Below are 57,508 nucleotides of genomic sequence, written 5' to 3' on the forward strand. Positions count from 1 at the left end.
GACGCGCGGCCCCTCCGTGGCCCGCAATCCGCTTCCGGTGAAAACCGGCGGCAAGCCGAACCTGTTCGATTACGACCGCAAAGGCCTGCGCGACCTGTTCGCGCAGCTCGGCGAGAAGCCGTATCGCGCGGATCAGGTGATGAAGTGGATCTATCACCGCCACGTCACCGATTTCTCGGCGATGACCGATGTCGGCAAGGTCTTGCGCGACAAGCTGACCGACGCGGTCGAAATCATTCCGCCGAATACGCTGTTCGAGAAGCAGGCTGTCGACGGCACGCACAAGTGGCTGCTCGGCATGGACAGCGGCAATGCGATCGAGGCGGTGTTCATCCCCGAGACTTCGCGCGGCACGCTGTGCGTGTCCTCGCAGATCGGCTGCGGACTGGCCTGCTCGTTCTGCTCGACCGGCACGCAGGGCTTCAACCGCAACCTTTCCGCGGCAGAGATCATCGGCCAGGTCTGGGTCGTGGCGAAGCACCTCGGCAACGTGCCGCACCAGCAGCGCAAGCTCACCAATGTCGTGATGATGGGCATGGGCGAGCCGCTGCTGAACTTCGACAACGTGGTCGCCGCGATGAGCGTGATGCGCGACGACCTGGGTTTCGGTCTCGCCAACAAGCGCGTCACGCTGTCGACCGCCGGTCTCGTGCCGATGATCGACAAGCTGTCCGAATCCAGCGATGTCTCGCTCGCGGTCTCGCTGCACGCACCGAACGACGAGCTCCGCACCGAGCTGGTGCCGCTCAACAAGAAGTATCCGATCGACGAGCTCCTCGCCGCCTGCGCGCGTTACGCGGCACGCCGGCCGCGCACGACGATCACGTTCGAATACACGATGCTGAAGGGCGTCAACGACAAGCCCGAGTACGCGCGTCAGCTGATCAAGCTGATGCGGCGGCTGCCGGCCAAGGTCAACCTGATTCCGTTCAATCCGTTCCACGGCACGCGCTACGAGCGTTCCGACGAGGACGTGATCCGCGCGTTCCAGAAGATCCTGCTCGACGCGAATGTGCTGACCATGGTCCGGCGCACGCGCGGCGACGACATCGACGCGGCCTGCGGCCAGCTCAAGGGCCAGGTCATGGATCGCACACGCCGCCAGGCGGAATTCCGCCGCAAGCTGGAAAAGGATGTCGCCGATGCGGCTTGAGCGCGCGTTTCTCGCGATCGCATTGACCGCGTCGCTCGCGGTGCTGGCCGGCTGCGGTCCGAACACCGGCGGCTCGGTCAAGAAGGAGGACGCGGCCACGCAGCGCCAGGACGCGGCGCGCGTGCATACCGAACTCGGCCAGAAGTACCTGCAGCAGGGCAAGCTCGAGATGGCGCTCGAGAAGCTCAACAAGGCGCTCTCGTTCGACCCGGACTATGTCGACGCGCACACTGTGCTTGCAGTGCTCTACGAGAACATCAACGACCCGGCGAAGGCCGAGGAACACTACAAGCGTGCCGCGCAGTTGCGGCCCAAGGGCGGCGCCGAACAGAACAACTACGGCACGTTCCTGTGCAAGCTGGGGCGCTACGGCGAGTCGCAAGGCTATTTCGAGCGCGCGCTCGCCGATCCTTTCTACAAGACGCCGAGCGTGGCGCTGACCAACTCCGGCTCCTGCCTGCTGAAGGCGGGCAAGCGCGACGAAGCCGAGAAGGCCTTGCGTCTGGCGCTGGAACAAAGTCCGAATGATGGCGAGGCGCTGATCCAGCTCGCGTCGGTTCTGTACGAGAAGGGCGATTACTTCAAGGCGCGCGCATTCGTGCAGCGTTTCGAGGCGACCTCGCAGCCGCGTCCGGATGCCTTGCTGCTTGGCCGCAACATCGAGCTCCGGCTCGGCAACGGCCGCGGCGCCGGAGACTATACGCATCGGTTGCTGCAGGGATTCCCGGATTCGCAGCAGGCGCGCTCATTGAGCGTCCAGGGTTGATCATGAGCAGGAAAGAGGGTCGGTCATCGGCGAGCGCCGAACCGATGGGGGCGAAGCCGGTTGTGGGCGGACAGGCGGTCGACACGTCCGGAACCGGTGGAGCGAGCGAGGAAGGCGGCAGTCAGTTGACACTGCCATTGTCCAGAGGAATTCACGCAATGAGAGCCGTAGAGGCCAGCGAAGTGAATGAGCACAATCAGGGGACAAGCGAGGCGAGCGCTGCACCGATGGAGCTGTACGGTCGTGTCGATGCGCCGCTCGGGCAGCGTCTTGCCCTGGCACGTGAGCGACGGGGCTGGAGCCATGCGGATGTCGCCTCGCGGCTGAAACTTCCGGTCAAGCTGATTGCCCGTCTCGAGAGCGACAACTACGAAGGTTTGACCCAGGGGGTATTCCTGCGCGGTTACCTTGGCAGTTACGCGCGCCTGGTCGGCGTTCCGGACGAGCAGGCGGCCAGCGTCGCCGCCGCGCACACGCAGGCAGCGCCGCTCGTTGCGACCGGCACGATCTCGCGTTCGCGTTACCTGTTCGAACGCTATTCGGTCAGCGCCACCTATCTGGTCCTGACCGCGATCATCGTGGTGCCTGCGGTATGGCTGGCGACGCATGGTGGTCTCGAACAGAACCTCGCGCGCACGACACCGCTGGATCCGCCGGTAAACATCGTTGCGGCGCCGGTTCGTGACGCGGTTGCGTCCAGCGAACCGTCGGCGGACGTCGCCACGACGGAAACCGCGATGACGGCTGCGGCCGACACCAAGCCAGCGCAGGCGGTTGTGTCCGCGCCGGTCGACCAGCCGCCAGTGATCGCCTCGATGACCCCGTTCACGAGCGCGCCGAACCAGGCTCCGGAGTCCGCACCGGCTGAATCGGCTCCGGTGTCGGCCGCGGTGGTCGGCAGCGGCGCGCACACGCTGGATCTGAAGCTCAGCCAGCAGAGCTGGGTCGAGATCACCGCAGCGGACGGCCGCAAGCTCGAATACGGCATGCTGGCCGCGGGCACCGAGCACAGCTATCGCAGTGACGGACCGTTGTCGGTCCGGCTCGGCAATGTGCAGGGAGCTGTGGTGCGCAGCGACGGCAACATTGTCGACCTGGCTCCGTTCCAGCGCGGCAATGTCGCACACGTGAAGCTGTTCGGCGGCGCCAGCGCGGGCATCAGCCGCGTGGAACAGTAGCGCGTTCCTGAATTTTCCTGCACCGCGCGGTGGAGGTCGCCGGCCGCGCCGGTACGGTTTCCTGCTAACCTTGTGCGCCTTCCGGCCGGCCGCCTGCGCGGCTGGCCGCGTCCTTTCGCGTTTTTCCAGGTGAATGCATGTCTTTCGACGTTCTCGACGAACACGAGCAAGGTGAACTGGTCCAGAAATGGTTGCGCGAGAACGCGCTGTCGATCGCGATCGGCGTGGCACTCGGGCTCGTGCTGATCTTCGGGTGGCAACAGTGGAAGGCGCACCGCGTGCGCCATTCGGCCGAAGCCGCGGCGCAGTATCAGGCACTGGCCGATGCTGCCGATGCCAAGCACGACGACGGCGTCGCCAAGGTTGCCGAAACCTTGCGCAAGGATTTCCCGGATACGGCGTATGCCGTCTTCGCGGCCATGCGTGAGGCCGATGCGGCCACCGCGAAGGGCGATCTCGCGGGCGCAGCGACCGCACTCTCATGGGCACAGGAACATGCCGATGTTGCCGGTCTGAAGTCGCTCGCCACGCTGCGCCTCGCGCGCGTCAAGCTCGCCCAGGGCGATGCCGATGGCGCGATCAAGCTCGTCGATGGCGTGCCGAAAGATGACTACGCCGCGCTCGCCGGCGAACTCCGTGGCGATGCACTGAGCAAGCTCGGCCGCACCGACGATGCGCGCAACGCCTACCAGGATGCGCTGTCGCATCTCGATGCCCAGGCGCCGAACCGCGGCTTCGTGCAAATGAAACTGGATGATCTGGCGAGCGCGTCGACAAAGATCGGCGCGCCGGCTGCAGAGAGTTCGCCGACCACGGAGAAGCGCGGCTCATGAAGCGCTCGCTACTCGTCATCGTCGCGCTCACCACCGCGCTCAGCGGATGCACCTGGCTGAAAAGTCTCGGCAAGAAGGACAACGTCGAGCCGCCGACACCGCTCACCGAATTCAAGCCGACCGTACAGGTCGATCACGTCTGGAGTGAAGGCGTCGGCAAAGGCGCCGGCATTTCCGGCGTGCGCCTCACGCCCGGCAGCGCCGATGGCCGGCTGTACGCTGCCGGCATCGACGGCACGGTGGAGGCGATCGATGCGGCCAGCGGACACACACTCTGGCAGAAGCGTCTGGGAAATCGCTCCGGCTGGTTGTGGCGCCGCGGCGACAATTCACTGCGCTGGTCCGGCGGCCCAAGCGTGCAGGGCGACCTGCTCGTCGTCGGCGGCCTCGACGGCCAGCTCTACGCGCTGTCGACGCAAGACGGTGCCGAGCGCTGGCACGTGCAGATGAGTTCCGAGGTGATCGCCGCGCCGGCGATCGCCGAGGGCGTAGTCGTGGTACGCACCAATGACGGTCGACTGGTCGGCCTCGACGCCGCAGACGGCAGCCGCAAATGGATTTTCGATCAGGCCGTTCCGGCCCTCAGCCTGCGCGGCAATTCCGCGCCGCTGATCGCGAACCGTGTCGTCTACGACGGCTTCGACAACGGCAAGGTCGTGGCGGTGCGGCTGGATGACGGCAACGAGCTGTGGGCGCAGTCGCTCTCCGGTGGTGAGGGTCGTACCGAGGTCGAGCGTCTCTCCGACGTCGACGGCAACATCGTCTATGACGGCGCTGCACTGTATGCGGCCGGCTATCGTGGCCAGGTTGCCGCGCTCGCGCCGGACAGCGGACGACCGCTCTGGCAGCGCGACCTGTCGAGTTATGTCGGCGCCGCGGTCAGCGGCAATACGGTCGTGATCGTCGACGCGGACGGCAACGTCTGGGCGTTCGATCGCGAGACCGGCGTGAACCTGTGGAAGCAGGATCAGCTGAAATACCGCTGGCTGAGCGCACCAGCGATCCAGGGCAAGTACGTTGCGGTCGGCGACAGCGAGGGCTACGTGCACTGGCTGAGCCTGGACGAAGGCAAGTTCGCCGCACGCGAACGCCTCAGCCGCAAGCCGATCGAAGGCGCGCCCTTGGTCGTCGACGACGTGCTCTATGTGGAAGACGTGAAGGGACGCATCGGCGCGTACCGCGCGCGGCAATAACGCCCCGCGCCACGCGTTGTCGCGCGCCCACCTGATACCCCCTCGCGCGGACTGATCTGCGCGCGGGTTTTTTCTCCGGAGCCCGCGATGCTTCCCGTAGTTGCCCTGGTCGGGCGCCCCAACGTCGGCAAGTCGACGCTGTTCAACGTGCTGACGCGTACGCGCGACGCGCTGGTCCATGACCTGCCGGGCGTGACTCGCGACCGCCACTATGGCGTTTGCCGCCTTGCGGCCGCGCCGTTCGTCGTCGTCGACACCGGCGGCCTGGTCGACCACGCCGAGGGCATCGAGAGCCAGACCGCGCGCCAGGCCGGTTTCGCGATCGACGAGGCCGACGTCGTGCTGCTCACCGTCGACGCCCGCGACGGCCTGCTGCCGACCGATCGCGCGATCCTCGATCGCCTGCGGCGCGCCAGCAAGCCGATGCTGCTGATCGTGAACAAGGTCGACGGCCTCGACGAACACGGCGCGCTGGCCGAGTTCGCCGCACTCGGCGTCGCCTCGGCACTGCCGGTTTCCGCAGCGCATGGGCGTGGTGTGACGCCGTTGCTGGTCGCGCTCGAAGCGCTGCTTCCGAAGGCCGAAATCGACCCGCTCGCCGTGCTGCCGGACGAAGGCATCCGCGTCGCGATCGTCGGTCGCCCGAATGCGGGCAAGTCGACCCTGGTCAACCGCCTGCTCGGCGAGGAGCGCGTGATCGCGTCCGACGTGCCGGGCACCACGCGCGATTCGATCCGCATCGCGCTCGAACGCGACGGCAAGCGCTACACGTTGATCGACACGGCCGGTATCCGGCGCCGTGCGCGCATCGAGGATGCGGTCGAGAAGTTCAGCGTGATCAAGGCGCTGCAGTCGGTCGATGCCGCGCACGTGACGGTGCTGATGCTGGACGCGCGCGAAGGCGTCGCCGACCAGGACACCGCGCTGATCGGGCACGTACTCGAATCCGGCCGCGCGCTGGTGATCGCGGTGAACAAGTGGGACGGCATGGACAAATACCAGCGCGAGCAATGCGTCGCGTCGCTGTCGCGCAAGCTCGAGTTCGCCACGTGGGCGCGCCAGGTATTCATTTCCGCGCTGCACGGCAGTGGCATCGGCGAACTGATGAAGGCGGTCAACCGCGCCTACGCGTCGGCGAACCACAAGTTCACCTCGTCAGAGTTGACGCGCGCGCTCGAGGCCGCCTATCAGGGCTACCAGCCGCCGCTGGTGCGCGGCCACTCGCCGAAGCTGAAGTACGCGCATCCGGGCGGCTCGAATCCGCCGACGATCATCATCCACGGTTCGCGCACGAAGCACATCGCCGAGGGCTATCGGCGTTATCTCGAGAATTTCTTCCGCAAACGCTACCGCCTCGAAGGCACGCCGATCCGCATCGAGTTCCGCGACAGCGAGAACCCGTTTGCCGGCAAGCGCAACGAGCTGACCGAAGGCCAGCAGCGCCGGCGCTCGCGCATGATCCGCAACGCCAAGCGCGGAAAGCACTGACCCGGCTGGAGCAGGCATGTCCCTGCCGCCGCTCACAGTTGCGATCCTTGCCGGGGGCGCGGCGACCCGACTCGGCGGTCGCGACAAGGGGCTCGAACCGCTGGGCGGACAGCCGTTGATCGCTTGGGTGATCGACGCAGTCGCTGCAATGAATACCGATACGACTTCGGTCGCGCCGACCTTTGAATCCTCTCCTTCAAGGAGAGGGCGGGGTGGCGATGGATTTCCACGCCTTGCAACGTCCAACACGATTGGAGCCGCTTCCACGGCGCCGAATCTGCTGATTGTTGCGAATCGCCATCTCGGCGACTACTCGCGCTACGCGCTCACGATTGGCGACATCGTCGCTGGATTCCACGGCCCGCTCGCCGGTGTCGCCACTGCACTCGCGGCCTGCACGACGCCGTGGCTGCTGACCGTCCCGGTCGATTGCCCCGATCCGCCGCGCGATCTCGCGCGGCGCCTTGCCGAGGCCACGCTCGAGTACGACGCGGCCGCGTTCGTCGCGCACGACGGTGAACGCCGGCAGCCGCTGTTCGCGCTGTATGCCCGCGATCTGGCCGCATCCGCTGCTGTCGCCGTCGATGCGGGGCAGGGCGTCTGGCAATGGCAGACGTCGATCGGCGCGCGCGAGCTTGATTTCTCCGACCGGCGCCGGCAGTTCCGGAATCTCAACACGCCCGAGGAATTCGCAGCGTATGCCGCAGAGCACCGGCTCGAATCCTGATTTCCCGACGCGCCTGTCGGTCGACGAAGCGCGCAGCCGTGTGCTCGAGCTCTGCGCGTCGCGCCGACTGCCGGCCGAATCCGTCGATCTCGACGATGCATTAGGTCGTGTGCTCGCCGAAAACGTGATCGCACCTCACGACCTGCCGCCGTTCACGAATTCCGCGATGGACGGCTACGCGCTGCGCGGCGCCGACCTGCCGGCGCAGGGCGAACGCCGCTTCCGGGTTGCTGGCCAGGTGCTGGCCGGCGCGGGTGACGCACCTTCTTTCGAAGCCGGCGCATGCGTCCGCATCACGACCGGCGCGCCGCTGCCGCCCGCTGCGGATACGGTCGTGATCAAGGAGAACGTGACCGTCGATGGCGACGCGATCGTGATCGCGGCCGGCGAACGCGTCGGCGCGAACGTGCGCCCGGCGGGCGAGGACTATCGCGGCGGAGAGACCGCGCTGCGTGCCGGCGACCTGCTGACCGCTGCGCGTCTCGGCGTGCTGGCCTCGTGCGGTTTCGCACGCGCGAAGGTGGCGCGGCGGCCGCGCGTCGCGCTGTTCGTGACCGGCGACGAACTGGTGCCGCCGGACCGGCCGCTCGGTTTCGGCCAGATCCATGACAGCAATCGTTACAGCCTCGGCGGGCTGCTGCGCGGTGCCGGCATCGAGCCGGAGCCGATCGCACATCTGCGAGATGATCCGGATGCGCTGCGCGTCGCCTTGCGCGAAGCCGGCGAGCGCTGCGATCTGGTGATCAGCAGCGGCGGCGTGTCCGCCGGCGAGGCGGATTTCCTGCCGGGTCTGGTCACCGAACTCGGTCGCGTGCATTTCTGGAAAGTGCGCATGCGGCCGGGCATGCCGGCGCTCTGTGGCGAGATCGGCGGCGCGCTGGTATTCGCACTGCCAGGAAATCCGGTGTCGACGATCGCAACCTTCCTGATGCTAGTGCGGCCGGCCTTGCGGGCGTTGCAGGGTGCGCGCGAAACCGGTACGCGCAGCTGGAAGGCGCGGCTCGCGGCGCCGATCGTGAAGAAGCACGACCGCGCCGAGTTCCTGCGCGCTTCGATCGTGACGCATGATGACGGTGCGCTGTGGGCGACGCCGCTGCGAAGCCAGGGTTCGGGCATGCTGCGTGGCGTCGCCGAGGCCGATGCGCTGATCGTGGTGCCCGAGCACACGCACGAACTCGCGGCCGGCGCGGTCGTGGAAATCATGCCTTTGCCGGGCCTATGCTGAGCACATGAACGCACGTTCCAACGCAATGCCTGCGCCCGGCGCGACCGTGGAAATCGACCCGGCCGCTGCGCTGCTGCGCCAACGCGCCGGCGCGCTGCTGATTGACGTGCGCGAGGATGACGAGCGCGCCGCCGGCAGTGCGGCCGGCTCGACCGGACTCGCGCGCAGCCTGCTCGCCGAGCGCATCGGTGAGATCGCACCGGATCGCGGACGCGAGATCCTCGCGATCTGCGGCAGCGGACGCCGTTCGCTGCTCGCGGTGGAGACCCTGCGCGGACTCGGCTACGCGAACAGTCTTTCGGTACGCGGCGGCTTCGCGCGCTGGAAGCAGGAAGGCTTGCCGGTCGAACAGGGTGTGCTCGACGCGGATTCGGCCGAGCGCTATGCGCGCCACCTCGTGTTGCCCGAGGTCGGGGTCGCCGGACAGCTGCGGCTTTCGAAGGCGCGCGTCGCGCTGATCGGCGCCGGCGGGCTCGGTGCTCCGGCGGCGCTGTATCTCGCCGCGGCTGGTGTCGGCCACCTGACCCTGATCGACGACGACCGCGTCGATCGCTCGAACCTGCAGCGTCAGGTCATCCACACCGACGCAAGGGTCGGCGTGCCGAAAGTCGAGTCCGCACGCATCGCGCTGGGTGCGCTGAATCCGAATGTGCGCGTCGAGGCGATCGCGCAGCGCGTGCAGGCCGCGAATGTCGAATCGCTGCTGCGCGACCACGATGTCGTGATCGACGGTGCCGACAATTTCCCGGCGCGCTATCTGCTCGATGCCGCAAGTCGGCGACTGAAGATTCCGCTCGTTTACGGCGCGGTGCACCGGTTCAGCGGGCAGGTCAGCGTGTTCGATCCGCGCCGCGCGGATTCGCCGTGCTACCGCTGCCTGTTTCCGCTGCCGCCGAGCGCGGCCGAGGCGTCGAACTGCAGCGAAGCCGGCGTGCTCGGTGTGTTGCCCGGCGTGATCGGCATGCTGCAGGCAACCGAGGCGCTCAAGCTCGTGCTCGGCATCGGCATCTCGCTGGCCGGACGTCTGCTCTGCTACGACGCGCTGGCGGGGACTTTCCGCGAGCTGCGCCTGCCGCGCGACCCGGATTGCCCGGGTTGTGGCGCCAGAGCGCATTTCGAAGGCTATGAGGACATCGCGCGGATTTGCTCGGCGCCAGCCTGACGCCACTCGTCGCGTCAGGTGTGCTTCTTCTGCGCCGCTGCGAATGCGGCGAGTTGCTCCGGCGTTGCTTCCGGCTGGTATTTTGCCTTCCACTGCGCAAAGGGCTCGCCGTAGATACGTTCGCGCGCAGCGTCCTTGTCGAGTTCGATGCCGCGCGTGGCGGCCGCTTCGCGGTACCAGTCGGCAAGGCAGTTGCGGCAGAAGCCGCCGCTGATCATCAGGTCGATGTTCTGCACATCGGTGCGCGTACGCAGGTGTTCGAGCAGGCGCCGGAACGCGGCGGCTTCGAGTTCGGTGTCGAGATCGGTCATGGCGGCAATTCCTGTGTCGTGCGCTCGAGGTTTGAGCGCCGCAGCGCGGGCATGGGATAATGCACGCTTTACGCTGGAAGCCCAATGACCGCGCGACTCCTGGATGGCCGCCGCATCGCCGATGAAGTGCTCGATGGCGTCGCCGCGCGGGTCAAGGCGCGCGTCGCTGCCGGCAAACGCGCCCCCGGGCTCGCGGTCGTGCTGGTCGGCGCGGATCCGGCGTCCGCGGTTTATGTGCGCAACAAGCGGCGCGCCTGTGCGCAGGTCGGTTTCCGCTCGTTCGATTTCGACTTGCCTGCGACGACGAGCGAAGCGGAACTGATTGCGCTGATCGATCGCCTGAACGGCGATCCCGAGGTGCACGGCATCCTGTTGCAGCTGCCTTTGCCCGCAGGCGTCAATGCGACGCCGCTGATCGACCGCATCGATGCGCGCAAGGACGTCGACGGCTTCCAGGCCGAAAGCGTCGGCCGGCTCGCACTGCGCCAGCGCGGCTTGCGCCCGTGCACACCGAAGGGCGTGATGACTCTGCTCGCTCATACGGATCGGCCGGTGCGCGGACGCAAGGCTGTTGTAATCGGCGTATCCAACCATGTCGGCCGACCATTGATCCTGGAGCTGCTGTTGGCAGGTTGCACGACCACGGGTTGCCACAAATTCACCGCGGACCTTGAAGGCGAGGTGCGCCAGGGTGACATCGTCGTGGTTGCGGTCGGCAAGCCGGGGCTGATCAAGGGCGAATGGATCAAGCCTGGCGCGGTCGTGGTCGACGTCGGGATCAACCGGCTCGATGACGGGCGACTCGTCGGCGATGTGGAATTCGCGCCGGCCGCCGAACGCGCATCGTGGATCACGCCCGTGCCCGGCGGCGTCGGACCGATGACGGTCGCGACGTTGATCGAGAACACACTCGAGGCCGCCGAGACGTTTTTCGACTGAGCCGTCGTCGTCGACGGATTCACCCTTGATGATCAGCGCCATTGCGCACCGGAACCATCGATATGCCGCATTTCCTGCCATTCCGACTCTCCGTTGTCGCCGCCTGCGCCATCGCAGTGGGCGGCTGCGCGACCGTCGTCAACAAGGCCAGCCAGCATCTTGCCGACGATCTCACCCTCGGCATCCTCGACCAGGACGACGCCGCACTCGCCCGCGACGGCATCCCGGCGTGGTTGATGCTGGTCGACGGCCTGATCCAGGGTGATCCGCAGAACACCGGCATGCTGATCGCCGGCGCGCGCCTGCATGGCGCCTACGCAGGCGGCTTCATCGACGAACCGCAGCGTGCGCAGCGATTGGCCGCGCGCAGCTTCGGTTATGCCAAGCGTGCAACCTGCATTGCAGACGCGGCGCTGTGCAACCAGCTCGATGCACCCTTCGAGACGTTCCAGGGCGAAGTCGCGAAGGTCGCCGCAAAGGACGCCTCGCTGCTGTACGTGCTCGCCGCCTCGTGGGCCGGCCAGATCCAGGCGAACAGCGGCGACTGGAAGGCGATCGCGGATATCCCGAAGGTGCAGGCGTTGCTCGGACGTGTGGTCGCCCTCGATCCCGGCCTCGCGAACGGCGAGCCGTACATGTACCTCGGTGTGCTCGCGACCTTGCGCCCGGCCTCGCTCGGCGGCAAGCCGGAGGAGGGCAAGGCGGACTTCGAGAAGGCCCTTGCATTGTCGGGCGGCAAGAACCAGATGGTGCGGGTGCTGTACGCCGAGCGTTATGCGCGGCTCGTGTTCGACAAGGACCTGCACGACCGGCTGCTGAACGAGGCGCTCGCGGCGGACCCGCATGCACCGGGACTGACCTTGATCAACGTGCTCGCACAGCAGCGGGCGCGCAAGTTGCTCGAATCGGGCAAGGATTATTTCTGACGCGCCCGTTTGTCGGCGCGGAATAAACAACGAAGGTATGGAACGAACACCATGATTACCCTGAGCAAGCGCTTGCTGGCCCTCGCCCTCGGCTTCGCCGCGATGTCGGCCGATGCCGCCACGATCAAGATTGCCACCGTTGCGCCGGATGGCACCGCGTGGATGCGCGAGATGCGCAGCGCCGGCGAGGCGATCAAGGCCAAGACCGATGGCCGTGTCGAGATCAAGTACTACCCCGGCGGCGTGATGGGCGACGACGCCACCGTGCTGCGCAAGATCAAGATCGGCCAGCTGCAGGGCGGTGCATTCACCGGCGGCGAGGCGGCGATTCTCACGAAGGACGCACAGGTGTACAGCCTGCCGTTCCTGTTCCGCAGCGAGGACGAGATCGACAAAGTCCGCGCCAAGCTCGATCCGCTGCTCAGGGCGCAATTCGCGAAGGACGGCTTCGAACTGCTCGGTGTCAGTGGCGGCGGTTTCGCGTACCTGATGAGCACCCGTGACATCAAGACGCGCGATGACCTCAAGGCCGCGAAGGTGTGGGTTCCGCAAGGCGACAAGATCGCCGAGCTGGCGTTCAAGACTTCGGGCGTGACGCCGATCCCGCTGCCGCTGTCGGATGTCTACACCAGCCTGCAGACCGGGCTCATCGACACCGCCGCGAACACGCCATCCGGCGCGATCGCGTTCCAGTGGCATACCAAGCTCAAACACATGGTCGACCTGCCGCTGACCTATGTCGTCGGCGAACTCGTGATCGACAAGAAGGCCTACGACGCGTTGAGCGCGGACGACCGCAAGACCGTCGACGCCGAGTTCGGCGCCGGCTTCGCGCGCCTCGAGAAGACCAACCGCAGCGACAACGCCTCTGCACGCGAGGCGCTCAAGCAGCAGGGTATCGGCATCGCGACTCCTGACGCGGCCGATCGCAAGAGCTGGGAGTCGGTCGGCACCGATGTGTACAAGCAACTTGCAGAGCAGGGCGCGCTCACGCCGGAGATGCTGAAGGCATTGAACGCAGCGTTGGCCGAAGTGCGGGGCGGGGCGGCGCAGTGAGCGGCGTCGGCGCGCTGCGCTGGCTGGATCGCATCGAGACCGGCCTGATCGCCGTGCTCGTGCTGGCGATGGTGCTGCTCGCCGGCGCGCAGATCGTGCTGCGCAATTTCTTCGATACGGGCCTCGCCTGGGCCGATCCGCTGCTGCGCGCGATGGTGCTCTGGGCCGCGATGCTCGGTGCGCTCGCGGCGGCACGTGACGACAAGCACATCGGCCTCGATCTGGTCACGCACTTCGTGCATGGCCGTGCACGGCGCGTGCTGCGTGCCGTGACCCTGCTGTTCGCCGCGGCGATCTGCGCGGCGATGGCGTGGTACGGCGTCGGCCTGATCGAACTCGACTACGGCTCGGGCGCGGCGACCGCCGGCATTCCGAACTGGTGCCTCGAGGCGATCGTGCCGGTCGGCTTCGCGCTGCTCGCGCTGCGCCTTGCGCTGCGCGCGTTCCGGCCACCGCGCAGCCATGCACCCGCACTCGCGCCGGAGCTGCCATGATCGTTCTGGCTGCGCTGTTGCTGATCCTGCTGGCCGCTCTCGGCGCGCCGTTGTTCGCGCTGATCGCGGCGATCGCGCTGCTCGGTTTCCACGCGGCGGGGCAGGAGGGCGTCGCGGTCGCCGTCGAGTTCTATCGGCTCGCCGACATGCCGGCGCTGATCGCGATCCCGCTGTTCACGCTGGCCGGCTACCTGCTCGCCGAGAGCCAGGCGCCGCAGCGACTGGTGCGCGTCACGAATGCGCTGCTCGGCTGGCTGCCGGGCGGCCTCGCGATCGTCGCCGTGCTCGCCTGCGCGATGTTCACCGCGTTCACTGGCGCGACCGGCGTGACCATCGTCGCGCTCGGCGCGGTGCTGTATCCGGCCTTGCTGCAGCAGAAATACGGCGAGAAATTCTCGCTCGGGCTGCTCACCGCGTCCGGCAGCCTCGGTCTGATCCTGGTGCCGTCGATGCCGCTGATCCTCTACGGCGTCGTTGCACAGCAGTTCCACACCACGCCGCCGGTCACGATCGACGCGCTGTTCAAGGCCGGCGTGCTGCCGTGCGCGCTGATGGTGCTGCTGCTCGGCATCTACAGCGTCTGGCATGCGCGCCGAGTCGGCGTCACGCGCGAGCGCGTCAGCGGCACGGAGCTGCTCGCGGCACTGCGCGGCGCGGCCTGGGAGATACCGCTGCCGTTCGTGATTCTCGGCGGCATCTATTCGGGCAAGCTCGCCGCGTCCGAGGCGGCCGCGGCGACCGCGCTCTACGTGCTGGTCGTGACCGTGCTGGTCCGCCGCGAGATCCCGCTCGCCAAACTGCCGAAGGTGGCGCGTGAGGCGATGTTGCTGGTCGGCGCGATCCTGATCATCCTCGGTTTCTCACTGGCGCTGACCAACTGGCTGATCGACGCCGAAGTGCCGGAGAAGCTGTTCGCGGCGATCCAGGGCAGCATCACCAGCAAAGGCATGTTCCTGCTCGTGCTGAACGCGTTCCTGCTCGTGTTCGGCATGCTGCTGGAAGGCTTTCCAGCGATCATCATCCTGGTGCCGCTGGTGCTGCCGGTCGCGCTGCACTACGGCGTCGATCCGGTCCACCTCGGCATTCTGTTCCTGGCGAACCTGCAGCTCGGCATCTTCCTGCCGCCGGTCGGCATGAACCTGTTCATCGCGAGCATGCGCTTCGACAAACCGGTGCTGACCCTGGTCCGCGCGAGCGTGCCGTTCTTTCTGATCCTGCTCGCTGCAGTGCTGGCGATCACCTACTGGCCGGAGCTGTCTCTCGCGCTGGTGCGCTGAGGCACGCGGCGATTACTTGCGCCGCGTATGTGCAGCGCGCCCGACGGGATCGCCCGATGAACAGCCACAGCCTTGAACTCCTGCATCTGGACGAGCACCTCGTCGCGGTGAACAAACCCGCGGGCCTCGCGGTGCACCGCAGCCGCCTGGTCGGCGCCGACGATGACTATCTGATGGACCGCCTGCGCCTGCAGGTGGAAGGCCGGTTGCATGCGGTACACCGTCTCGATCGCGCCACCAGCGGCGTGCTGCTGGTGGCACGATCGACCGAGATGGCGGCCGAACTCGGCCGCCAGTTGATGGCACGCACCGTGGAAAAGACGTATCTCGCGGTCGTGCGTGGCTGGCCCGCCGAGCAGGGCTCGATCGACTATCCCCTGTCCGGCTCGAGCCTGCGCGGCGAGGCCAAGTCGGCGCTGACGCACTGGCGCCGGTTGGCCACGGTGGAGGTGCCCATCGCGCAGGGCCGCTATCCCCAGCAGCGCTACGCCCTGCTCGAGGTGAGCCCGGAAACCGGGCGCTACCGGCAGATCCGCAGGCATTTCCATCACGTCTCCCACCATCTGCTGGGCGACACCAGCCATGGCCGCGGCGACCACAATCGCCTGATCCGCCAGCACTACGGCGTGCATCGGCTGCTGCTGCACGCGCGGCGGCTGGCAGTGGTTCATCCGGCGACGGGGCAGTCGCTGAAGCTGCAGGCGCCGCTCGATGACGCCTGGCTGCGGCTGCTGCAGGCGTTTGCGTGGATGGAGATGCTTGATGCGGACGCCGGTGAACCGACGGTCATGGCCTGAACCTCCGCCGCCGGTGCTTGCTGGCACGCGGGGATCGGAGGCATGGGAGCAACGGGTGGCGGCGGCGCGGTCGAGTCTGTAAAATAGGGCATGCGCATCCTCTCCGAAGCTCTTACCTTCGACGACGTTTCGCTCGTACCGGCTTATTCTGCTGTTCTGCCGCGCGACGTCGATCTCGGCACCCGCCTGACCCGCAACATCCGCCTGAACCTGCCCATCGTGTCCGCCGCGATGGACACGGTCACCGAGGCGCGTCTGGCGATCACGATGGCCCAATGCGGCGGCATCGGCATCATCCACAAGAACATGACGATCGAACGCCAGGCCGCCGAAGTGCGCCTGGTCAAGAAGTTCGAATCCGGCGTGATCCGCGATCCGATCACGGTCGGGCCGCACACCTCGATCCGCGAAGTCATGCAGATCACGCGCGGCCACAACATCTCCGGCGTGCCGATCGTCGACGGCGAGCAACTGGTCGGCATCGTCACGCACCGCGACCTGCGCTTCGAGAAGAAGCCGGACGATCCGGTGCGCAACATCATGACGCGCAAGGAACGCCTGGTCACGGTCAAGGAGGGCGCGAGCGAGGAGGAAGTGCTCGCGCTGCTGCACAAGCACCGCATCGAGAAGGTGCTGGTCGTCGATGACGCGTTCCGCCTGCGCGGCCTGATCACGGTCAAGGACATCCAGAAGGCACGCGACAACCCGAACGCGTGCAAGGACGATCGCGAGCGCCTGCGCGTCGGTGCCGCGGTCGGCGTCGGCGGCGACACTGAACAGCGCGTCGCGGCATTGATCGAGGCCGGCGTCGATGCACTGGTCGTCGACACGGCGCACGGGCATTCCGATGGCGTCATCGAGCGTGTGCGCTGGGTGCGCAGGAATTTCCCGAACGTCTCGCTGATCGCCGGCAACATCGTCACCGGCGATGCGGCTAAAGCCCTCGCCGATGCGGGGGCGGATGCGGTCAAGGTGGGTATCGGTCCGGGCTCGATCTGCACGACACGCGTGGTCGCCGGTGTCGGCGTGCCGCAAATCTCCGCGGTCGGCATGGTTGCCGAGGCGTTGAAGGGCAGCGATGTTGCGCTGATCGCCGATGGCGGTATCCGCTACTCCGGCGACATCGCGAAGGCACTCGTGGCCGGCGCGGACTGCGTGATGATCGGCGGCATGTTCGCCGGCACCGAGGAGGCACCCGGCGAGGTCGAGCTGTATCAGGGGCGCTCATACAAGAGCTATCGCGGCATGGGTTCGCTCGGTGCGATGCAGAAAGGCTCGAAGGACCGCTATTTCCAGGACGACGAGAGCGACGCCGACAAGCTCGTGCCGGAAGGCATCGAAGGCCGCGTGCCGTATCGCGGACCGCTGCGCAGCATCGTGCACCAGCTCGCCGGTGGCCTGCGCGCCGCGATGGGTTATGTCGGCTGTGGCACCGTTGCCGACATGCGCACCAAGCCGCAGTTCGTGCGTATCACCTCGGCCGGCGTGCGCGAGTCGCATGTGCACGACGTGACCATCACGAAGGAAGCGCCGAATTACCGGCTTGATTGATCATCGAGGACGGCGCGAGGGCGGTTCCACCCTCGCGCACGGAGAGAGTTGCCGTTCGCCCCGAGCTATCGAAGGGCGAGCCATCATGCGTCGCGAGCATTCGCGCTTCGATATCCCGGCGTGAACGGATCTCCTTCTCAGTGCTGTTGCAGCGAATGACAAATATCCATAGCGACAAAATCCTGATCCTCGATTTCGGCGCGCAATACACGCAGCTGATCGCGCGGCGCGTACGCGAGATCGGCGTCTATTGCGAGATCTGGGCCTGGGACCACGATCCGGCCGAGATCGCCGCGTTTGGCGCGAAAGGCATCATTCTTTCCGGCGGACCGGAATCGACGACGCTGGCGGACGCACCACGCGCGCCGCAGATCGTGTTCGATGCCGGCCTGCCGATCCTCGGCATCTGCTACGGCATGCAGACGCTGGCCGCACAGCTCGGTGGCGCGACCGAGGCCGCGGATGCGCGCGAGTTCGGGCATGCAAAGGTCGAGGTCGTCGCGCAGGACCGCCTGTTGGCAGGTCTCAGCGACCATGCACCGGCACAGGCACTCGATGTCTGGATGAGCCATGGTGACCACGTCGCCGCCGCGCCACCGGGCTTCGTCGTCACCGCGCGCACCGATCGCATTCCAGTCGCCGCGATGGCGAACGAAGCCAAGCGCTGGTACGGCGTGCAGTTCCATCCCGAGGTCACGCACACGAAGCAGGGCAGTGCGCTGCTGAAGCGCTTCGTCACCGATATCTGCGGCTGCGCGCCGTTGTGGACCCCGGCGAACATCATCGACGACCAGATCGCGCGCGTGCGCGCGCAGGTCGGCGACGACCGCGTGCTGCTCGGGCTCTCCGGCGGCGTCGATTCCTCGGTCGTCGCCGCGCTGCTACATCGCGCGATCGGCGAACGCCTGACCTGTGTGTTCGTCGATACCGGCCTGCTGCGCTGGAAGGAAGGCGACCAGGTGATGGCGATGTTTGCCGAGCATATGGGCGTTACGGTGATCCGCGTCGACGCAGCTGACCGTTTCTACGCGGCGCTGGCTGGCATTGACGATCCCGAGGCCAAGCGCAAGATCATCGGCCGTCTGTTCGTCGAGGTGTTCGACGAGGAGGCGCACAAGCTCGAAGGCGTGAAGTGGCTCGCGCAGGGCACGATCTATCCGGACGTGATCGAGTCGGCCGGGAGCAAGACCGGCAAGGCTCACGTGATCAAGTCGCACCACAACGTCGGCGGCCTGCCCGAGCAGATGAAGTTGAAACTCGTCGAGCCGCTGCGCGAGTTGTTCAAGGATGAGGTGCGCCGTATCGGCGTCGAACTCGGCCTGCCGCGCGCGATGGTCTACCGGCATCCGTTTCCGGGACCGGGTCTCGGTGTGCGCATCCTCGGCGAGGTCAAGCGCGAGTACGCCGAGATCCTCGCGCGCGCCGACGCGATCTTCATCGAGGAACTGCGCAAGGCAGATCTGTACGACCGCACCAGCCAGGCTTTTGCAGTGTTCCTTCCGGTCAAATCGGTCGGCGTGGTCGGCGATGCGCGCGCCTACGAATGGGTTATCGCGCTGCGTGCGGTCGAGACGATCGATTTCATGACCGCGCACTGGGCGCATCTGCCGTATGACTTCCTTGGTGCAGTTTCCAACAGAATAATCAATGAGATATCCAATATATCTCGTGTCGTTTATGACATTAGCGGCAAGCCGCCGGCGACGATCGAGTGGGAATGAGGGACTCAGCCGTCGATCTCAGCGATGGTTCGTATCAGCGGGAATAGGAAGGAAGGCGTGAGTTCTCGTAGGTATGAGGGCTCGAGAGATTTCATGCCTACGTTCGCGCGTTGCATCGAGGTCGGCAGGATGATGGGCAACCCGAGCATTCTGATCTGCGCAATCCGCTCCAGCGTCTTTGGCCTGGGCCTGGTGTTCGGCTTGCCAGCCTGCGCCGCCGACCAACCGACGCCTGTCCCGGACCCGGTCAACTCCGCCTCTTCGCGGGCGATACCCTTCGACTACGCCTCCCAGCACGCGCCGTTGATCGTCGTCCAGGCGAGAATTGGAGAGAAGCTGGAAAAAGCGGACGTCGTCATCGATACGGGCGCGGCACCGCCGTTCTCCGTGTTCCTCAGTGACGCGGCCGCGAAGCGCCTGGCATTGACCCGTTCCCGTGAAATCACGCCAACGGACAGCATCTCGGTCGGACCGCAGCAGCAAAGCTACAGTACCGCAACCTTGCCCCGTTTCGAGTTGGGTCCTGTTGTCCTGGGCCCCACGGAAATCGCCGTCACATCGATGATCGATCGGATGAGCGTGGGCGTGGGACGGCGTGTGGATGCGATCGTGGGCTATCACTTTCTTCGCGACCGCACGTTTTCGATCGACTACGAAAGCCGCTGCATCGACTTGGCGGCGAAGCCGGGTCCCGACGCGGGTGCAACCAATTTCCTCCTGGCTGCCAAGAAGCCGATTCTTCTGGTGAAGGCAACGGTGAACGGCACGGGGCCCTATACGATGGAGATCGACACCGGAGCCACGGGCACCGTTTTGTCGCCCTCCGCTGCGGCGCGTGCGCACGTGGCGACGGAAGGCCAAGGCGTGCAGGGTGGCGCGGGCGGATCGGTGCAAGTGGGGGTGGGCAAGGCCGTGTTCGGCTTTGGCGGCGTCAACCGCGCTCTCGAACGTATCGCGATTTCGGATTCCATGACCACGATCAGCGCCGGCGCGGGTACGCCGATCGATGGAATTCTCGGAACGGATTTCTTTCAGGGCACGCGGCTGACGATCGACTATTCGAGTCATAGGCTGTGGCTTGGCTCCGGTAAATAGGCGATGCACGCGAACGATAGCGATTCGACCTCATCGGTCACGCCAGACGCCGAAGCCGTCGATTGCAGCTGGATGCAGCGCGCGCTGGAACTTGCGCGGCACGCCGAGGCCAGCGATGGCGAGGTTCCAGTTGGCGCGGTGCTCGTGTTGAACGGCGAAGTCGTCGGTGAAGGCTGGAACCGCAACATCACGCTGGACGATCCCACGGCACACGCCGAGATCCAGGCGTTGCGGGATGCCGGGCGCAGGCTCGGCAACTACCGCTTCCCTGGCACTACCTTATATGTGACGCTCGAACCGTGCGTGATGTGCGCGGGTGCGATCGTGCATGCGCGGGTCGCGCGAGTGGTCTACGGCGCCCGCGATCCCAAGACGGGTGCAGCCGGCAGCGCATTCGACGTACTGCAGCACGAACGACACAACCATCGTCTCGAAGTCCGCGGCGGCGTGCTCGCTGTCGAGGCGGGCGAGTTGCTGACCGGATTCTTCCGCAGCCGCCGCTGAGCGCAGCGGTGGCGCTGGCCGCGTCGTTGCTGCGTTACATGGTTAGCGTGTGAATGACCCGTGTCGGATGGATCGGCGTGGCCGCTGAATCCGGGAAACATGGCCGGGTCGCGAGGCCTGTCTGCTCGTCAGCGGCTGCGCGTCACGGGCATCGCGTTCGCAAGAGCTGTTCATACGTCTTCGGACGATTGTTGCCTGCTCTGCGTGGCGTCCGTATAGTCGCTCGCCAATGGGGTGTGGGGATACATCGCAGGCAAGTTTCTTGCCGCCACGATGGCGAGAGCTGGGGCAACGAGTTTCGGGGAGTTCGCTTCATGCTCCACATGTTCGCTGGGCTCGGCACGCGCGTGTCGGCCAAGGGGTTCGCTGTATTTGCGCTCGCGCTGACCGCGTTACCAAGTGCTTCCGCGTTCGCGCAGGAGCATGGAACGGTAACCGTCACTCCTGACGAACACCACGACACGCTGCCGTCGTTGCGCGACACCCCGCCGGCGCCGCACGGTGGCAGACGTGTGCATTTCGAAGGTGAGCTGCCGCCTTTGCCGGGTCCACGGAATCTGCCCGATGGCGCGATTCAGCGAACGATGTCGCCGACGGTGGCGACGCCTGCGCCGATCAGCACGGTGGATGGCATCGGCAATAATTTCACGGGCCCGAACGGTACGTTTGTCGTGAATAGCTCCCCGCCTGATACGGTTGGAGCCGTTGGCCCGAACCACTACGTGCAGGTCGTCAATGCTGATTTCGCGGTCTTCAGCAAAGCCACCAAGGCGGTAGTGTTCGGTCCGGTTGCGACCAACACGTTGTGGCACGGCTTTGGCGGTCTTTGCGAGACGGACGATGATGGCGATGGCATCGTGGTCTACGACAAAGCCGCCGATCGATGGGTGCTTTCGCAATTCGCGGTCACCGGCGCCGACGGCGCGAACACTCCGTTTCTCGAGTGCGTGGCGGTTTCGCAGACCGGCGATCCGACCGGAGCCTGGAATCGCTACGCGTTTGGGTACACGGGTTTCAATGATTACCCGAAAATGGGCGTCTGGCCGGACGGCTATTACACGACCTTCAACATGTTCAACAGCGCCGGCACCACTTACCTCGGTGCGAAACTGTGCGTGTACGATCGCGCCAGGATGCTCGCCGGCCAAGCCGCGACGCAACAGTGCTTCCAGACCGGCTCTACCGACGGGGGCGTGCTCCCGTCAGACATGGATGGTGCGAACCCGCCACCGGCGGGGTCGCCGAACTATATGGTGGAGCTCGGAAGCACCAACGGGTCGCTGAAGCTGTTCAAGTTCCACGTGGATTGGGCGAACACGGCGAATACCACCTTGAGCGCCGGTACTTCGATACCGGTCGCGTCCTTCGCGCAAGCTTGTGGCGGCGGCACTTGCATTCCGCAATCTGGAACGAGCCAGCAGCTCGATTCGCTGGCCGACCGTCTGATGTTCCGTCTGGCCTACCGCAACTTCGGCACGAATGAGTCGTTGGTCGTGAGTCATTCGGTGACGGCGGGCGCCGGCGTGGGGGCGCGCTGGTACGAAATGCGGAATCCCGGGGCTGCATCGCCCAGCGTTTTCCAGCAATCGACCTTCGCTCCTGACGGCAACTTTCGCTGGATGCCCTCGGTGGCGATGGATCGGCAAGGCAACATGATGCTCGGCTACAGTGTCTCCGGTAGTTCGCTGTACCCATCGATCCGCTACACCGGGCGCCTGGCCGGTGATCCACTGAGCACGATGCAGACCGAGGCCTCGATGATCGTGGGCACTGGATCGCAGAGCGGCGTCCAAGGCCTGACTCGTTGGGGCGACTACAGCGCGATGACTGTCGATCCGACCGACGATTGCACGTTCTGGTACACCAACGAGTATCTGAAGGCGACGGGAGAATTCAACTGGAGCACGCGTATAGGCTCGTTCAAGTTTCCGAGTTGCGGTTACACGATCGGCGGCAGCGTGAGCGGTCAGACGAGCGGGTTCACGCTGGCAGTGACGGCGGCCAGCCAGACGGTGAGCGTGGCGTCGGGTGCGACGAACTATGTGTTCCCGGCTGGGGAGCCGACGGGGACGAGCTACACGGTGAGCGTGCAGACGCAGCCGACGGGCCAGACGTGCACCGTGGCCAACCCCTCGGGCACGATCAGCGCGAGCAACGTGACGAACGCGAACGTGACGTGCAAGACCAACCAGACGATCACGTTTCCGAATCCTGGGCCAGTGACGTACAGCGCGGGCGGTACATTCGCGTTGAATGCGACGGCGTCCTCCGGTTTGGCGGCAACGTACACCTCGACGACGACGAGCGTGTGCACGGTGTCCGGTCCGACGGCGACAATCGTCGGTGCAGGCACCTGCGCGATCAACGCGGACCAGGCAGGCAATGCGACTCATAACCCGGCGCCGACGGTCACCGACAACATCACGATCAACAAAGCCAGTCAGACGATCACATACACCTCCACGCCTCCGGGCAGCGCGAAGGTGGGTGGCGCGACGTACAACGTGACCGCAACCGGTGGTGCCTCGGGCAATCCGGTAACGTTCACGATCGATGCGACAGCGAGCTCGGTGTGCACGATCTCGGGCAGCGCCGTGTCGTTCACCGGCGCGGGCACGTGCGTGATCGACGCGAACCAGGCAGGCAATGCGAACTACAACGCGGCGCCGCAGAACCCGCAGTCGTTCGCGGTCGGGCCAGGCACACCAACGCTGGTGTTCACGGTCCAGCCGACCGACGCGAATCAAGGCAACGCGCTGGGTACGATTCAGGTCACTGAAAAGGATCCGCTTGGCCACGTGATCTCCGCCAGCGGTACCGTCGATTTCACGATCACGGCCTGTGGCGGTACGGTCGATCTCGGCAGTGTGATGATGACCGCTGGCGTGGCCACGCTGACGAGTACTCAGCGCTTCTATACATTGGCGGCGGCGCCTGGCTTGACGATCTCCGCGAGTAACGGAACGTTGAACGCGACGAGCAACGGGTTCCGCATCGTCGCTGCCGATATGCTGTTCAGCGACGGCTTCGAGAGTTGCCGGCTGTAACGTAGATTAAGAGGCGCCGTCTGTGTGACGGCGGCGCCTGCTTGGTGGTTGCCCTCGCTTTCATCCTTCGTCATCGAGCACACGGCGGTACTTGCACGAACACCTGGCAATGAGGCTGTTAAGGCCCATCTCACGTCATTGCGCTGATGCATGCCAGGTGATGAGTACCAACGATTTGATGCGAGCGATCCGGCACAGTGATCAAGTCAGTCGGAACCTTGATCGCGCCTCCCGGCACGCGCGTACGTGGAACCGGAGCGTTCAAACCATCGAACGGCTGCGCCGATTCTGCCGAACTCCGAGAATCGACTATCGAGTGGAGGGTGTTGTTCTCCGTTCGGCGCTGCGTCGAATCGCGCGGACCTGGTACAGGTGCGAGTCCGCGCGCCGAATCGTAGTGTCGAAGGATTCATTGTCTTGTCTCACAGCCCAGCCGATGGAGAAATCCGAGGGCACCTCCCCGGGTCCGAGAGTCTGTAGCCGGTCCGCCAACGCGACCGTCGTCGCTTCATCGGCGCCGTCGAGCAATACGAGGAATTCGTCGCCTCCCATGCGCACGACGGCGTCCTCCTCGCGGGCGTGGCGTGCGAGAAAGCGACCCGTGCCGACCAGGACTTCGTCACCACGTGCGTGACCATAGGTGTCGTTGATCGCCTTGAAATGATCGAGATCAATGAGGACGCAGCCCCAGCTGGCCACGCCGTTGTTGTCAGCAAGGTATTCATCCAGGTAGCGCCGGTTGTAGCAACCTGTCAGGGAGTCACGGAGGCTGATGTCTCTCAGCCTGCGTTCGTATTCGCGTCGCGCGGTGATGTCCTGCGCGTGAGCCAGCACGTACGCGTTGTGCTCGGCGTCCGCGCAGAGCACGTTTCGGTACTCCCATATCAGACGATCACCTTGCTGGGTGACCAGCGAGAAATGACCGGAGTCGGCTCCTTGATCTGTGATGCGGCGAAGGTACTCCACGAACCGCGCATGTTTGCGCGGGGGGATGAACTCCGTGAAATCGCGCCCAAGCACTTGTCCGATGGGATAACCCAACGCTTCCGCAAAGGCACGGTTGCCCGACAGCACGACACCCTCGAGATCGTGCGTCCATAGCAATCCGAGACTGTTTTCGAACAAGCCGCGGAACCGCTGCTCGCTTGCTTGCAGCGCAGCGATCGCGCGCTGGCGCAGGCTGGTGTCACGAATCACGACGATCCAGGCGGGACGCCCGCGAAAGGCCAGCGGCTCGGCATTGATCTCGACGGGGAAGACCGTGCCGTCTTTCTTCCGGTGGTGCCACGATCCACTGGAGCGGTCATGTGGACCCAGTGCGGCGAGGGTCTCGCGAAGTCGCGGCAATTCATCGCTGGGGCGGATGTCGAACAGCGAAAGCGCGAGAAATTCCGTCCGCGTGTAGCCGTACATCGCCACGACCGCGTCGTTGGCTGCCAGGAACCGGAGCGTTTCCCTGTCGACGACGTAGATCGGGTTCGGGTTGTTGTCGAAGAGCGCGCGCAGTTCGGTGGCTTGCTCGCGCAACTCGCCATCCAGATGTTGGCGCGCGAGCGCGTAGTGCACCGAACGCGCCAGGGCAGTAGGCGTCACATGGGTCTTGGTGAGTTTGTCCTGGGCACCTGCGGCCAGGGTAGCCAGCCCCGTCTCGGGACTCTCGTCACTCGTCAGCACGATGATGGGAACGTGCGGGTATCGCGCGTGAAGGCGTTCGACGGCTTCGATGCCGCTGGCATCGGGCAGATCCAGGTCGGTCACGATGACATCAAAGGTCTGCCGGCTCAGGGAGGCAAGCGCTTCCGCCAGCGACGCTACATGCTCGATACGGTGCTCACCCAGCGCCGGACTTGCCCATTCTTGCCGGAACAGCAGAACGTCAGCGGGCTCGTCTTCGATCAGAAGCAACTGAAGCGGTCGAGAGGCGTTCGTCATGGACAGCCTTGCTCAATGCCCGGCCTTGGCCACCTTTCGAAGAATACAGCACTTGGGGAACGCTTGCGGGAATTTGACCGACATCGAGACCGGCTGCTTTGAGTCGATCTCCGCGGCAAAGGCCCAGCAGCGCCAGATGCGTTGGGTTTGAAAACCCTGGTTAAAGCCTGCTCCCGGATTGGGCGCTTGGTGGATTCGTCGCCTGGAATTCGCGGGGCCGCCTTCTGCTTCTAGGCAGCGATCCGCCAATTCGTGACTTCGTGACAACAGCGTCCGTGACCGCTTCGATGCCTGGCGTACTTTGGCTTCCAAGGCGCTGGTTAGCGTGACCGGCGTCTCGTCACCCCACTGCGGGTCATAGGCCGCTATGGTGTGCCACATCCCTTCGGTGGCCACATGAATACCGTGCGCCAGCTCGCTCTGGCCATATTAGGGGTATTATTGAGTTCCCTTGGCAATCAGAAGACTGGAAAATGCCCAATATCGGAACGCTGTTAAAGGAAGAAATCTCGCGCCTCTGCCGGAGGGAGATTCGCAAGCACGTCGAGCCCCTGAGGAAGGCGTCTGCCACCTACCGACGCGAGATCGCTGCGCTGAAACGGCAGGTCGCCGGGGTTGAGCGACGGACGACAGTGCTCTCCAAGCAAAGCGCGAAGATGAGCAATGAGGCAGACGCAAGTTCTGCCGAGCGACCGCTGCGATTTGTAGCGAAGGGTTTGGTCTCCTTGCGCGCTCGCTTGGGCCTTTCTGCACCCGAGCTCGCTCGGCTCATGGGCGTCAGTGACCAGTCGATCTACAATTGGGAGCACAAGAAGACCGTTCCTCGCAAGGAACAGCTGGCCACGCTCGCGACTCTAAGAGGACTCGGTAAACGCGAAGTGCGAGCACGCCTTGAAGCGCTCGACGTTCAGAGTGTTCGTAAGCGCCGTAAACGAGCTTCATCGAGATAGGGTAGGGCGACTAGCACAGGTTATCGAGGGCAGGCCAGGCGCGCTTCGCCGGCGGCTTTCGACCCCATTCCGCCGCTCGCCGGCGGCAGGTTTCGGGCAACGCGTCCAGCTGAGGGCGCGCACGTAACCTCAGGGACGAACAAACGGGCCGACCCTCTCAACCTGTGCGCGGTCGGCCCGTTTCTTGTCAGTCGTTGCAGAAGCTTGTCGCTAGCTCATCGATCGAAACCATCGTAGAACAGCTCGTCGTCGTTGACTTGGCGCTGGTATGCGCCGATGTCCGGCGACGTCGGCGGCCGGGAGTAACCAATGCCGCGCTGGTCGACACTCAGGTTGGCGCTGTTGTTTCCCATGCCCAGCGCAGGACTGCTCGCCAGCAACGCGTGCGTCATCGTGTGTCCACCATGATTTCCCAATGGCACCAATTGTGGGTCGCTGGTCACGGTGATGAAACCGGAGGGGAGCGGCGATATGCCGATGGATTGGATCAGATTGTCCGTTCCGGAAAGATTGACGTTCCCCTGATAGAAGTCCTTGGAAAGCGGCTGAAAATCGCTGATGTTGGTTGCAATGATCGAACTCTGAATGGTTGTCGAAGTGCTGCCGCGCACGCCGCCGACATTGCCGTTGTTGAGCGCAATCGTGCTGTTTAGAATCTGCAGTGGGCCCGCCACCTGCAAACCGCCGACTCCGCTCCCCGCACCCGATCCTTTGGCCGTATTTCCGGATATCGTGCTGTTGGAGATGAGTACCGTCGTGGGTTGTCCATTGGCCGTCTGATAGAGGCCACCTCCAGACGGAGCGTAGTTGCCATTCACCGTGGAGTTTTTCAAGCTAAGGCTTCCGGCAGCGACGAACGCACCTCCTCCCCAGTTTTGGTCGTGGCCGCTGCCGGGCGGGGGCGGCGTCACGGAGTTGTTCTCGAGGGTGCTGTACTTCATTGCAAGGTTCGATGCAGAGGGAACGCCGCCGAGCTGCCCAACGAACACGCCACCGCCCTGCGCGCCCCCGGAGTTCGGCGCGCTCCCTGCGTCGGCGACGTTGCCTGAAATCACACTGTTGGACATTTGCATGCCCTTGCGGGCAAAGACGCCGCCACCTTGCGCGTAGTTTCCCAATGTTGCCGCGGGAGTTTGCTTGGCCGCGCAGCCCGTCACCGTCGAGCCCGTCAACACGACCGTGCCGCCGGAGATGATGCACCCACCCGCTGCGGCGGCGGCCTGATATCTTCCCGCTGTAATCGTCAGATAGTCGACTTCCAATGTGCCGGCTGCTGCGTGATTGAAAACGCGGTTGGTCAGATTTCCGGATATCGTCTTTCGATTCGAACTGCTGCTGACGATGCTCAAGTTCGGTACGGCGAAGTGGATTTCGCCGGAATGCAGCGTGATGGTGCTGCAGGAAGTCAATGTGCTGAGGTCGACGATGTCGGTGTCGGCAGCTGCGCCGATTTCGAAGCGCAGCGTTCCGGGCGTCGTAGCAGCGGACGCACTGTCGTCACAGCTGGTCACCAGGTGCGTGGCGGCGAACCCGGGTTTTGCCGCGGCGGCCAGGGAAAAGATCGCCGACAAGCAGGCGGCGATCCGGGTGGGACGTAGAGAATGCATGACAGTTTCCTCTCGGATTGGGGGCATCTGTCACGTTGAACGATGCAGCGGTCGATTTCCGAACATGCCCGCAGATGAACCGCCCCGGCGTTTCTAGAGACTCCCTTTCCTGAGAGGACCCAGGTGGCGCGATTGGACGGGGCTGCAGCTTGGGTCGTCACAAACTGAATCCGACAACAAATGAATGCCTTTACAAGGCGCTGATCTATTTGAATTTTTATTGTTTACCCTGATGGAGGTTGGGCAAAAATAGCCAAGGAGTGAAGGGAATGAGCAACGCACTTGGCGAGCTGGTTGCAACAAGCGGTCCACCGAGCATCCGCTACTGAAGCGTCGCGACGAGTGCCGGGAGCAGACCCTTCCAAAAAGGTAACTCCTGACTGATCAGCAGCACCGGGCTGATCGCGCACTATCCGCGCCTCTGATCAGCTGGACTAGAGTATCCTCGCGTCCGTCAGAGGGGCGATGCGCGACGATATCACCGAGCTTCTGCAACGTGCCGGTGCTGGCGACAGGCCCGCATTGGATGTTCTGCTGCCGATGATTTATGGCGAGTTGCATAGACTCGCTCATGCGCAGCGTCCAGGTGCGCAAGACACGTTCAACACGACGGCGCTGGTACACGAAGCCTATCTGAAACTCCTGGACCAATCACGCCTGTCCTGGTCCGACCGTCGTTGCTTCTTCGCTTATGCCGCCAAGGCGATGCGCAGCATCCTGATCGACAATGCGCGCCGCCGCTCGAGTGACAAACGCGGCGGAAACGAGCGCCGCGACGACGACGCGCTCGAGAACCTGCGCATGGAAGGGGACAGTGCCGACCTGCTCCTCGTCGAACAGGCGCTGGACCGGCTCGGCAAGGTCAGCGCGCGCCTGCGCGAGGTCGTCGAACTGCACGTCTTCGCCGGTCTCGAATTCAAGGATGTGGCTGCGTGCCTCGGGCTGACTGAGCGTACGATCTTTCGCGACTGGCGCAAAGCGCGCGCGCTGCTGCAAAGCCTACTCGACGACCAAGCATGCACGAGCTGATCGCCGCGCGCTGGAGCGAGATCGAACCGCTGCTCGATGCGCTGATGGATCTCGCGGACGAAGAACGCGCCGAGCGGCTCGCGCGCGATTGTGCCGATGACGATCTGCGCGCCGCGGTCGCGTATCTGCTCGCGCTCGACGCGCGCGTCGATAGCGATGTCGACCAGGCCGTGCGCGAGATCGCCGTGCGCGGCAGCGATCTCGAAGGCCGGCGAATTGGCCCATATCGAGTCGAGAAGACGCTGGGTGAAGGCGGCATGGGCGCGGTGTTCCTGGCTACGCGCGAGACGGCGGAATTCACTCAGCACGTTGCTCTCAAGCTGCTGCGGATCGGTCTCTACAGTGCCGTTCAGCAGGAATTGTTCCGGCGCGAGCAGCAGCTCCATGCGCGCCTCGAACACCCGCATATCGCGCGCATCTTCGATAGCGGCATTACCGCGGCGGGCGTTCCGTATTTTGCGATGGAGTACATCGACGGTCTTCCGCTCACCGAATATTGCAAGGCCGGGCGGCTCGATATCGAGTCGCGCCTGAAGCTGTTTGCCACGACCTGCGATGCAGTCGCCTATGCACATCAGAACTTGATCGTGCATCGTGACCTGAAGCCATCGAATATCCTGGTGGATCGCGCCGGGACGCCGAAACTGCTCGATTTCGGTATCGCCAAGCTGTTGCCGGAAGCCGGAGGCACCGGCGAGATCACGCGCAGCGAACCGTGCCGTCTCACTCCGAACTACGCCGCGCCCGAACAATTCGTCGGCGCAACGATCACTACCGCGACCGATGCCTACGCGCTCGGGGTGCTACTCTGCGAACTGCTGACCGACGAACCCGCATGTGGCGGCAGCCCCAGCGCATCGATGAGCGGCGGCATGCCCGCTCGCCTGCGCATCGCGGCGACGGCGTGCGGCTCGAATGTTCCCGCGACGAGGCCGCGCCTCCGCGGTGATCTCGAGTCGATCGTGCGCAAGGCGACCCAGGCCGAACCCGGGCGCCGCTATTCCGGCGCGGCAGCGCTTCGCGACGATATCCTGCGTCATCTCAACGGCAGACCTGTTCGCGCGCGACCGGATGCGTGGACCTATCGCAGCGCGAAGTTCATACAGCGCAACAAATTCGGCGTCGCGGCGGCGGCGCTGATCGCGGCCACGTTGACGGGCGCCTCGGTATTCAGCATTCATCAGGCCGATATCGCGCGTCGCGAGGCGGCGCACGCGCAGGACGAGGCCAATCGCGCTGCAGCCGTAAGCGATTTCCTGTCAAAGCTGTTCGAGACCAATGCGCCGGGCAGCGCGGCGCCAGCGCAGACCGCTGAGGAAATGCTTACGCGCGCGATCGACATGAGCAAGGCCGATTTCACGCGCCAGCCGCGGACCGAGGTGGAGTTGCTGCGCACAATCGGCGATATCCTGCGCCGGCGCGGCCAACTCGATGCGGCGCGCGCGCCGCTCGATCGCGCGCGTATCCAGGCGCAAACCCTGTTCGGGGCGAGCGCGGACGAAACCCTGAAGGCTACATCCGCGCTGGCCGCGCTTGATGAAGCTGAAGGCCGTTTCGCGCAGGGCGCTGCCGCCATCGAACAGGCGATCGCCGCATACCGCGCGCAGCATCCGGGCGACTCGGTCGCATTGGCGCATGCCTTGCAGCTACTGGGGGTCCTGCACCTGCGCAGCGATCGAGCGGCCGATGCGATGGCCCTGGAGCAACAGGCGCTTGATATGTATCGCCGCGTGTTGCCCGACGATCGCGTCGAAATCAACGAGGCGATGTACGGCTTGGCGATGACACAGCAGGCTAATGGAAAGCTGCAAGAGTCGACCGCCACGGCGCAGGACGTCGTTGCGCGCACGCGCAGCCAACATGGCAACCAGCATGTGCTGGTGGCCGAAGCGCTGGGTTTCCTCGCCGGGCCATTGCGCGATCTCGGCCGCATCGATGCCGCCGAGGCGGCGATGCGCGAGGCAGTGGCAATCGACCGCGCGATCTACACGCAACCCAATCCACACGCGACGTCCGATCTGAACGAACTTGCTCTGGTCGAAATGACGGAAGGCAAGTTCATCGCAGCGGCAAAGTTGTGGGCCGAGGAACTTGCACAAGAGCGCGTGTTGTTTCACAGCGACCATCCCGACACTGCGACCACGCTCAACAATCTCGCTCGAGTACGCGATACGCAAGGCGCCTACAACGAGGCGGCAGCCTTGCAGCGCGAGTCGCTGGCGATGGATTTGCATTTGCGCGGCGAGGGCCATCCGTATGTTGCACAGAGCCGCGCCAATCTCGCGCGCTGGCTGATCCATGGTGGCGCGTTCGACGAAGCAGAGCGGCTTCTCGCCGCTGCGCAGGCTTCGAATCGCGAACACTTCGGTGATTCGCATCCGCAGATCGCAGCCGAATTGCTCGTCGAGGCTGAACTCGCCCAGGCACGCGGCGAACCGGCAAGCGCGCAGGCGCTGGCACTGTCCGCCATAGCGATGTTCGAGCACGAGCTACCTCCGCATCATCCGAAGCTGCTCGCAGCGCGACTTGACGCAGGCCGGCTTCTGCTCGCGGCACGCGCCTTCACGCAGGCGGAGCCGATGTTTGCCGCCGCGACAACCGATGCACATGCCGGAACACCGCCGGTCGCGCTGTACCTTGCTCAAGCGCTCGCAGGTCTGGGCGATGTCCAGGCAGCAGGTGGCCACGGCGAACAGGCGCATGCGTCATGGCGCGAGGCGTTGAACACGCTCTCTCTCGCCCCTGAAAACGATACCGCTCTCGCCGGCCGGCTCGTCACGCAACTCGAGAAATCGCCCGCTTCGAATTGACCTCGCCATGAGGTCGCCCCGCCTGCGCCGAACATCGACGATGCTTCGATCGAGCGCGCCCCGCCTATTCCGAATCGCCGACTGAGGCAGCGACGGACGATGTCAGTCGGTGGAACGCTGTTGCGTTCTAGCCGTCATGTGAGCGCGAACGTGCGTGTGCCGGTCTCGGTGCACGATCCGGCCACCGAAGTGCAAGGCGCGCGCAGATCCCGTTCTCGCTGAGGAAGGACAGGCAAATGATCACGCGTTCCTTCAACCTATCCGGCATGCCGGTACGAACGGCCGGTCTCGCCCTGAGGTTTGTTTTCAGCGCCGGCGCGGGCGCCGGCCCATACGCCTATGTCGCGAACTCCGGCGAGCTCAGCTACAACGACAACACGATTTCGGTAATCGACACCGCGAACAATACCGTGGTCGCCGCGATACCGGCGGGAATGCATACGGATTTCCGTGCGGTCGCGATGAATCCGGGCGCCACGCGCGTCTATGTGTCCGATCACTACAACAATGACATCTCAGTGATCAATGCGACGAACAACCAGGTCATCACCAGTATTCCCGTCGACAGCGGACCCACGGGCATTGCCGTGGACAACACCGGACAGCATGTCTACATGGTCAATCCCGGCGACTCGCGCATCTGCATTGCCGACAATGGCAACAATCAGGTTGCAGTGATCGATGCCGGCAACAACAACATACTCGCATCGGTGAATGTCGGCACCGCACCCCTGTCGGTCGGACAGTTCATGCAGGGCGGGGCGATCTTAGCCAATGGCTTCGAAGCATCGCCGAAATAGTGCGGCAGGTCGCCCTGGACACACCATGCTCCACCAGCGCTTGCCACGTGCAGCAAGGAAGGCTTTTGCTCGTGAAGCTCCATTTCTTCTCGACCAGGTGAATGCCATGCGCCGCATAGGTTTCCATTGGCTGCCTCTGATTCTTGCGGGACACGCCGCATGTACTTGCGCGGCGGTGATCACCGTTACCTCGTCCTCCGGCGGCAGCAACGACGGCAGCGGCTGCACGTTGCGCGATGCGATCACCGCTGCGAATACCGACGCGCCTGCCGGCACTTGTTCGCCAGGCAATGGTGCAGACGTCGTCGTTTTGCCTGCGAACGTGACGATCACGCTGACCGGGGCGGACAATGCGATCAGCAGCGGCAATGGCCTGCCGGTTGTCCACTCGGATATCACCGTGCAGGGCAACGGTGCCACCATCCAGCGCGACCCGGCGTTGTCCTGCAACCTCAATGGTGTCAACGAGCCCGGCGAGTTCCGCCTGCTGCGTATCGAGAGCGGCACGGTCGCCTTGCAGCATCTGACCCTGGCAGGCGGGTGTGCCGACGACAACTATGCGACAGGTGGCGGACTGCAGAACTACGGCACGCTGGTGATCAGCAGCAGCGTGATTCGCGGCAATGCGAGCCATGATTTCGGCGGCGGTATTCTCAATTTCGGCGGCCTTGTCCTGATCGACAGCCTGTTGCAGGACAACGTCGGAGGCTCTTCCGGCGGCGCGCTGTACAACTACGACGGCGCTCATGCAGGCATCAGCAGAAGTGCATTCGTGCACAACATCGCGTCATCCACCGGCAACGGCTCGAATCCCAGCGGCGGTGCCATCGCGAACAACGTTGGTAGCGTGCTGGACGTGAGCAATGCCAGCTTCAACGGCAATCAAGCATACCTCGGCGCAGCACTATCGAATGAGCAGGGAACCGTGACGCTGAGCAGCGCCAGCTTCGCTGGCGACGTTGTTGGCGGGAATGGCGCGGGCGGCGTGTTGCGGTCCTACAACCCTCCGGCCAATGGCAGCTTCGGCATCAAGAACTGTTTGATGGGCGCGTCCACCGCCGGTGCGAATTGCTATGTTCAATCCGGCGGATTCACGATGGTCGGCGCAAACTTGTCGAGCGATGCCAGTTGCGCCGGCTTCAGCATCAGCCAGACCGACCCGAAGCTCGCGCCGCTGGGCTACAACGGGGGTCCGACCCCCACGTTCGCCCTGCTTGCGGGCAGCCCGGCCATCGATGCCGCCAGCGATTGCAAGGACATCGCAGGCAACACCCTCGCGACCGACCAGCGTGGCCGCGTGCGGCCGTATGGCCCTGCCTGCGATCTTGGTGCCTACGAGCGCGACGATCTGATCTTTGCCGATGGCTTCGAGTAGCGCCGAGGCGGTCCCTCACCCGTTCTCCATCGCTGCCTGCAGCTTCGATTGCACGGCGATGCGGGTGCGCTGACAGATCCGGCAGTGCTGGACGGGGCGGGCGGTCGCTGATCCGTAAATGTCACCCATGTCAGTCGGCGCGGTAGCAATGCGTTTGCTGTGTCTGCATACCCACCGTTGGCGGCGTGTCCTTCGTGATGCGAATCGCCAAGCAGGGGAGGTATCCGCCGGCTCGGCTCTGTCAGGGGAATTTCATGAAAATTTGGTCATATCTCGTGTGCCTCGTACTGCTTGCCAATGCTGGCGCGCAGGCGTCAACCCTGAACGTCACATCCAACTCCGGCGCGCACAATGTACAGAATGCCTGCGTGCTGCGCGACGCGATTACCCAGTTGAACACGGGCGCTCCAACGGGTGGATGCGGCGTGGTGATCGCCCCGGCGAGGGTCGACGCTTCCGTGACACCGGATTGCCTGTGCACGGCCAACACGATCGTGTTGCCTGTCGGAATCACGATCACGTTGAACGAAGTGGACGATGTCGCGAACAACACCGGGTTGCCGGTGATCACCACCTCGCTGACGATTCAGGGCAACGGCAGCACGATCCAACGCGACCCGATGCTCGTCTGCAACCGGAACGGCGTGACCGACCCGGGTGAGTTCTCCCTGATCGCCAGCGGCACCACGCTGATCCTCAATCAGCTCACGCTCAGCGGCGGTTGCGCGGATTCCGCCGACTACCAGAAGGCCAAAGGCGGGGCGATCACGAATTCCGGTACGTTGACGTTGATCAACGTCGTGCTCAACGGCAACTACGCCAGCAATCGCGGCGGCGCGCTGTACAGCAGCGGAGATGTCGGTGTTGCCGGGGCGAACTACATCCACACAAGCACGTTTGAGAACAATACGTCGCCATCCGGCGGTGCGATCTTTATCGAGGGAAGCAGCGCGAATCTGATCATCAATACCAGTCTGTTCCTGCAAAATTCCGCAGGCCAGTTCTTCGCCGGCGGTGCGCTGCTGGTCGGCCAGGGTTCCGCTGCAAACATAGAGAATTCAACGTTCAGCAAGAACTCGGCCGGGACCGGAAGCGCGATAGAGGCCGATGGCGTCGTCGCGATCGCCAACAGTACGTTTGCGGAAAACGTCGCGAGCGGCGGCGGTGCCAGCTATCAAATCACCGCTGGCGGTGCCGGCCAGCAAACGACGATCAAGAACAGTCTGTTCAGCGAGAACAGCGGCACCGCCGGCAACTGCTCGTTCGGCGCCGGCGTAGTCGCGCTGTTCGGAGTGAATCTATCGACCGACGCCAGTTGCACCGGCTTCACGCTGAGCGGTACCGATGCGAAGCTGTCGCCACTGGCCGACAACGGCGGCCCGACCCTGACCTATGCCTTGAGCCCGCGCAGTCCAGCGGTCGACGCCGTGATCGACTGTACCGACAATAACAGCGTGCCGGTGACCATCGATCAGCGCGGGCACGCACGGCCGCAAAACGTCACCGGCATTGCGCAGGCGCGCTGCGATATCGGCGCGTTCGAACTCGACGATCGGATTTTCTCCAACGGTTTCGAGGTGCCAGCCAATGGCATCTGAGCACCGAGCCAAATGGCACGTGCGCATTCAGCGGAGACTCCCACGTGGGCGGGAAGCTTTTGCGCTACCGTACACCAACCATTTGCGCGATAGGCGGATTCCAGCAAGCAGCGAATCCCAGGCCCCTTCGCTGGCTTAGAGTGGCGGCTCGAAGCCGTTGCGGAAGATGCCGTCGCATGACTCGCCATTCAGGCAAATTCCGCTGCCGACGGTGCTGGTGACAAATGAGAGATCTGCGTCAACCCGCTGCAAAGCGGAGGTATGGGCACACGTTGAGTCGCCAAACGAGCTTGTACCCAAAATCAGAGGGAATCCATCTGCGTCATAGACATAGAGCGGGCCACCGGAATCTCCTTCGCAAGTGCCTGACGAAGTCGAACTAAAGTTGGAATACACGAGATTGGCGTCAAAGCTGTTGATCTGGACGGTCGCCAGCTGCTTGGTCGTATTTGAAAAGGAAGAGGCGGACGTGATGCCATACCCCATGATCAGCGCAAAACGTCCGTTCACGGAAGAGGTCAGCGGCATCGAATTGAGCTTGAACGACAATACCGGCATATCGGCTGTTACATGGATCAATCCAAGATCGTGCCCATTGGAGAGGTTGTTCGGATTGAAGCTCGAATCAAAAGTGATCTGATCGACGCTGTAGGTAGCGGTGGGCGATGCATAGTCTGGCCCGATCAAGAAAGAGGTATTAGGGGGATAGTTGGAGCCGCCAGCGGCCGGGTCAAGGCAATGCGCAGCCGTCAGCACCCATCTGGGTGTGATGGCAGTGCCGGTACAAGTGGCGTATCCCCCCGCAATCTTTGCGTACACGGTACCAACACCGGGCCATTGCGAACTGCCTTTGCCCCCAATGATGTTCGGAGCGACGCTTCCGGCGCGCGTCGAAGTCGTCGACAGTGCCAACAACACACTCAAGATGCCAAGCGCGAATGAAGTACAGAGAGTAGATGGCATCTCTTACCCTGGCGATTGCGAGCGTGCCGAGCCTAGCACGCCACCATCGGCGCCGACATCCCGTATTGGTGATTTTTCAGCGGAGCTCTGCATCGTCTGCAACGCCTTCCGTTCTCGCCTATGGCGTGCATTGTTGATTTTCGCGCTCGCTTGAGCCGCGTTTCCATGAGCCGCTGATCCGAGGCGAAGAGCTTGCAGTTCTGAGCAAAGACCGTACTGACACGGCCCTTCGTTCGGTGAAAACGTGGCTCAATCGAGCACGAAAAAACCAATAGTGTAGCGTCTTGCTGATGTCGGGCAGGCGCCTGACCGGAGCTGCAAGATGACCACCAAGCCTACGCCACGAGATAGGTCAGAGCATGGTTGAACGTGTTCGTCATCGTTTCCTTCATGACTTTTCCCGCGTCTTTATCGCAACAAAGTTCGTCTCCCAGGTCTTGCCGCCGTCGTCCGAGAACGACTGTTCGAATCGATGCGAATTCGGAGTGATGTCCGACCACACAATTCGAACCAGGACAGCCTTGCCATTGAAGGGCTCCTGATCGAAAAATTCGCCGCGCCCGTTCTTGAACTCGCCGATCGCAGGTTGACTCAAGACACCGTCACTGCTGTTGACAAACGACTGGTTCCACTGGTGCGTTTGAGGGTTGTAGAGAAACAGGGTCGCATCTTCGAGGTGACCCGTTGGACCGTCGGCTTCGATTTCCTCAAATTGGGCGCGGCCGCCCCAAACTTTGCGAACGACGACCGTTCCGTTGAGTTCAACCCAGGTCGTGGAACCGGTGAGCGGATGCTGGAGCCGCTTTATGTGCGTTTTCCAGGTGCCCAGGTTGAAGTCGAAATCGTGCTGGCCATCCCGCGCGCCGGCCGTTTCCTGCGGAGCGGCTGTCGAGGCGTTCTGCGTCCAGCCCAGCGTTGGTTGTGCAAAAAAGACCGGCGCCATCGCGAGAAGGCAGGTCCGAACATGTCCGAGTGTCTTCATGGGTACGTTCTCCATAGTTTCCATTGGTTGCCCCTTCAATCAGGAATGACTGGCAGCGGATCTACTTCCCGTGAATCCCGGCTCGTCCGGGTCGAGCTCACGAGCCCGGCCGATTGATGATGTCGATATCGCTTCCGGCACCAGGGTTGCGGGTGTATTCGCGGCGGGTTTATGAGACCCCAGGAGTCCACGACCCATCTACAGTTCCTCGTCGAGTTCGTCCCAGGCACTGACGAGTCCGTCCCAGAAGGAGCGTTGAAGGGGTCATGAGCGCGGGCAGTACGATAAGCTCGCACTCGTCGACTGGGCTGACGAGGCATGCCTCCCGTATTCATGAACAGCAATACATACGTGACGACCGAAGTCGCATCGTTGGCCCTCGCATCGGAGCGTCAGGTCGGCAGGGCTGCGCATGTATCGATGCGCACGCTGGTCCTGATCACGACGCTGTTCTGGTCATACGTAACGCTGTCGAACGTGCTCTATGCACACAGCCTGCAGGCAGACGTCGCCAGGATCAGTGATTTGATCGTGTTCGCGCCGTGGGGCCAACGTGTGCTGCAGCACGTGCTGCTCTTCCCGGCACTGCTCGGTTGCTATTGGGCGTCATTACGCATCGGCTGGACGCCGACGTGGCGCGTTCTGGCCCAAAGTACATTGGGCGTCGCATTCGCAGCGCTGACATTCTGGGCAATGGTGCTCGTCATCGAGTTGCTCCGTCTTTTGCAACTGCAGACCGCGGCGGCAGGTCAGCCGCCGGAGTCCATAGGGGTGCTCTGGATCGCGAGCTTCACCAATTTCTTCCTCAGTTATGGTTTCGGACTCACGCTGGTCACGGGATTCGCCCTCTACCAGCGCTTCCGCGATTCCGAGCTGCGGGTCGCGGCTCTCGAGCGCGAATGGGGTGCGGCTCGGTTGGCAGCGCTGCGCATGCAACTGTCACCGCATACGCTGTTCAATCTCCTGCACACCATTCGCGGTCAGATCAACTGGGAACCACAAGTCGCGCAATCGATGATGGTGCAACTCGCCGATTTGCTGCGGCGGCTACTGAGTGCCGGCGAACGCGACTTTTCGCTGCTCGCGGAGGAGCTGCGCTTCGTACGACTCTACCTCGAGTTGCAGAAACAGCGCTTCGCCGATCGCCTGACCGTCGTGCTACCCGACCTCGAAGCGCAACCCGCAATCTGGGTTCCCAGCTTGATCTTGCAGCCGCTCGTCGAAAATGCGGTCGTCCACGGCCTGGCGGGTCATGGCGGGCCGATCGTGATCTGCGTGGAAGTGCTGCGGTCTTCGGACTCGCTGATCCTGCGGGTCGTGAACACGATCTCACCCGATCACGCCATTGGTTGCGACGGCATCGGTCTCAGCAATGTGCGCGAACGGCTTGCGGTACAGTTCGGACCGCAGGCCAGGCTGAGCGCCGGGCCGACCGACGCCACTACCTGGGTCGCGCGGCTCACGATGCCGGTGCTCCGCGAATTCACGCAGCAGCACCGACCCCCAGGTCAGCCGGTGTTCTGATGGATGTCATGATCGTAGACGACGAACCGGCGGCGCGCAGAATCCTGCGCGGGTGTTGCGCCGCCGAGCCGGATCTCGACGTCGTCGGTGAATACGCCGACGCTCAGGACGCGCTCGCGGCGATCCGCCGTCGCGTACCGCATCTGCTGTTTCTCGACATACAGATGAATACGATGTCGGGTATGCAGCTCGCGCGGTCACTGGACCCCGGCGTGCTACCGCTGATCGTATTCGTGACGGCCTACGATCGCTATGCGCTGGAGGCGTTCGACGTCAGCGCGGTCGACTATCTGCTCAAACCATTCGACGAGGAGCGGTTCCGAGCCATGCTCACCCGCGTCCGGTATCGCTACGGTGCAGAGAGCGTCGTCGACCGTCAGGCCGCACTCGAGACGCTGATCACTCAGCTGGAAAGGACAGCACGGTCGGCTGCAGAAGCGCGTCCCCGACTACTGGCGGATGCCGGCGGCTGCATGCAAATGGTGGATGTCGCGCAGATCGAAGTGGTCGAGGCCGACCGAAACTACGTGACGTTGCGGGTGGGCAAGGATGCATTCCACGCGCGCAGCACCCTGCAGCAGGCCGAGGACGCCATGCGCTCGCAGCCGATGCTGCGCGTCAGCCGCTCCTGTCTCGTCAACGTCAATCACGTGCGCGAGGTCAATCGCACGCCGCGAGGTGACTTCATCCTGGTGCTCGCCGGCGGTGCGACCGTCACGAGTAGTGAGGGCTACCGCGACAAGGTGCGCGCGCACTTTGAGCGACTGAAGATATGAGCGAGAGCCAGCAGAGTCGTGATCCCGTCGTGTGCTGCACCCCCGCTTTGCAGCGCACCTGCCAGCGCCGATCGTACAGAGCGAGCGATCGCAAGATCGTTGAGGTCCGCTCAGCATTTGACCGGCCGAACGGAACCCAGAGCTAAGCGCCCGCTAGTCAAATCCATTCTTGAAAATCGGGTCGCAAACACTGTACCAGGGTGCAGCCCCGGTCGCCGCGTCCCAGTTCGGATCGGAGCTGGGCGTTAGCGGGTTCGGGCAGAGCACGCTCCCTCCTGCCGTCAGGCTATCGGGATTTGGCGGGGCCGGGATGGATCCGCTCAAGCCGTTATAGCCGACGAAGATTGCCAGCAAACTCGAGAGCCCCGTCAACGCGGGGATCGACCCCGTCAGTTGATTGTGGTCGACATAGAAATACTGCAGATTGGTCAAGCCGGCCAAATCGGGAATCGGTCCGGTCAGCTGATTGGAGCCGACGGCAAGATATTGAAACCACGTCAATCCTTGAGCACTCAGGCTGGGGATCGTCCCGCTTAGCTGATTCAAGGTGGCGTCGAAAGCCTGCAGTTTCGCGAGGCCGGTAAGTACAGGGATCGGGCCCGTCAGTTGATTGGAATCGACGGAGAAGAATTGCAAGTTGGTCAGGGCGGTCAGAGGCGGTATTGTTCCGGTCAGGTGATTGGTGCCGACATTGAAGTTCTGCAATTGAGTCAGCCCATCCAGCGGAGGCAAAGATCCGACCAAATTGTTGTTGGACAGATCGAGCACGATAACGCGCCGGTTCTGGTCACATGTCACCCCATACCAAGTGCAATAGTCGCTGAACAACGTCCCCCAGCCCGACTTATTTGTCCAATTTGCACCGTTTGTATCGGAATACAAACGAAGCAGAATCGTATAGTCCGATGCGGTCGCTACGTGTAGCGACCCGGCCAACATGATTCCGACCAGCGACCTCGCTATCGGAGATACCGCGTGCCGCGGTAAGCGCCTACGCGATACGCATAAGCGCTTCTCTTGAGCGATGCGACGCACACAGTGGCTCGTGCCGAAGAATGTCATGACGTTTCTCCCTGGTTGTTCGCGCCGCCAGACTTCATATGAAGCGTCGTGTTCGCCTGCGTGATTTCGTGATTTGTTTGAAAGTCGAAGCCGTCGGCGAAGCTCGGCGCGCTCAGGCTCGCCGAGATATCAGCGCGTAGGACCGGATCTCGATGGCCCTATGCCGGTCCTGGTCGCACATCGACTTGGCTGTGGTCCACTCAGGCTCAGCACGAAAATAATGCGGATTCGTGCGTGACCTGTGGGAACAAACGCGGTTCGGCGGCGAGGACTGACACCGCGCCATGCAACGCTATCCACCATCATTGCGGTCGCTGACTAGGAGGATGAGTCCGCTTACGTGCTCGAACGTCTGCTTCTGGCCGATTACGGAGGCATGCGCGCAAGCGGGCTCTTATCTAGCGACGGAGCGCTAAGGGAGCGTTGTCGAGGGAAGGGTGGGGCCAATGCGCACTGCTGGCTGCCTGCAACCCGAAAGCGGACGTTTGCCGAACGCAAGCTGAGGAGTGGGGCAACGAGGTGGGCGTTTGGATTCTGCGCGGCTCGAGATGTATAACCCGACCCAAGTCGGTCTATTGGGTACCTAGCCCGCATGAAACTCCGCGGCTCCGTACCCGAAGAAGGTTCTAGTTACGGCACCGGAAAGCGTCGTGGTCGCGCCGGACTGACATCGGCGAACGGCCGAGCACACGACAAAAAGTCCTGTTCATGTGGCTCTGATCACAGAACCCGGCTTCCGCCGCGATAGACGCTAGGCTCGCGTCGGATTCGCGGAGCAGTCGCGCTGCGCGTTCCACGCGAAATCTCGCCGCAGTCTCCTTTAGACCTTCGCCAATCAAGCGTCGATACGCGGGGCCGATCCAGGACGGGCTGCGCCCCACCTCGCGCGCAACGGACCCGATGAGCCGACACGGATCGGCCCGAAGTCGAGCCGTGACATCGTGGGCCCACGAACCATGCTGCCGAGCAGACTCCTGATGCGCGGTCGACAGTAGTCGGCGAACCGAACTCAGGAGTCTTTCCTCAGACAGCCGCGCGTCGCAGGCACGAGCGATTGACCGGGCAAGACCGCCGCAAGCGCCGCCGACGCGCAGCAGTGTTCTGTCCGGCGGCATCGCTGACGGCCCTAGCCACGCGGGATCAAACTCGATTTCAATCTGTTCGAAGCCCATTTCGCCCACGACGTTGCGATGCGCGACGCCCGAACGGTAGAACACCATCGACGGACCTGAGATATCCCGCTCGCCGTATTCCGTGATGTTCCGGTAGCCACCCAGGACGTACAACGAGATCACTGGCCAATCATGCGCGTGTTCGTGGACGACAGCTCGGCTCGGATCGATGACCCGTCGTACCACAGCGCCTGCGAATTCTTGCAGCATGCGAAGTCCGATGAGCGATGAGTCGGGGATCCGGGGATCCGGGGAATCTACTGCGCTATGTTCCGTCGATAAGCGGCGGAGTCAAGGGGCCTTGAATCCGTCCAAGACGCGGCGGGAGACGATTCGATACCGTGCGGTGCCATGACAAGTCACTCCCCAGATGCCGATGCCTTGCACGCGACCGTGTCTCTCGGCCCCTCGAGCTTCCGCGCACGCGTTGAGTCGGGTCAGACGCTCGCCAGCTGTCAAGCGTTGATCGCGCTTTTGCCCTACCGCGGAACCGTGCTGCACGCGCGTTGGAGTGGGGAGGCCGTCTGGTCGCCACTGAGGGCGAGCTGGCCTGCAAATTCCATGCTGCGTCAGGAGAACGCCACCAGCCATCCACGGCCAGGGCAGCTTCTCCTCTACGCTGGGCGTCAAAGCGAACCGGAGATATTGGTCGCGTACGGCGAAACACGATTCGCAAGCAAATTCGGCCCGCTGTTCGGCAATCCCGTTCTGACAATCCTGGAGCGACTCGACGAGCTTGCACGCATCGGCCGCTCGATTCTCGAAACGGGAGCGAGCACGCTCCGCATCGAACTTATGCGTAACTTCTGACCTTGGATCCTGCCGATTATGAGACAGCCTATCCGTTTGCTTGTCGTGTCCGTGCGCTTCCTGCTCGTCGCTGCGTCCGGAATCCTGGCCTCGCTGCCCGCCTTCAGCGAGTCCCTGGAGCATTGTTTCGTCGGCAACTATCACCTCGAGGATAGATCGGACGTCGATATTTCGCCCTCTGTAGACGGCACCTTGCGTTGGAGAAAGTTTGACGGGACGACCGGTGCTCTGCACCCCCAAGCCAACGGTACGTGGACAAGTACCCGCGGATGGACGAAAGCCGCGGACGGCATGGTCGTTTCCTTCGCCGGGTGCGACGGGAATGCGATCCGCTTTGGTGGAATTGCCGGAACACGGACTGACTTTGACGTGCATGAAATCACGTTCGAAAGTCACGGCACACGCTTGGTCGGCAGACTTGTGCTGCCGCGTGGCGAAGCCAAGGTCCCGATCGTCGTGCTGGTTCACGGTTCGGAGCATGACTCGGCTCTCACGTCCTACTCCTTACAGAGGATGTTACCGGCTCAGGGGATTGGAGCGTTCGTATACGACAAGCGCGGGACCGGTAAGTCCGGCGGAACTTACACGCAAGACTATTCGCTGCTTGCCTATGACGCCGTCGCGGCTGCGACGACAACCCGGTCGTTCGCCGGTGCTCGGCTTGGAAGTATCGGATTTCAAGGCGGGAGTCAGGCCGGCTGGGTGGTGCCCCTCGCAGCGTCAAGAACTGCGGTCGATTTCGCCATCGTCGGCTTCGGGCTGGCTGTCAACGCCATCGACGAGGATCAGCAATCTGTCGAGCTCCAGTTGAGTGAGAAAGGCTATTCACGCGGTGAAATTCGCGACGCGCTGAAGGTCGCGCGGGCGGCAGAGAAGGTCATCGCGAGCGGATTCTCCAACGGCTTTGCCGAGCTGGATCGCCTTCGGTCACGTTATTCGGGAGCGCGGTGGTACAAGGATTTGCGCGGTGACTATACCTACTTGATCTTGCCTCGATCCGAGGCCGAGCTGCGGATAATGGCACCGGAATTCGACTGGCACACTCCCTGGAACTACGATCCCATGCCGGTTCTGCGTTCGTCGCGCACGCCACAATTGTGGATACTCGGCGGGGAGGACTACGATGCGCCGAGCCGTGAGACTCGCAAGCGGCTTCAGTCGCTCATCGCGGAAGGGCGCGACTATACGGTGGCTTATTACAAGAACGCCGAGCACGGGATAACGTTGTTCGAGGTAGATGCCACGGGAGAGCGAATCTCGACTCGCTACGCGCCCGGGTACTTCCAGCTGATTCGCGATTTTGCGCTGCACGGCACGGTCTCCGGGCAGTACGGTGATGCGGAACTGACTCGGCCACTGCGGCACGACTGATAGATCGGCTCGTGCGGGAACTCGTCGGCGCGGCGCTCTTCGCGAGCAGTGTGCTTGAATGCCGGTTCCAGTTCGTCCAGCGCCGCCTTGGTGCGATCGAGATTTCCGCGCCAGCAGGCGCCAAGCGCGATCAGACGGCTTCCGAAACAGCCGCATGCAATGCGCGTGATCGGTGACTGAATCCAGTTCTATTACAGCCGGCGTCCACACCAGGTGCTCGGCATGAAGACACCCGACGAAGCCTATGCTTTAGCGGCTTGACCTGAGCAGAAACCGCTGGGTCACTACAAGGCACCTGAAGTGCGCACCGTGTAGGCGCGCCGTCGTGTGGCGGGACAAGCGACCTGATGGAAATGTCCGCTGCCCAACCGAGGCGAGCAGCGGAGACTTCGACATGACTCAGGTCGTTTTTTCTGCGGAAGATCGCAACCGCCGTGCAGCTTCGACCATCGCGGCGAGCGTCGTGCGCGTCTCCGAACATGAGGCGCACGTTCTATCCCTGGAAGAAAAGCCCCGGCATGAATGCAAAGAGCGAGCTGGCCCGCGAACGCAGCAACCGGCAGCAGGCCGAGACCGTGGCAGCCCAAAGCAATGCGAGGCTCGAAGCGATCGAGGGGCTGTTGAAGAAGCTTGGCAAGACGGAAACGAGCGGGGCGGACGCCGCGGCTTCTTAAATCTCGCAGCGGAGATCAACGTGTTCGAACTGGAGTTGTCGAGCATGGCGGAATAGTCAAATTTTATCGACTAACGCTTTAATTCATAACATCTTTTTTTTTGGTTCTGTGATCAATTTTAACACGTATCTCGGCTGAACCCCTACATGAAGCTTATGGGCCGTTCGGTCTGCGAGTCATTGCAAGCGTGTCGACTGTCAAAAAAAAACGAGCCGTGATATGGCGCGACTCGTTTTACGTAATTAAAGTTATATACTATTTTTTTGAGTCGCTTGCGGCGAACGGGCGTGGGTGCCGGGGTCGCGCGGGGCCATCCGGCCAGGGAGGAGGCCTGACCGTGGTGTGGGCGCCGTGCTGTCATCGCTGCTGGGCGGCGTGAACGGGCCACACGGCGGCAGGTCGATGCCCGGAGGCAGCGCGGAGCGCTCTGGGTGCTCGCGATGTTCCCACCAATTTTTGCGCAACGCACAGATCAGCGGGTTGGCGTCGGACGGGCCTGGGTTGTCGGGCTGTGCACCGAGACGGTAGTTGAACGGCTGCTGATCTTCGAGCGTGGCGGTGTTCGCACCGTGCCATAACCAGACTGCGTGATTCACGTGGCGTGCCTCCATTTCCGCGAGTGAATCAGCGAGAAACAGGTCTGCGCCCTCAGCCCAGCGCGTGACGCCGTATTCGGTGACCGCGACCGGCACGCCATGATCGTGACGGAACTGCTCGATTGCAGCGAAGCGCGTTTGCAACCATGCGCGGTCGAAGCCACGCTGCGGATCCGGGTAAAATGTGTACGGCGCTGGCGGGTACTGCATGGTATGGAACGGCCCTTGGTGTGTGTACTCGTGCGGATCGTACTGATGCGCGGTGTAGACGCTGAACGGATCGGCGCTGGGTTTGAGATATGGCAGCCACTCCAGACTAGACCAGCCCATGCCGCCGATCAGCACCGGCAAGTTCGACGATTCGCGCACGGCGCGCACGAGCCGCGGAAACAGCATGTTCCAGTCGTAGCTGCTGTCGGCGTAGCGTGGGTAGAAATCGCTGGGATTGTTGGCGTGCACCGCTTCCTGGCCGTCAGGTTCGACCATCAGATCGAATCCGACCACGGTGGAATTACCATCGTATCGCCTAGCGGTCTCACGCCACATTGCGGCCCAGGCATCCTGCGCGGCGGCATCCTGCCACACGCTGCGATTCTTGGCGCAATGTGCATCGTCGAGGAAAATGCATTCGTTGCGACCGGGACCGGTGCGGAACGCGATCACCGCATGCAGCCCGGCCTTGCCGATCATCGCGAGCAGGCCGTCGAGACTGTCTTGCATGCCCTGGTCCAGCACGTAGGGTGGCGTCTCGCGGTAAAGGCCCGGGTGCGAAATATGCACGTAGTTCGCCCCCATTGCGGCGAGGCGATCAAAGTCTGCTTGTGTGTAGCGTTCCCACACGCCGTCGCTCGTGCCGTCATAGTCCTGATACAGGCGGCGCTGATAGATGTTGACGCCGCGCAGGCGTGTCTGGACGTCGGACCACAACGCCCAGGTCGCATTCTGAGCCGTCGGCTGGGCCGCATCCGCTGCGGATACCTGTGGTGAGCTGAATGAGACGCACGCCGCCATCGCGGCGCTTAGCGCTGACAGAACCAATTTCCGATACATGACTGCCTCCGGTTCGAGGGCAACGCAGGACATCCGCGATGCCTGGATCAATGATAGGCAGCAGCGGCTTACGCAAGACTTATACGTCCGCGGACATGCGGAGGCCCTCGCCAAAACGCTCGCTGGATGTGTTTCAACTGCGCGGTAGGCGCAGTGAGAAACGTAGCACGTGATCCCCGTCGAGTCGGGCCGCAAGCTCGGCGCGCATTGCCACGGCATAGCCGCTCGCCAGAGCAATGCCGAGCCCGGCGTGGTCGCGTGCGGCGTGCGCGCTGTCCTTTCGCCAGAACGGCCCGAACCCCGTCTCACACGAGTGGAAAAAGAGCGAAGCGACACCGCGCGTCAGGCAGCCGATCGTGTCGCCGCCATTCAAGAGGCACTTCGCGCGGCCGAGCGCGCTCAGATCACCTTCCAAGGCTACGACGTCGACGACCGCAGCAAGCAAAAGTCGGAGACGCACGTAGCAGTCATCTGCAGTGGTTCGCCTTTCAGGTGCAAACGGCGCATCAACACGCGGATACGCAATATAGTTCGCTGCGGCAGGCAGTTGGTCATCCGGTTTGGCTCTAGGTTTTCGACGGAGGGCGCTTTTGGCTTCAGCCTGTCCGCCGATGTGGCACCAGCTTTCAGCGCTGATGGCATCAAAGTCTCTGCGGGGGAAGACAGTGTTACCGCGCACGACAGGGTTAACGCGCAAGTGACAACGTTAGCGGGCGCCGACAGCCGACAGGCAGTGTCGGTGTGTGCATACGCTGTCATTCGAACAAATTCATGCAAGATCAATTAGATGGATTGAATTGTGCAAATCGACGCAAGCAAAGGCGCCAGCCTTAGCGACCATTGGCGCGGGCATTCACAGTGTTGCCGCGCATTGGCGCGGCATACAAGAATCCTGTTGCTGCACGCAAACTCACGTTAGTGGGGTAAAACCCTTGTGTAGATATGCGTGCGCGATTGAGCCAAATTTTCGTAAGCCGGAGAGCCACGCGCAAACTGCCTTCTCTCAGAGTGGAGAGCACGTGCAGCCACGATTGCAGCGTCGCGCGCAGCGCCAGCCGGTATCAACCGAACGGTGTTGTCGCTGGGCAGTACCGTGAGCCCGGCGGCGCGAAGGCGTGCGGCGATGAGATCCATCAGGCCGAGCCGCAGCCAGTTATCCTGATCCGAAGCGTCCGCTTCAACCGGCAAGACAACGGTCATGTCGACCGGTAGTGCGGATGTCGCCTTCGATGCGGCATCCGGTGAATGTCGCCACCAGTTCACACTCTCAATCAGCGCGAGCAGGCTCGCCAGTACGGCGATCGATGCTAGATCAGGTTCAACGCGCGCGGCGATAGAGCCACGTCACGTAGAGAACTGCCAGTAGCGGTAGCGCTAAACACCAGAAACCGGCTTTTGCGAAACCCAATCCGCCGACAATCGCGCCGACGGCGAAGCCGAACACAGGCGGCAGCATTTTTTGCAGGCGTGCCTTCGCGGGCGCGACATCGGCGCCATAAGCGACATCGACGGCATCCATCACCGTTTGCGTGACGTTGCCGGTCATCACCGTAGTCGGAGCGTGGCTGGTGAACACGGCGCGCGACGCGACGTTCTGGATCGCCATCGCGGCGACTCCGAACATGCCGATCAGGACCGTGAGCGGCGCATCCGCGTCTCGCATCGGCGACGCCCACACGCCCGTGCTGAGAAACAGCGCGAGAAAGCACGCCTGGCCCAGTAGCACCGCGCGGACGGGATCGTGGCCTGTGCGTTTGCATTGGTGCAGGAACGCCTGCGTTACGGCGACGACGAGCATGAACACCGGAAACGCGAGCAGCTTGGCCAGAATGCCGGGCCGTGGGCTCGCGAGCGCGGCGCCGATCAGTACGAAGTTGCCGGTGACGTGCGCGGTGAACAGACCGAACAATGCGACGAAACCGCAGGTATCGACGAATCCGGCGGTAAACGCCATCAGTGTGCTGACGAAAGTGTCGTTGGAAGATGCCGGCATGTTCTGGACTGTGGTTGTGTTCATGGAATCCTCCTGTGTTGATCTATCACCAGCCCCAGCGTATTTCGGCGCCGACGTAGGTGGAATCGTGTCCGCCTGCGTTGCGCACGACGCGGGCGACCTCGTAGCGGTCGGCCTCGAGCGCCAGCGCGATGTTGCGTGATGTCGCCCAGTCGATACGCAGCTGCGCATAGTCGGCGGTGCGTCGGCCGGGTTCGCCCGCGGTATGCGGCAGGGCGACGCTCGGTTGCGCGAAGACGGCGTCGTGCGTGGTCTGCCGCCACAACGCACCGAGCGCGGCAAGCACCTTCACGCCGGGCGCGGGCTTGAGTGTCAGCGATGGTTTGAAGTGGATGAAATTGCTGTAGCCGGTGTAACCTGACAGCGTCACGTAGTAGCCGTTCGGGAACATCGGATTGAAGGTGCCGACGCGGGAATCGTGCGGATCCCGATCGCCCGACGCCGCGTCGAGCTGTACGCCGAGCCTCGGCTCCCATGGTGCCGCCGTGAATGTGTAACCGCCGAGTGCCCCGATCGCCCAGGCATCGACGGACTTGCCGCCGAGGCTGCCGCCCTGGCGCATGCCTTCGACGTCCCAGTCGAAATCGCGTGCGGCGCCGACCCAGCGCATGTCAAGATTGCGCCGGTGTTCTTCGCCTGCGCCGGCGGGAAAGCGTGCGCTGTCGTTGCGGTATTCGGAGAATGTTGCACTGATTTCGCCGCCGGCGACGTTCCGCCGTTGTGCACGCATACCGCTGTACATCAAATGCTGATTGCTGAAGTCGTCGAACGCGGAATGGCTGCGATATTGCACGGGCTGGCTGATGAAACCGCTCAGGCGCCAGTCGCCGCGCTCGTAGTCGGCCCAGATCGCGTCGTAGGCCTGCCGTACGTTGGGGCCGTCTCGCACCGAGATGAAGCGTTGCAGGTCGAAGGCCATTTCCTGTCGACCCACGCGCCATTTGACCAGGCTGTCGCCGACGTCGAAATTGCCGTCGATGAAGGCCAGACGCAGGTCGAGCTTGTTGGCGTCGGCTGGGCCGGGGCGGTCCAGCCCAAGCGCCAATGCATTTTCCACCTGTATAAAGAACCGCACGCGGTCGAGCAGGTGGGCATCGGCGTGTAGCTCGAGGCGGTGGATCAAGTAACCGACCTCACTGCCGGTCGTACCGAACCGCGGCGCATCGTTGTATTCGTAGCGCTCGCGCAACGTGATGCCGAACGAGAGATAGCGCTTGGGATCCTCGTCCGACAGAGCAATGTACTTGAGCGCGTCGCCCGGCGCGGTGTGCTGCGCAGGATCGGCGAGGAACGACCAGTCTTCCTGCCAGCGGTACATGCCGATGCTCGGCCGCTGCGAGGGCTCGTCCGCACGCGCGAGCGTGCCGACGAAGACGAGCGGGCTGGCAAGCATGTACAGGCGGGCGCGCACGGATCAGTGCGCGCGCGGCGCGTGGATTTCGGCGATATAGCCACCCGGGAATTCGACCATGGCGGTACTGAATTCGCGCGCCTCGTTGCGCGGCGACAATACTTTCGCGCCAGCCTTGGTCGCCCTGGCCAACGTCTCGCCGAGGTCCTTCACTTCGTAGCCGGTGATTTCGTGGCCGAACGGGTAGGGCAAGTGACCGTCAGTGACGAACACCAGCATCTTGCCGAAATTCGACTCGATGCGGATGCGACGCATGGTTTCGCCATTCTTGCCGATCTCCGCGGCATCGGCCTTCTTGTCGTCGGTTATCAGTCTGCCGTGCGAGAAGGCAAGAAAATCCTTGACGAAAATGTCGGCCGCTTCGGGCGAAACGTAGACGCGATTGTCCGGCACCGACTCCAGCGGCGCATAGTTCGGCGCGTCGAAATGCCAGTAGAGCTGGAACTTCACGCCGCCGGGGAACTGGATCACTGCGTCGTAGCCGATGGGGTCCTTGTACTTTTCGACGATCACTTCCGCACCCGCTGCGCGCGCGGCAGCCAGTGCGCGGTCCATATCGGTCACGAGCCAGCCTGTGCGCTCCTGGCCGAACGGGTACGGAATCGATGTGAGGAACGAGAACGTCGACAAATTGCCGACCGGCGACCAGACGTACTGGAACTGCGTGTTCGCTTCCACCGGCATGATGTTGGCGGTGATGCGTTGCGATGGCTTGCCGCCGAAGGTGGCATTCCAGGCGCTGACCAGCGCATCGTAATGAGCTGGGGCATCGACGTAGACGTGCGTGGTGTCATATTGCGGAGCGACGGCAACGTTCGTATTCGCTGCAACGTTGCTCGCGGTCTTCATTTCGGCACAGCTGGTTGCCACGAGCAATAGCGCGGCGATCGCAACTCTGCGGATGACGAGGAACGAATGAATATTCGACACGACGTGGCTCCTGAATTCTAGCGGTGGTTCGATTCGGATTCGTTCCGTGAATACTGCGCAGCCATGGCGGCGAACACGAAACCTGCGATGAGCGCCAGGTGCTCCATGAACGTATTCATCTCGGTGAAGCACGCGGCGCCGTCGAGCTTCCAGAACGCGTGCGCAATGAGCGTGACGATCAGCGTGAATACGGCGAGCACGCCGGTGCCGAGCCATGTCCAGCGGTCGAGGATCACCAATAGCGAGCCGCCCAGTTGCACGGTCAGCAACACGATGTAGAACGGCAGTGGTGTAGACGCTCCCACCAGTCCACTGACCTCCGCCAGGGCCGCCTGCGGGTGCAGCACTTTGTCGATGCCGCTCCACCAGTACGGTAGGGTGAGCGCGATGCGTGCGAGCAGCCACGTCGCGCGGCTGCCGAGAATCGCGCTGACCCAACGGGGCGATGTTCGGCTTGATGGGAAGGCACTCACGTCAGAACGCCCAGCACGAGCAACCGAGAGCGCCCCAGAAGCTCTGTGGATCGGCCAGGTTTGTCGCCGGCGCGTGCGCTTGTCTGTGCAGCGTGCAGGCGTGTGCCTGCGGCATCGCTCGATGCGCTTTCTGCGCGGCGTCGCTCTTCCAGTATTTGCTACCGAAATTGACCGGCGACCAGTCCGGCATTGCCGGAGGCAGGCCCGGATCGAGCGATTTGAAATCGCTGTCGGCGTAGACGATCTTGCCGTCGACTACGGTCAGCAGCGATACGATGTTGCGGATGTCGTCTTCGGGCACGCTGAAGAAATCGGCCGACAGAATCGCGAAATCGGCGAGTTGGCCCTCCTTGATCTGGCCCTTCAGGCCCTGTTCGTTCGAGAACCAGGTGTTGGCGCGGGTATACAAATCCAATGCGGTGTCGCGGTCGAGGCGGTTGCGCTGCGGATAGAGCGTCAGCCCGCCAATCGTCCTGCCGGTGACGAGCCAGGCCAGCGAGGTCCACGGATCGTAGCTCGCCACACGCGTAGCGTCGGTACCGGCGCCGACCGGCACGCCCAATTCGAGCATGCGCTTGACCGGCGGCGTGCGTTCGGCTTTTTCCGCGCCGTAGCGTCCGACGAAGAATTCGCCTTGATACATCATGCGGTGCTGCACGGCGATGCCGCCGCCGAGCTTGGTGATGCGTTCGATGTTGCGGTCGGAAATCGTTTCGGCGTGATCGAAGAACCAATGGATGCCGGAGAGCGGGATGTCCTTGTTCACGTTCTCGAATACGTCGAGCGCGCGCGCGATCGTTTCGTCGTAGGTCGCGTGCAGGCGCCATGGCCATTTCTTCGCTGCGAGGATGCGTACGACGGCTTCCAGATCCGATTCCATATGGGTCGGCATATCCGGCCGCGGTTGGCGGAAATCCTCGAAGTCGGCGGCCGAGAACACGAGCATCTCGCCGGCGCCGTTCAACTTGTAGAAATCGTCGCCCTGCTGGTAGGTGTTATTGCCGGTCCAGCGTGTGAAGTCGGCGACTTCCTCTGTCGGCTTCTGCGTGAACAGGTTGTAGGCAATGCGCAGCGTCAGCTCGTTGCGCGTGTGCAGGTCGGCGATCACCTTGTAGTCGTCGGGATAGTTCTGGAATCCGCCACCCGCATCGACCACGCTGGTAATGCCGAGGCGGTTCAGCTCGCGCATGTAGTGGCGCGTGGAGTTGACCTGGTACTCGTACGGCAGCTTAGGCCCTTTGGCGAGCGCCGAATACAACAGCAACGCATTCGGCTTGGCCAACAGCAGGCCGGTCGGCTCGCCGTTGGCGTCGCGCTGGATTTCGCTGGCTGGTGGATCCGGCGTGTCCTTGGTGTAACCCGCCGCACGAAGGGCCGCGCGATTGAGCAGCGCACGATCGTACAGATGCAGGATGAACACCGGCGTGTCGGGCGCGACGGCATTGAGTTCTTCGAGCGTCGGCAGGCGCTTCTCAGCGAACTGCTGCTCGGTGAAGCCGCCGACCACGCGCACCCATTGCGGCGCGGGCGTGCGTGCGACCTGCTCCTTGAGCATGCGCATCGCATCGGCGAGCGACGGCACGCCGTCCCAGCGCAGCTCGAGGTTGTAGTTGAGACCGCCGCGGATCACGTGGATGTGCGAATCGATCAGCCCCGGGATCACGCGTCTGCCGTGCGCGTCGATGATCTGCGTCGACGGCGCGGCGAACCTCATCACCTCACCTTCGCCACCGACGGCGATGAATTTGTTGCCGGCGGCGGCGAACGCCTGCGCCAGCGGCTTACCTTTGTCCACGGTCGCGACTTTCGCGTTGCGGACGATCAGATCGGCATATTGCGACATGGGCGTGCCTCTGGTGGCGTTCTCTTCCGTCAGGTCTTGTCCGGCGCACTACCGGAATCTGCGCACGCCCGGCCGCAGTCCGGCGACTGCGTGGGCAATGACGCCAGCGAATGCGATTTCAGGTGGGCCGAGAAAACGGTCGCGCTGACCGGTCCTTGTGTCCACCAGTGCTTCGCCAGCGGCACAAGTTGCTCGCCGATCAGGATTCCGGCGAGGCCGATGAGCGCGACCACCGGCGGTGCCGGCGAACGCACGTTGAGCAGGCCGTAGATCGCGCCGACGAGCACGCCAACGGCCAGTGAAATGAGATAGAGCTTCATCGCGGCACCTTGCAACGGTAGAAAATGTCAGTGGCCTTCTGCGCCGTCGAACATCGTCTTGGCATAGATCAGGCCGAGACCGTAGCCGCCGCCGTGCTGCACGGCCGTGGCCACGGTTTGGTTGTAGGTCGCGCCGCGTGCCCAGTCGCGCTGCAGCTCAAGCAGGTACTGCACGCTCGTCATCGGCCGCGCGCCAGCCTGGATCATGCGTTGTACCGCGCGCTCGTGCGCTTCGGTCGAGACGTCGCCGCAGGCGTCGGTGATCACGTAAACCTCGCAGCCCTGGTCGAGTGCCGACAATGCCGGGCCGACGATGCACACGCTTGTCCACAGTCCGCCGAAGACGATGCGGCTCTTGCCGATGCGGTTCACTTCCTTGATCACGTTCTCGTCTTCCCACGTGTTCATCGTCGTGCGATCGATCGTCTTCTGCCCCGGAAACGGGCCGGTCACTTCCGTGAACATCGGGCCGGAGAAAGATTTCTCGGCGACCGTGGTGAGGATCGTCGGTACCTTGAACTCGGCGGCGGCCTTGGAAATTAGCGCGGCGTTGTTGCGCAATTCGACGATGTCGATGGACTTGGTCGCGAATGCCATCTGCGATTGGTAGTCGATCAGGATCAGGGTGTGATCCGGGCCGTTGAGCAGGGTTTTTCCGGGTGCGGCTTTAGCGGTGGGCATAATGTGTCTCCCTGTAGATGCTTGAAAGTGGATTGATCTGGTCGGGGCGGGCGAGTCGAAAATCAGGCGGTCATGTCGAACAGCAGCACTTCGGCGTCCTTGTCGGCACGCACGGTGACCTTGTCCAGGTCACTGAGCGCTGCGCCGTCGCCCGTGCCGAGCTGATTGCCGTCCAGCGTGATTTCGCCGCGCGCGACGTGCACCCACAGCTTGCGTGCTTTGTGAGTGACGTGAATCAGTTCGTGTCCGGCGGACAGACGCGTGATGTACAGGTTCGCGTCCTGGTTGATCTTCACGGCCTTGCCGGTCGGGTTGTTCGACGCGACCAGAGCCCACTGATCGGCAAGGTCTTCCGGTGCGAACGCGTGCTGCTCGTAGCCCGGCTTGTGGCCGGCCTCGTCCGGAATGATCCAGATTTGCAAGAAGCGCACGGGTTCGCTGCTCGAGGCGTTGAACTCCGAGTGCGTCACACCGGTGCCGGCGGTCATGCGCTGGATCTCGCCCGGGCGAATGACCGCGCCGGTGCCCATGCTGTCCTTGTGCTCGAGCGCGCCGTCGAGCACCCAGGAGATGATCTCCACGTCGCGGTGGCCGTGCGTGCCAAAGCCTTGCCCGGGCCGGACGCGATCCTCGTTGATCACGCGCAACGGACCGAAGCCCATGTGCTGCGGATCGAAGTAGTTGCCAAAAGAAAACGTATGGTGGCTGTTGAGCCAGCCGAAGTCGGCGACGCCGCGTTCTTCGGATTTACGCAAGGTCAACATGAAGAATTCCCGATAGATGGATTGGATGAGTGCACTCTAGGTGCCTCACACCAGCGCGCCTGGCCAGGCACGTTCGTGCTAGTGGTGGAGAACGGTGGCATCAGCCGTGGCCCTGGAAGAAAACGATCGGACAGGCACCATCGATGCGGGCCTGTGCTGCGACGCTCAATCGAACCTGACGGTCGACGCACGGTTCCTTCGCCAGGCGACAACCGCGACCACGACGAACAGCAGCAGCACCACGCCTTCGGTGACGCCGAACGGCGGTTCCGACCCCGTCGGCGCGAACTGGTGAAGTACCGGCACCTTCTGGAACAGCTGCGCCACGAGGACGAAGATGTTGAGCCATTGGCTGATCGTTGCGCCGATCACGAAGGCACGTCTCCAACGGCCGAACAGACAGTATGGCCGCCACGCCAACCAAGTCGGCACGAGTACGAGCAGCGCGATTCCGCCGACCACATGTGACGGAACCACATGGTCGCGAAGGAACAGGTACCCGGTGACGCTCGTCAGAGTCGTGAAGGCAAGGAAGATCCATATGACGCTCGAGCGGAATCGTGAATGCAGAAAGTCGCGTATCAGCACGAATCCGCTGACAATGCCGACGAGACTGATGGCAACGTGCGGAGCGAGAACGGCGATCGGGTCCATGGCGCGATTCCTGTAGGTTCATGAAACTCAGATGGCAGCAGAGCTGCCGCGGTGGCTCGCTTCGAACAGGAACCATGTTCGTCGTTCCGATTCGTCGATCCAGTTTTCGATCAAACTGGCCGACGCTATGTCGTGATGTTCATCGCACACGTCGTGTACCTCCCGCAGGCGCGCCGTCAGCTGCTGATTGTCGTCGCGTAGCTCGGCGAGCATATCCAATGCGTCGACGAAGTCGGCGTCGTTGTCCCGCACGCGTGCGACGCGGGCGATGTGACCGATCGAGCGCAATGTCGTCGCGCCTATTTTGCGGACGCGTTCGGCTATGGGATCCGTCATCGCATAAAGCTGGTCCGCTTGCTCGTCGAGCAACAAATGGTAATCGCGGAAATGCGGCCCGCTCATGTGCCAATGAAAATTCTTGGTCTTCAAGTAAAGGGTAAAAACATCGGCGAGGACGGCATTGAGGCCGCCGCCAATGTCGCGCGAAGCAACAGCACCAAGGTCGGTGGGCGTGGCCAGGCGAGCGCCGCGACGCTTCTTAAGCTCTTCGCGTTTGCGTGGACTGACTATGGACATCTGGATTCTCCGGAAATTCGAAGATGATGCGTGACGCCCGTCGTTGCCGGTCATATCGGTTTCAGTGGACGGGCGTCAGCGCTTCATCGGACCGATTCGGCATCAGCCTTTTATGAACGCGAGCAGGTCGGGATTGATGATGTCCGGGTGTGTCGTGCACATGCCGTGCGGAAGGCCCTTGTACGTCTTCAACGTTCCCTTCTTCAGCAGCTTCGCGGCAAGCAACGCCGAGTCTGCGATCGGGACGATCTGGTCGTCTTCTCCGTGCATGACGAGCGTAGGTACGTCGATCTTCTTGAGATCCTCGGTGAAGTCCGTTTCGCTGAAGGCCTTGATGCAGTCGTAGTGCGCCTTCGCGCCACCCATCATGCCTTGGCGCCACCAGTTCCAGATGACCCCCTGGTTGACCTTGGCGCCCGGCCGGTTATAGCCGTAAAACGGACCAGTAGGGATGTCGAGGAAAAGCTGCGCGCGATTCGCAGCCAATCCATTGCGGAAACCGTCGAACACCTCGAGCGGCAAGCCTCCGGGGTTGGCCGGCGTCTTCAGCATGATCGGTGGTACCGCACCGATCAGCACGGCCTTCGCGACGCGGCCGGGCTTGGCACGCGCGGCATAGTGCGCGACTTCGCCGCCGCCGGTCGAATGACCGACGTGAATCGCCCCCTTGAGGTTGAGGTGATCGACCAGGTCTGCGACATCTGACGCGTACGTGTCCATGTCGTTGCCCGTGTCGGTCTGAGTAGAGCGGCCATGCCCGCGACGGTCGAATGCGATTACGCGGTAACCTTTCGAGAGGAAGAACAACATCTGGTTGTCCCAGTCGTCCGCCGACAGAGGCCAGCCGTGGTGGAAGACGATCGGAGTGGCGTCTTTGGCGCCCCAATCCTTGTAAAAAATTTCTGCGCCGCTCTTGGTCGTAGTGGTCGAGTTCATTGAAGATGCTCCTTCGGGGTGGGAATGTGCATGCACCAGCGAGGTGCCGAATAGGGGCGACAGTACAGCTCCGGCAGCGATCGCAGCGCCGGTCGCGAGTACGCGCCGCCTTGCGGCATCGTTGGGTGAACCGGGATCATCGGTGAAGCCATTCATGACAAGTGTCCTCAGCTAGTGATCTTGCAAGGCCGCTTCAACAACAGGCGGTCTCTGTCGACGAAGTCGGGGGGTATGTGGCCGCCACTGGCGCGTGCTCGCCGACAAGCGCGACGGCGACGTAAGACGAACGCGCCGGTTCGGCACAGCCCTTGTTGAACGTCTGAGATGCTGCCTCGGACGAGCACTCGTGCCAATCCACGATCGGGTAGCTATGTACTTACCC

At 63.3% G+C, this 57,508-nt stretch carries 53 protein-coding genes and 1 pseudogene; 32 read left to right on the forward strand and 22 right to left on the reverse strand.

The window, feature by feature from the left end:
• Positions 1 to 16: 16 nt before the first annotated feature.
• From rlmN to moeB, 10 genes and pseudogenes are all read left to right on the forward strand, one after another.
• Positions 17 to 1,153, forward strand: coding sequence for a dual-specificity RNA methyltransferase RlmN (gene rlmN, locus ABD002_RS02750; RefSeq protein WP_343787060.1), 1,137 nt, complete (start codon positions 17 to 19; stop codon positions 1,151 to 1,153).
• A complete protein-coding gene (pilW, locus tag ABD002_RS02755; protein WP_343786895.1) occupies positions 1,143 to 1,919 on the forward strand; it encodes a type IV pilus biogenesis/stability protein PilW in 777 nt (258 codons plus the stop codon). The genes rlmN and pilW overlap by 11 nt, the downstream gene beginning before the upstream one ends.
• A 227-nt stretch (positions 1,920 to 2,146) precedes the next feature.
• Positions 2,147 to 2,353 (forward strand): annotated as a pseudogene (locus ABD002_RS19620) (helix-turn-helix domain-containing protein); the annotation flags it as partial.
• A gap of 123 nt (positions 2,354 to 2,476) precedes the next feature.
• A complete protein-coding gene (locus ABD002_RS19625; RefSeq protein ID WP_486304383.1) occupies positions 2,477 to 3,097 on the forward strand; it encodes a RodZ domain-containing protein in 621 nt (206 codons plus the stop codon).
• 137 nt (positions 3,098 to 3,234) lie between these two features.
• Positions 3,235 to 3,930, forward strand: a complete 696-nt coding sequence (locus tag ABD002_RS02765; protein ID WP_343786899.1) for a YfgM family protein — start codon at positions 3,235 to 3,237, stop codon at positions 3,928 to 3,930.
• Positions 3,927 to 5,123, forward strand: coding sequence for an outer membrane protein assembly factor BamB (gene bamB / locus ABD002_RS02770; RefSeq protein ID WP_343786901.1), 1,197 nt, complete (start codon positions 3,927 to 3,929; stop codon positions 5,121 to 5,123). The genes ABD002_RS02765 and bamB overlap by 4 nt, the downstream gene beginning before the upstream one ends.
• A gap of 87 nt (positions 5,124 to 5,210) precedes the next feature.
• A complete protein-coding gene (der, locus tag ABD002_RS02775) occupies positions 5,211 to 6,611 on the forward strand; it encodes a ribosome biogenesis GTPase Der (RefSeq protein WP_343786903.1) in 1,401 nt (466 codons plus the stop codon).
• 16 nt (positions 6,612 to 6,627) lie between these two features.
• Entirely contained in the window at positions 6,628 to 7,338 is a 711-nt protein-coding gene (mobA, locus tag ABD002_RS02780) for a molybdenum cofactor guanylyltransferase (protein WP_343786905.1), read from the forward strand.
• Positions 7,310 to 8,563, forward strand: a complete 1,254-nt coding sequence (locus tag ABD002_RS02785) for a molybdopterin molybdotransferase MoeA (RefSeq protein ID WP_343786907.1) — start codon at positions 7,310 to 7,312, stop codon at positions 8,561 to 8,563. The genes mobA and ABD002_RS02785 overlap by 29 nt, the downstream gene beginning before the upstream one ends.
• Positions 8,564 to 8,567: 4 nt before the next feature.
• Entirely contained in the window at positions 8,568 to 9,725 is a 1,158-nt protein-coding gene (moeB, locus tag ABD002_RS02790) for a molybdopterin-synthase adenylyltransferase MoeB (protein WP_343786909.1), read from the forward strand.
• Between the two features lie 14 nt (positions 9,726 to 9,739).
• Here the strand turns inward: moeB and ABD002_RS02795 are convergent, their stop codons facing one another.
• Complete coding sequence (locus ABD002_RS02795) at positions 9,740 to 10,036, reverse strand: DUF1244 domain-containing protein (RefSeq protein WP_343786911.1); 297 nt, start codon at positions 10,034 to 10,036, stop codon at positions 9,740 to 9,742.
• A gap of 84 nt (positions 10,037 to 10,120) precedes the next feature.
• Between ABD002_RS02795 and folD the strand changes: the two genes are divergently transcribed.
• The 11 genes from folD to ABD002_RS02850 all read left to right on the forward strand — a co-directional run bounded on the left by folD (position 10,121) and on the right by ABD002_RS02850 (position 23,443).
• Positions 10,121 to 10,975: a bifunctional methylenetetrahydrofolate dehydrogenase/methenyltetrahydrofolate cyclohydrolase FolD gene (gene folD, locus ABD002_RS02800; RefSeq protein WP_343786913.1), complete on the forward strand. Its 855-nt coding sequence runs from the start codon at positions 10,121 to 10,123 to the stop codon at positions 10,973 to 10,975.
• Positions 10,976 to 11,037: 62 nt separating this feature from the next.
• Positions 11,038 to 11,901 (forward strand): TRAP transporter TatT component family protein, encoded by an 864-nt coding sequence (locus ABD002_RS02805; protein WP_343786915.1) that lies wholly within the window; start codon positions 11,038 to 11,040, stop codon positions 11,899 to 11,901.
• A gap of 51 nt (positions 11,902 to 11,952) precedes the next feature.
• Entirely contained in the window at positions 11,953 to 12,957 is a 1,005-nt protein-coding gene (locus tag ABD002_RS02810) for a TRAP transporter substrate-binding protein (protein ID WP_343786917.1), read from the forward strand.
• Positions 12,954 to 13,451, forward strand: coding sequence for a TRAP transporter small permease (locus ABD002_RS02815; RefSeq protein ID WP_343786918.1), 498 nt, complete (start codon positions 12,954 to 12,956; stop codon positions 13,449 to 13,451). Before ABD002_RS02810 ends, ABD002_RS02815 begins: the two co-directional genes overlap by 4 nt.
• Positions 13,448 to 14,728, forward strand: a complete 1,281-nt coding sequence (locus ABD002_RS02820; protein WP_343786920.1) for a TRAP transporter large permease — start codon at positions 13,448 to 13,450, stop codon at positions 14,726 to 14,728. Before ABD002_RS02815 ends, ABD002_RS02820 begins: the two co-directional genes overlap by 4 nt.
• A 56-nt stretch (positions 14,729 to 14,784) precedes the next feature.
• On the forward strand, positions 14,785 to 15,525 hold the full coding sequence (locus ABD002_RS02825) for a pseudouridine synthase (RefSeq protein WP_343786922.1): 741 nt from the start codon (positions 14,785 to 14,787) through the stop codon (positions 15,523 to 15,525).
• A gap of 90 nt (positions 15,526 to 15,615) precedes the next feature.
• Complete coding sequence (gene guaB, locus ABD002_RS02830) at positions 15,616 to 17,076, forward strand: IMP dehydrogenase (RefSeq protein ID WP_343786924.1); 1,461 nt, start codon at positions 15,616 to 15,618, stop codon at positions 17,074 to 17,076.
• Between the two features lie 155 nt (positions 17,077 to 17,231).
• Positions 17,232 to 18,797: a glutamine-hydrolyzing GMP synthase gene (guaA, locus tag ABD002_RS02835; protein WP_343786926.1), complete on the forward strand. Its 1,566-nt coding sequence runs from the start codon at positions 17,232 to 17,234 to the stop codon at positions 18,795 to 18,797.
• Positions 18,798 to 18,890: 93 nt separating this feature from the next.
• On the forward strand, positions 18,891 to 19,892 hold the full coding sequence (locus ABD002_RS02840) for an aspartyl protease family protein (protein ID WP_343786928.1): 1,002 nt from the start codon (positions 18,891 to 18,893) through the stop codon (positions 19,890 to 19,892).
• A gap of 3 nt (positions 19,893 to 19,895) precedes the next feature.
• Complete coding sequence (tadA, locus tag ABD002_RS02845) at positions 19,896 to 20,396, forward strand: tRNA adenosine(34) deaminase TadA (protein ID WP_343786930.1); 501 nt, start codon at positions 19,896 to 19,898, stop codon at positions 20,394 to 20,396.
• A gap of 314 nt (positions 20,397 to 20,710) precedes the next feature.
• A complete protein-coding gene (locus tag ABD002_RS02850; RefSeq protein ID WP_343786932.1) occupies positions 20,711 to 23,443 on the forward strand; it encodes a hypothetical protein in 2,733 nt (910 codons plus the stop codon).
• Positions 23,444 to 23,752: 309 nt separating this feature from the next.
• Here the strand turns inward: ABD002_RS02850 and ABD002_RS02855 are convergent, their stop codons facing one another.
• Positions 23,753 to 25,375 carry a PAS domain S-box protein gene (locus ABD002_RS02855; protein ID WP_343786934.1) on the reverse strand — a complete coding sequence of 541 codons (1,623 nt, stop codon included), beginning with the start codon at positions 25,373 to 25,375 and terminating at the stop codon, positions 23,753 to 23,755.
• Between the two features lie 12 nt (positions 25,376 to 25,387).
• On the reverse strand, positions 25,388 to 25,771 hold the full coding sequence (locus tag ABD002_RS02860; RefSeq protein ID WP_343786936.1) for a hypothetical protein: 384 nt from the start codon (positions 25,769 to 25,771) through the stop codon (positions 25,388 to 25,390).
• A 77-nt stretch (positions 25,772 to 25,848) separates the two neighbouring features.
• Between ABD002_RS02860 and ABD002_RS02865 the strand changes: the two genes are divergently transcribed.
• Positions 25,849 to 26,325, forward strand: coding sequence for a helix-turn-helix domain-containing protein (locus ABD002_RS02865; protein WP_343786938.1), 477 nt, complete (start codon positions 25,849 to 25,851; stop codon positions 26,323 to 26,325).
• A gap of 215 nt (positions 26,326 to 26,540) precedes the next feature.
• Here the strand turns inward: ABD002_RS02865 and ABD002_RS02870 are convergent, their stop codons facing one another.
• Positions 26,541 to 27,932 (reverse strand): choice-of-anchor Q domain-containing protein, encoded by a 1,392-nt coding sequence (locus ABD002_RS02870; RefSeq protein WP_343786940.1) that lies wholly within the window; start codon positions 27,930 to 27,932, stop codon positions 26,541 to 26,543.
• A 465-nt stretch (positions 27,933 to 28,397) separates the two neighbouring features.
• On the opposite strand from ABD002_RS02870, the gene ABD002_RS02875 reads away from it, so the two are divergent.
• From ABD002_RS02875 to ABD002_RS02895, 5 genes are all read left to right on the forward strand, one after another.
• The gene (locus tag ABD002_RS02875) at positions 28,398 to 28,961 is read left to right on the forward strand and encodes an ECF-type sigma factor (protein WP_343786942.1); all 564 of its coding nucleotides are present in this window, start codon (positions 28,398 to 28,400) and stop codon (positions 28,959 to 28,961) included.
• Positions 28,949 to 31,771, forward strand: a complete 2,823-nt coding sequence (locus ABD002_RS02880) for a protein kinase domain-containing protein (RefSeq protein WP_343786944.1) — start codon at positions 28,949 to 28,951, stop codon at positions 31,769 to 31,771. The genes ABD002_RS02875 and ABD002_RS02880 overlap by 13 nt, the downstream gene beginning before the upstream one ends.
• A 236-nt stretch (positions 31,772 to 32,007) precedes the next feature.
• On the forward strand, positions 32,008 to 32,571 hold the full coding sequence (locus ABD002_RS02885) for a YncE family protein (protein WP_343786946.1): 564 nt from the start codon (positions 32,008 to 32,010) through the stop codon (positions 32,569 to 32,571).
• 106 nt (positions 32,572 to 32,677) lie between these two features.
• Positions 32,678 to 33,946 carry a choice-of-anchor Q domain-containing protein gene (locus ABD002_RS02890; protein ID WP_343786948.1) on the forward strand — a complete coding sequence of 423 codons (1,269 nt, stop codon included), beginning with the start codon at positions 32,678 to 32,680 and terminating at the stop codon, positions 33,944 to 33,946.
• Positions 33,947 to 34,200: 254 nt separating this feature from the next.
• Positions 34,201 to 35,544, forward strand: a complete 1,344-nt coding sequence (locus ABD002_RS02895) for a choice-of-anchor Q domain-containing protein (RefSeq protein ID WP_343786950.1) — start codon at positions 34,201 to 34,203, stop codon at positions 35,542 to 35,544.
• 135 nt (positions 35,545 to 35,679) lie between these two features.
• On the opposite strand, the gene ABD002_RS02900 is transcribed toward ABD002_RS02895, so the two are convergent.
• Both ABD002_RS02900 and ABD002_RS02905 read right to left on the reverse strand, forming a co-directional pair.
• Positions 35,680 to 36,456 (reverse strand): S1 family peptidase, encoded by a 777-nt coding sequence (locus ABD002_RS02900; protein WP_343786951.1) that lies wholly within the window; start codon positions 36,454 to 36,456, stop codon positions 35,680 to 35,682.
• Between the two features lie 439 nt (positions 36,457 to 36,895).
• Positions 36,896 to 37,489, reverse strand: a complete 594-nt coding sequence (locus ABD002_RS02905; protein ID WP_343786953.1) for a hypothetical protein — start codon at positions 37,487 to 37,489, stop codon at positions 36,896 to 36,898.
• Positions 37,490 to 37,822: 333 nt separating this feature from the next.
• Between ABD002_RS02905 and ABD002_RS02910 the strand changes: the two genes are divergently transcribed.
• Together ABD002_RS02910 and ABD002_RS02915 are read left to right on the forward strand one after the other, a co-directional pair.
• On the forward strand, positions 37,823 to 39,013 hold the full coding sequence (locus ABD002_RS02910; RefSeq protein WP_343786955.1) for a sensor histidine kinase: 1,191 nt from the start codon (positions 37,823 to 37,825) through the stop codon (positions 39,011 to 39,013).
• The gene (locus ABD002_RS02915; RefSeq protein ID WP_343786958.1) at positions 39,013 to 39,789 is read left to right on the forward strand and encodes a LytR/AlgR family response regulator transcription factor; all 777 of its coding nucleotides are present in this window, start codon (positions 39,013 to 39,015) and stop codon (positions 39,787 to 39,789) included. Before ABD002_RS02910 ends, ABD002_RS02915 begins: the two co-directional genes overlap by 1 nt.
• A 153-nt stretch (positions 39,790 to 39,942) precedes the next feature.
• On the opposite strand, the gene ABD002_RS02920 is transcribed toward ABD002_RS02915, so the two are convergent.
• Positions 39,943 to 40,557 (reverse strand): hypothetical protein, encoded by a 615-nt coding sequence (locus tag ABD002_RS02920; RefSeq protein WP_343786960.1) that lies wholly within the window; start codon positions 40,555 to 40,557, stop codon positions 39,943 to 39,945.
• 920 nt (positions 40,558 to 41,477) lie between these two features.
• Positions 41,478 to 42,233, reverse strand: coding sequence for a helix-turn-helix domain-containing protein (locus ABD002_RS02925; RefSeq protein WP_343786962.1), 756 nt, complete (start codon positions 42,231 to 42,233; stop codon positions 41,478 to 41,480).
• A 141-nt stretch (positions 42,234 to 42,374) separates the two neighbouring features.
• On the opposite strand from ABD002_RS02925, the gene ABD002_RS02930 reads away from it, so the two are divergent.
• The 3 genes from ABD002_RS02930 (at position 42,375) to ABD002_RS02940 (ending at position 44,878) form a co-directional block, all read left to right on the forward strand.
• Entirely contained in the window at positions 42,375 to 42,833 is a 459-nt protein-coding gene (locus ABD002_RS02930; RefSeq protein WP_343786964.1) for a DUF3830 family protein, read from the forward strand.
• A gap of 45 nt (positions 42,834 to 42,878) precedes the next feature.
• Positions 42,879 to 44,204: an alpha/beta hydrolase family protein gene (locus ABD002_RS02935; protein ID WP_343786966.1), complete on the forward strand. Its 1,326-nt coding sequence runs from the start codon at positions 42,879 to 42,881 to the stop codon at positions 44,202 to 44,204.
• Between the two features lie 518 nt (positions 44,205 to 44,722).
• The gene (locus ABD002_RS02940; RefSeq protein WP_343786968.1) at positions 44,723 to 44,878 is read left to right on the forward strand and encodes a hypothetical protein; all 156 of its coding nucleotides are present in this window, start codon (positions 44,723 to 44,725) and stop codon (positions 44,876 to 44,878) included.
• Between the two features lie 248 nt (positions 44,879 to 45,126).
• On the opposite strand, the gene ABD002_RS02945 is transcribed toward ABD002_RS02940, so the two are convergent.
• The 14 genes from ABD002_RS02945 to ABD002_RS03010 all read right to left on the reverse strand — a co-directional run bounded on the left by ABD002_RS02945 (position 45,127) and on the right by ABD002_RS03010 (position 57,126).
• Positions 45,127 to 46,524 (reverse strand): glycoside hydrolase family 5 protein, encoded by a 1,398-nt coding sequence (locus tag ABD002_RS02945; RefSeq protein ID WP_343786971.1) that lies wholly within the window; start codon positions 46,522 to 46,524, stop codon positions 45,127 to 45,129.
• 133 nt (positions 46,525 to 46,657) lie between these two features.
• A complete protein-coding gene (locus ABD002_RS02950) occupies positions 46,658 to 47,203 on the reverse strand; it encodes a hypothetical protein (RefSeq protein WP_343786973.1) in 546 nt (181 codons plus the stop codon).
• A gap of 236 nt (positions 47,204 to 47,439) precedes the next feature.
• Positions 47,440 to 47,724 carry a hypothetical protein gene (locus ABD002_RS02955; protein WP_343786975.1) on the reverse strand — a complete coding sequence of 95 codons (285 nt, stop codon included), beginning with the start codon at positions 47,722 to 47,724 and terminating at the stop codon, positions 47,440 to 47,442.
• A gap of 118 nt (positions 47,725 to 47,842) precedes the next feature.
• The gene (locus ABD002_RS02960; RefSeq protein WP_343786977.1) at positions 47,843 to 48,541 is read right to left on the reverse strand and encodes a YoaK family protein; all 699 of its coding nucleotides are present in this window, start codon (positions 48,539 to 48,541) and stop codon (positions 47,843 to 47,845) included.
• A gap of 22 nt (positions 48,542 to 48,563) precedes the next feature.
• Positions 48,564 to 49,949, reverse strand: coding sequence for an alginate export family protein (locus ABD002_RS02965; RefSeq protein WP_343786979.1), 1,386 nt, complete (start codon positions 49,947 to 49,949; stop codon positions 48,564 to 48,566).
• Between the two features lie 3 nt (positions 49,950 to 49,952).
• A complete protein-coding gene (locus tag ABD002_RS02970) occupies positions 49,953 to 50,879 on the reverse strand; it encodes a glyoxalase (protein WP_343786981.1) in 927 nt (308 codons plus the stop codon).
• 17 nt (positions 50,880 to 50,896) lie between these two features.
• Positions 50,897 to 51,352, reverse strand: a complete 456-nt coding sequence (locus ABD002_RS02975; protein WP_343786983.1) for a DoxX family protein — start codon at positions 51,350 to 51,352, stop codon at positions 50,897 to 50,899.
• Position 51,353: 1 nt separating this feature from the next.
• Positions 51,354 to 53,195: an amidohydrolase gene (locus ABD002_RS02980; protein WP_343786985.1), complete on the reverse strand. Its 1,842-nt coding sequence runs from the start codon at positions 53,193 to 53,195 to the stop codon at positions 51,354 to 51,356.
• A gap of 29 nt (positions 53,196 to 53,224) precedes the next feature.
• A complete protein-coding gene (locus tag ABD002_RS02985; RefSeq protein ID WP_343786987.1) occupies positions 53,225 to 53,515 on the reverse strand; it encodes a XapX domain-containing protein in 291 nt (96 codons plus the stop codon).
• 27 nt (positions 53,516 to 53,542) lie between these two features.
• Positions 53,543 to 54,196: a hydrolase gene (locus tag ABD002_RS02990; RefSeq protein ID WP_343786989.1), complete on the reverse strand. Its 654-nt coding sequence runs from the start codon at positions 54,194 to 54,196 to the stop codon at positions 53,543 to 53,545.
• Between the two features lie 62 nt (positions 54,197 to 54,258).
• Positions 54,259 to 54,960, reverse strand: coding sequence for a pirin family protein (locus tag ABD002_RS02995; protein WP_343786991.1), 702 nt, complete (start codon positions 54,958 to 54,960; stop codon positions 54,259 to 54,261).
• Positions 54,961 to 55,125: 165 nt separating this feature from the next.
• Positions 55,126 to 55,614, reverse strand: coding sequence for a hypothetical protein (locus ABD002_RS03000; protein ID WP_343786993.1), 489 nt, complete (start codon positions 55,612 to 55,614; stop codon positions 55,126 to 55,128).
• Between the two features lie 27 nt (positions 55,615 to 55,641).
• A complete protein-coding gene (locus tag ABD002_RS03005; RefSeq protein ID WP_343786995.1) occupies positions 55,642 to 56,190 on the reverse strand; it encodes a Dps family protein in 549 nt (182 codons plus the stop codon).
• A gap of 102 nt (positions 56,191 to 56,292) precedes the next feature.
• Positions 56,293 to 57,126: an alpha/beta fold hydrolase gene (locus tag ABD002_RS03010; protein ID WP_343786997.1), complete on the reverse strand. Its 834-nt coding sequence runs from the start codon at positions 57,124 to 57,126 to the stop codon at positions 56,293 to 56,295.
• Positions 57,127 to 57,508 lie beyond the last annotated feature (382 nt).

The sequence above is a fragment of the Dokdonella soli genome (assembly GCF_039523175.1).
GTDB lineage: Bacteria > Pseudomonadota > Gammaproteobacteria > Xanthomonadales > Rhodanobacteraceae > Dokdonella_A > Dokdonella_A soli.

Coding starts and splice junctions, on each gene's coding strand:
- ABD002_RS02905 (WP_343786953.1), bottom strand. CDS start 37,489: ATGAAGACACTCGGACATGTTCGGACCTGCCTTCTCGCGATGGCGCCG.
- ABD002_RS02810 (WP_343786917.1), top strand. CDS start 11,953: ATGATTACCCTGAGCAAGCGCTTGCTGGCCCTCGCCCTCGGCTTCGCC.
- ABD002_RS03005 (WP_343786995.1), bottom strand. CDS start 56,190: ATGTCCATAGTCAGTCCACGCAAACGCGAAGAGCTTAAGAAGCGTCGC.
- ABD002_RS02765 (WP_343786899.1), top strand. CDS start 3,235: ATGTCTTTCGACGTTCTCGACGAACACGAGCAAGGTGAACTGGTCCAG.
- bamB (WP_343786901.1), top strand. CDS start 3,927: ATGAAGCGCTCGCTACTCGTCATCGTCGCGCTCACCACCGCGCTCAGC.
- ABD002_RS02925 (WP_343786962.1), bottom strand. CDS start 42,233: ATGCTGCAAGAATTCGCAGGCGCTGTGGTACGACGGGTCATCGATCCG.
- ABD002_RS02930 (WP_343786964.1), top strand. CDS start 42,375: ATGACAAGTCACTCCCCAGATGCCGATGCCTTGCACGCGACCGTGTCT.
- ABD002_RS02880 (WP_343786944.1), top strand. CDS start 28,949: ATGCACGAGCTGATCGCCGCGCGCTGGAGCGAGATCGAACCGCTGCTC.
- folD (WP_343786913.1), top strand. CDS start 10,121: ATGACCGCGCGACTCCTGGATGGCCGCCGCATCGCCGATGAAGTGCTC.
- ABD002_RS02940 (WP_343786968.1), top strand. CDS start 44,723: ATGAATGCAAAGAGCGAGCTGGCCCGCGAACGCAGCAACCGGCAGCAG.
- tadA (WP_343786930.1), top strand. CDS start 19,896: ATGCACGCGAACGATAGCGATTCGACCTCATCGGTCACGCCAGACGCC.
- ABD002_RS02990 (WP_343786989.1), bottom strand. CDS start 54,196: ATGCCCACCGCTAAAGCCGCACCCGGAAAAACCCTGCTCAACGGCCCG.
- ABD002_RS02980 (WP_343786985.1), bottom strand. CDS start 53,195: ATGTCGCAATATGCCGATCTGATCGTCCGCAACGCGAAAGTCGCGACC.
- ABD002_RS02955 (WP_343786975.1), bottom strand. CDS start 47,724: ATGACCGTTGTCTTGCCGGTTGAAGCGGACGCTTCGGATCAGGATAAC.
- ABD002_RS02915 (WP_343786958.1), top strand. CDS start 39,013: ATGGATGTCATGATCGTAGACGACGAACCGGCGGCGCGCAGAATCCTG.
- guaB (WP_343786924.1), top strand. CDS start 15,616: ATGCGCATCCTCTCCGAAGCTCTTACCTTCGACGACGTTTCGCTCGTA.
- ABD002_RS02985 (WP_343786987.1), bottom strand. CDS start 53,515: ATGAAGCTCTATCTCATTTCACTGGCCGTTGGCGTGCTCGTCGGCGCG.
- ABD002_RS02895 (WP_343786950.1), top strand. CDS start 34,201: ATGAAAATTTGGTCATATCTCGTGTGCCTCGTACTGCTTGCCAATGCT.
- ABD002_RS02910 (WP_343786955.1), top strand. CDS start 37,823: ATGAACAGCAATACATACGTGACGACCGAAGTCGCATCGTTGGCCCTC.
- ABD002_RS02805 (WP_343786915.1), top strand. CDS start 11,038: ATGCCGCATTTCCTGCCATTCCGACTCTCCGTTGTCGCCGCCTGCGCC.
- ABD002_RS02960 (WP_343786977.1), bottom strand. CDS start 48,541: ATGAACACAACCACAGTCCAGAACATGCCGGCATCTTCCAACGACACT.
- ABD002_RS03010 (WP_343786997.1), bottom strand. CDS start 57,126: ATGAACTCGACCACTACGACCAAGAGCGGCGCAGAAATTTTTTACAAG.
- moeB (WP_343786909.1), top strand. CDS start 8,568: ATGAACGCACGTTCCAACGCAATGCCTGCGCCCGGCGCGACCGTGGAA.
- ABD002_RS02795 (WP_343786911.1), bottom strand. CDS start 10,036: ATGACCGATCTCGACACCGAACTCGAAGCCGCCGCGTTCCGGCGCCTG.
- pilW (WP_343786895.1), top strand. CDS start 1,143: ATGCGGCTTGAGCGCGCGTTTCTCGCGATCGCATTGACCGCGTCGCTC.
- ABD002_RS02820 (WP_343786920.1), top strand. CDS start 13,448: ATGATCGTTCTGGCTGCGCTGTTGCTGATCCTGCTGGCCGCTCTCGGC.
- ABD002_RS02945 (WP_343786971.1), bottom strand. CDS start 46,524: ATGTATCGGAAATTGGTTCTGTCAGCGCTAAGCGCCGCGATGGCGGCG.
- ABD002_RS02865 (WP_343786938.1), top strand. CDS start 25,849: ATGCCCAATATCGGAACGCTGTTAAAGGAAGAAATCTCGCGCCTCTGC.
- ABD002_RS02850 (WP_343786932.1), top strand. CDS start 20,711: ATGCTCCACATGTTCGCTGGGCTCGGCACGCGCGTGTCGGCCAAGGGG.
- ABD002_RS02995 (WP_343786991.1), bottom strand. CDS start 54,960: ATGTTGACCTTGCGTAAATCCGAAGAACGCGGCGTCGCCGACTTCGGC.
- der (WP_343786903.1), top strand. CDS start 5,211: ATGCTTCCCGTAGTTGCCCTGGTCGGGCGCCCCAACGTCGGCAAGTCG.
- ABD002_RS02825 (WP_343786922.1), top strand. CDS start 14,785: ATGAACAGCCACAGCCTTGAACTCCTGCATCTGGACGAGCACCTCGTC.
- guaA (WP_343786926.1), top strand. CDS start 17,232: ATGACAAATATCCATAGCGACAAAATCCTGATCCTCGATTTCGGCGCG.
- ABD002_RS02785 (WP_343786907.1), top strand. CDS start 7,310: ATGCCGCAGAGCACCGGCTCGAATCCTGATTTCCCGACGCGCCTGTCG.
- mobA (WP_343786905.1), top strand. CDS start 6,628: ATGTCCCTGCCGCCGCTCACAGTTGCGATCCTTGCCGGGGGCGCGGCG.
- ABD002_RS02870 (WP_343786940.1), bottom strand. CDS start 27,932: ATGCATTCTCTACGTCCCACCCGGATCGCCGCCTGCTTGTCGGCGATC.
- ABD002_RS02875 (WP_343786942.1), top strand. CDS start 28,398: ATGCGCGACGATATCACCGAGCTTCTGCAACGTGCCGGTGCTGGCGAC.
- ABD002_RS02840 (WP_343786928.1), top strand. CDS start 18,891: ATGCCTACGTTCGCGCGTTGCATCGAGGTCGGCAGGATGATGGGCAAC.
- ABD002_RS03000 (WP_343786993.1), bottom strand. CDS start 55,614: ATGGACCCGATCGCCGTTCTCGCTCCGCACGTTGCCATCAGTCTCGTC.
- ABD002_RS02855 (WP_343786934.1), bottom strand. CDS start 25,375: ATGACGAACGCCTCTCGACCGCTTCAGTTGCTTCTGATCGAAGACGAG.
- ABD002_RS02890 (WP_343786948.1), top strand. CDS start 32,678: ATGCGCCGCATAGGTTTCCATTGGCTGCCTCTGATTCTTGCGGGACAC.
- ABD002_RS02885 (WP_343786946.1), top strand. CDS start 32,008: ATGATCACGCGTTCCTTCAACCTATCCGGCATGCCGGTACGAACGGCC.